This is a genomic window from Paractinoplanes deccanensis (assembly GCF_016862115.1).
Classification (GTDB): Bacteria; Actinomycetota; Actinomycetes; order Mycobacteriales; family Micromonosporaceae; genus Actinoplanes; species Actinoplanes deccanensis.
Window position 1 is genome coordinate 55,437 of the sequence record NZ_BOMI01000021.1, and the last position, 55,838, is coordinate 111,274.

A 55,838-nucleotide genomic window follows, 5' to 3' on the forward strand; every position below is an offset into this window, starting at 1 on the left:
CCCCGGCCGGCTACCGGGCCATCGTCTACCTGAACGGGTGGCAGCTCGGCCAGTACGGCGCCGCCATCGGCCCGCAGACCGACTTCGTCCTGCCGGCCGGCCTGCTGCGCCAGGACGGGCGCAACACCCTGGCCATCGCCGTCATCGCCACCACCCCGAGCACCGTCACCACTCCGAGCCTGACCGTCGTGGGCCGGCATCGCGGCGGCGTGCCGGTGCGCGACGTGCCGGCCGCTGTCTCCCCCCTTCGTGCCGCTGTGACGTGACCGGCTCATCCAGCCGTGACGCCGCGACGAACTGGTCCCAGAAGCGGCCGCCCGGCCGCGGTTTCGAGGGGGAGACACTGGATGGGACCGAGCAAGGAACGGCTCAAGCGCATGGCGATGAGCTCGGGGCTCGCGGTGGCGGTCGTCGCCGCGATCGCGACCGGGATGGCCGCCACCGGCGACGGGGATCGCCGGGCCGAGGTGCCGGCGACGGTGCAGGTGAACCGCACCGGCTCCGCCGCTGTCGCCGGTGACTCGAGCGGCGGCGGCCACGCCGTGACGTATGTACCCGTCGGCGGCACGACCGGTTGTTGCCCGTAAGCCGGCCGGCACGGCCCGGCCGGTCAGCCCGGCGGGGCCGTGCCGCGCGCACGTATCCGTTCGCGGGCCGGGAGCCTCTGTCCACAGTGCGACAGCGAGCGACCGGACAGGAGCGGGCGAGATGTTTGCGATCTGTATCCGAGAGCCCGGCGGGCCCGAGGTGCTCGCCTGGACCGCGGTGCCCGATCCGCGGGTCCGGGCGGGCGAGGTGCTCATCGACATCACGGCCGGTGGGGTCAACCGCGGCGATCTGCTCCAGCGGACCGGACACTACGATCCGCCGCCGGGCAGCCCGCCGTACCCCGGGCTCGAATGCTCCGGCCGGATCGCGGCCGTCGGCGCGGGCGTGCGCGGATGGCGTCCCGGTGACGAGGTCTGCGCGCTGCTGGCCGGTGGCGGATACGCCGAGAAGGTGGCCGTACCGGCCGGACAGGTGTTGCCGGTGCCCAAGGGCGTCGGACTGGCCGAGGCGGCGGCGCTGCCCGAGGTGGCGTGCACGGTGTGGGTGAACCTGGTCCGGCACGCCCGGCTGCGGGCCGGCGAGACGCTGCTCGTCCACGGCGGCGGCAGCGGGATCGGCACCTTCGCCCTCCAGTTCGCCGCCGCGCTGGGCGCGCGGGTGCTCACCACCGCCCGGCCCGTCAAGCACGAGGCCCTGCGCGGTCTGGGCGCCGAGGTGACCATCGACTACACCACCGAGGACTTCGCCGCCGCGGTGCTGCGGGCCACCGGCGGCCGCGGCGCCGACGTGATCCTCGACATCCTCGGCGGCGGCTGCCTGGACCGCAACGTGCGGGCGCTGGCCGTCGGCGGCCGGCTGGTGGTCATCGGGTTGCAGCGTGGCCGCCGCGGCGAGCTGGACCTCAGCGAGCTTCTGGCCCGGCGGGCCACGGTGACGGCGACCGCGCTGCGCGGGCGGCCCGCGGCCGAGAAGGCCGCGATCGTGCGGGGAACCCGGGACGACGTCTGGCCGCTGGTGGAGTCCGGCGCGATCCGGCCCGTGGTGGACCGGGTGTTGCCGATGACCGAGGCGGCCCGCGCCCATCAGGTGCTGGCCGCCGGGGAGCACATCGGCAAGGTGCTGTTGCTCACCGGGCCGGGCCGGGGCTGACGCTGTATCCCTCGCCGAACCCCCGAGATCTGTCTCTGTGCCCGGGCGCGGCGCCCGCGCGCAACGTATCTCAGGGAGGCGCAATTGCGGCACCACCGACGGATCCTGCTGTCCACCGTGTCCTCGGACGCGCACACCTGGAACCTCGTCTACCTGCAGATGCTGCTGGAGGAGCACGGCTGCACGGTCACCAACCTCGGGCCCTGCGTGCCGGACGACGTGCTGGTGCGAGCCGCCCGGGAGGAGCAGCCCGACGCCATCGTCATCAGCTCGGTGAACGGGCACGGCCACATCGACGGCGCCCGCGTGATGCGGGCGCTGCGCCGGGACCCGGGCACGCGGCACCTGCCGGCGGTGATCGGCGGCAAGCTGGGCATCGGGGGCACCGCCGACGAGGACCACGCCGCCGCGTTGCTGGCGGCGGGGTTCGACGTGGTGTTCCCCGATTCCGCCGACGCCGCCGCGCTGCCGGAGATCCTCGACGGCCTCGCCGCCGGTTCGGCACGCGAGGCCGTGCTCGCCGGTGGTGCCCGGTGAAGCGGGCGTCCCGGATCGGCCTGGGCGCCTACGTCGCCGCGGCCCGGGGGACGCTGGTGGTCCAGCCGCGGATGGGCATGGGCGACCCCGCGGCGATGGCCGCCGCGGTGCGGGCGGTCGCCGCTCTGCCGGCCCGCACGGCGGCCACCATCACGTTGGACAGCTACACCCGGGTGGGCGACCACCGGGGCGCGCGGCGGGCGCTCGCCGCCGGTGAGCGGCTCAACGGCTTCCCCCTGGTGGCACACGGCCCCGCGGTGACCGCGCGGGTGGCGGACCCGGCCGGGCCCGGCGTGCCGGTGCAGGTCCGGCACGGCTCCGCGCGGCCCGGCAGGATCTTCGCCACGATGGCCACCGCGGGACTCTGCGACACCGAGGGCGGACCGGTGTCGTACTGCCTGCCGTACGGCCGCATCCCGCTGGCGGAGTCCGTCGCCTGCTGGGCCGAGGCCACCGAGGAACTGGCGGCCGCCTGCGCGGCCCAGGGCCTGCGTGCCCACCTGGAGACCTTCGGCGGCTGCCTGCTCGGCCAGCTGAGCCCGCCGTCGTTGCTGGTGGCGATGAGCGTGCTGGAGGCGCTGTTCTTCGCCCGGCACGGGATCACCAGCGTCTCGCTGAGCTACGCGCAGCAGACCGACGCGGTGCAGGACGTGGAGGCGCTCGCCGCGCTGCGGCACCTCGCCGGTGAGCTGCTGCCCGCCGGCCTGGACTGGCACGTGGTGCTCTACACCTACATGGGCGTGTACCCGCGTACCGCGCCGGGGGCCTGGCGTCTGCTCGGCGACAGTGCGGAGATCGCGGTGAGCGGTGGCGCGGAGCGGCTCATCGTGAAGACGGTGGCCGAGGCGCACCGGATCGCGACGGTGGGGGAGAACCTCGCCGCCCTGGTGCACGCCTCCCGGACCGCGGAGCGCGCGTACCGGCACTGCGCCCTTCCCCGGATCGGCCAGGTGGACTACGCGCAGGTGCTGGACGAGGCGCGGGCGCTGATCGAGGCGGTGCTCGGGCTCGCCGACGACGTCGGGCGGGGCCTGCTGCGGGCGTTCGCCGGGGGCCTGCTGGACGTCCCGTTCTGCCTGCACCGCGACAATCGCGGGCTGACCCGGGGCACGATCGACGCCGGCGGCCGGCTGGTGTGGGCGAAGACCGGACGGCTGCCGTTGCCGGCGTCCGCACGGCCGCGGATCCACCGGATGACCTCCACGGACCTGCTGAGCCTGCTCAGCCATGTGGCGGACCGCCAGGACGGACGCGGCCGCTAGCCGAACGCCCCCGCGGCGCGCAGCGCGGCGACCCCCTCGCCGGAGAGCCCCAGCAGCGTGCGCAGCAGCGGGCCGGTGTCGGCGCCGAGAGCGGGCGCCGCCGTGTCCGCCGGCCGCGCGTCGCCGACCCGCACCGCGGTCGCCGGCAACCGCAGCCGGCCCCAGTGCGGGTGGGGCAGATCGACCAGCATGTCGCGGGCGGCGCAGTACGGATCCTCCAGCGCCTCGGCCACGGTCCGCACCGGCGAACAGGGGACGCCGTGCTCCTTCAGGACCTTCACCCAATGTGCGGTCTCGGCCGTGGCGAACACATCGTCGAGCGCCGCCATCAGGTCGTCACGGTGGCGCAGGCGTGCCTCCATGTCGCGGTACCGCTCGTCCTCGGCCAGGCCGGGCCGGCCCACCGCAACGGTCAGCCGGCGCCAGAAGTGCTCCTTGGCGCAGGCGACGACGAGCCAGCCGTCGGCGGTGGGAAAGGCGCCGAAGGGAATCACGGACGGATGCGACGAGTGCCGCGTCGGCAGGGCCGGCACGTCGCCGTTGAGATGCCAGGCGGCCGGGTAGGTCAGCATGGAGACCGCCGCGTCGTACAGGCTCAGATCGCAGTCGCAGCCCCGGCCGGTGCGCCGGGCGGCGTGCACCGCCGCGGTCAGCGACAACGCGGCGACCAGGCCGCCGATGTAGTCGACCAGCGAGAGCCCCGACTTGGCCGGCGGGCCGTCCGGCTCACCGGTGAGGTGCATCCAGCCGGTCTCGGCCTGCAGGACGTAGTCGTACCCGGGCTCCGCCTCCCGGCTGCCCCGGCCGAAGGCGGACAGGTTGGCGCAGACGATCCTCGGGTTGTGCGCGGCCAGGTCGGCGTAGCACAGCCCGAGCTTGCCCGGGACGTCGGCGCGCAGGTTGCTGAAGACCACGTCGCTGACCGCCACCAGCCGGGCGAAGACCGCGCGGCCGCTGTCGTTGGCCAGGTCCAGCGCGATGCTGCGCTTGCCGCGGTTGAAGGTCTGGAAGAACACGCTGTCGCCCTCGGTGCGCATCGGCGCGATCCGCCGGGAGATCTCCCCGCCGGTGGCCGGGTCCTCGATCTTGATCACCTCGGCGCCGAGGTCCACCAGGTGCAGCGTGCCGAACGGGCCGGCGCCGTACTGTTCGATGGCGAGGATCCGGATGTCCTCGAGCGGTTTCATGCGCCCTCCAGCTGAGCGATCGGGGCCGGCGCGACCTGGGCCAGCGCCAGCCGCATCTCGTTGCGGACGATCGACAGGCCCTCGTCGACGCCCATGCCGGGCTTGGCGAGGACCAGCTCCGCGCCGCAGGCCAGCGCCACCTGGGCGCACACCTGCGCGGAGCCGGCGGTCTCGTTGCTGGAGCCGCCGCAGTAGCCGGCCACCCCGTGCCGCCGGCAGGCGAGCAGCGCCTCGACCGTCCGGTCGAGGCCGCCCAGGTCCGGTGTCTTCACGTGGATCATGTCGACGCAGCCCGCGGCGGCGAACGCCAGTACGTCGGGCAGCGTGTTGCACCACTCGTCGGCGACCAGCTCCACCCGGCCGCGCAGCGACCGCCGCAGGGCGGCCAGCGTCTCGATCTGCCGGTCGCGGTCGCCGGCGTCCACGGGATGCTCGACGCGCAGGCGGTACGGCGCCGCGGCGGCCGCGAGGGTGAGCAGGTACCTGGCGACGCGATCCACTGTGCCGAACGCCTCGCCCACCGTGCCGTACACGTCGAAGTGCAGGACCGGGCGGTACGGCCCGGCCGGCCCGGCCAGCTCGGTTATCCGGCCGCTGAGCCAGCGCACCAGGTCCAGCAGCTTCTCGCCGCGCCGTCCGAGGCAGGCGTCGACGTTGTTCACCAGACCGTGCGGCAGCGCGTCCGCCCGCTTGAGGATCATCCGGTCGGCCGCCGCCCGGGGCGTCTCGCCGCTCTGCGCGAGCACCGGAACCGTACGCGACGGCACCGGCAGACCCCACTCGTCGACGATCACCCCGGCGATCGGCCTGCGCCGCGCCGACGCCACCGCGCGCACCAGGGCCTGGCTCGCGCCGTAGGCCAGCCAGGGCGGCAGGGCGAGGGCGGCGAGCACTTCGCTGAGCCCACGAAAGCTCGCCACCTCCCGCCCCACCAGCGCCGGGCGCAGCACGGTGCCGACGAGCCGGGCGCCGTCCACCGCCGACATCGGCGCAGCCCGCCCCGCCACCCCCGAATACTGCACCCCGGCGCAGTCACCGGTGAGAACGACGCCGTCGTCCAACCGGACGAGGACGGTCAGCGCCTGGCCCGGCTCGCGGATCTCCCGGAAACCGGGAGTCAGGGGACGGCCCCGGTAGCGGAAGCCGTCGCGCCGGGCGCCGGCCCGGACAGCCGCCTGGTCGTCGACGAAGTAGGCGGCCTCGGTGGCGACGGACGTGACGTCCCAGATTCGTGGTGGCACAAGACATCCCCGTCGAGCGATCCGGCAAGCGTCTGGACACCGGACAGAGCCGCGCCGGCGTGGCCCGGATACACGGCGCGGAACCGCGGACGGGCGGGTGTACTCGCCGCCGCCGGCGGGAGGTCTGTACCGGTGAGCCGCAGACGTTTCGGCGCGGCGCGAGCAGCGAGGAGTCCCGACCATGCGATTCGACGGCGGCCTGGGCGTCAAGGCGGTCAGCACCTGGATCCCCACGACGACCGAGAAGGCGGCGGACGTGGCCCGCGCGGGCCGGATCGATCAGGAGACCGTGGAGCGGCTGGGCGTCCACGAGCTTCCGGTCTCCGGCCGGCTGGCGCCGCCCGAGATGGCGGTGCGGGCGGCCCGGAAGGCGCTGGCGCGGGCCGGCTGGGAGCCGGAGCGGGTCGGCATGCTGGTCCACGCGTGGGTGTACCACCAGGGCTACGACAAGTGGGCCGCGCCGCACTACATCGCCAACCAGCTGGGCCTGCGGCCGGAGGCGCTGCCGGTCGGAATCCACGAGCTCTGCAACGGGGGGACGACCGCGCTCTACATGGCGGCCGCCAATCTCGTCGCGGACGAGCGGCTGCCGGGGGCGCTCGTCACCACGGCGGACCGGTACGGCGCACCGGTCTGGGATCGCTGGCTGACCCACACCGACATCGGCTACGGCGACGGGGCCACCGCGGCTCTGTTGCATCGGCGCGACGGCAGCGACGACGCCTTGGTGCTGTTGTCGCTGACCCATTCCTCGGCGAGCCTGCTGGAGGGTCTGGAGCGGGGCGACGCCGCGTTCACCCGGGCGCCCCTGGCCGGCCGGGACAACCTGAACAGCGGGGTGCAGCGCCGGCAGTTCTACGACAGGTACGGCAAGGAGAGCCTCGGTGAGGCAGCCCGCCGCAACGTCCGCGCCACCCTGGAGCAGGCCCTGGACGAGGCCGGCCTGGCCGCCGACGACCCGCGCATCCGCTACGTCCTGGTGCCGCGGGTGAGCCCCCGGCTGACCGAGCTGATGTACGCCGGCGTGGTGGCGAGCGATCTGAAGGCCGAGCTGGTCTGGCTCGGCGCGCACACCGGGCATCTCGGCGCGGGCGACATGCCGGCCAACATGGCCGATCTGGTGGAGCGGCGGATGCTCCGGCCGGGCGAGTTCGCCGTCGTCGCGGGCGCGGGCGGCGGTTTCACCTGGGCGACCGCGATCGTCCAGGCCCCCGGGCGGTGACCCGCTCAGTCGGCCGCGATGGTCGAGGCCAGGGTGCTCAGCGCGATGCGGTCCCGGTGCCCGGTCTTGGTGATCAGGCTGGCGACATGCTTCTCGACGGTACGGGGTGACAGGTGCAGCCGGCCGGCGATCTCCCGGTTGCCGAGCCGGTTCGCGAGCAGGAGCAGGACCTCGTACTCCCGGACGGTGACGCCGGCGCCGCGCAGCTCCGGCGGTATGCGCCCCACGCCGTCACGCCGCTGGGCGACCGGGGCGCCGGCCCGCCGCAGCAGCGCCCGGCACGCGCCGGCGATCGCGGGGACGCCCTCGGCGTGGAAGTGCTCCTCGGCGCGGCGTAGCCACGGCACCGGCGTCCCCCACCCGTCGGCGAGCGCCGCCTCACCGACCAGGCGCAGTCCCAGGTGGCGGCTCATCGGGTAGGGCTCGGCGACCCGCATCGCCTCGGCGACGAGCGACGCCGCGTCGGCGGGCCTGCCGGAGCGGCCGGTCAGGACGGCCCGGGCCAGCAGCGCGAACTGCCGGTTCCACCGCAGCTCGCTGGTCGGCTCCGCGCTGACCGCCTGGCATTCCGCCCGGTCCAGGTCGCCGGAGACGGCCCGCAGCAGCAGGTCGAGGCCCTGCCGGCCGGACAGGTAGAAGATGTTCGGGGTCTCGTCCTCGGCGGCGAGCGCCCGGTCCAGGTCCTTGCGCGCCTGAGCCCTGTTCTCCTCCAGGAGCGCGCAGAACGCCCGGGCCAGGCCGTGGATCCGCGGCGTGTGCTGGCGGGGGTCGCCGTCCCAGCCGCGGAACTCCGCCAGCGCGGCGTTCATCGCCCGCCGCCGTCCCCGGTGCGCGGCCAGGACGATGCGGAGCAGCAGCACGTAGTGCACGGTCTCCAGCAGCTTCAGCCGGCCGGCGGCGGCCAGGACCTGGCCGCTCAGCGTTTCGGCGGTGGCGACGTCACCGCGCAGGACGGCCTGCAGGGCGATGCTCGCCTCGGCCTGGTAGCCGGCGTTCACCGCGCCGACCCGCAGCGCCTCCTGCCGGGCCTGCTCCAGCCGGCGCAGGCTGCCGTCGCGCAGCGCGTCGTCGTTGCCGAGCCGGACCAGGGCGTGGATCTCCCAGATCGGCAGGTGGTACTGGACGGCGATCGAGCGGGACCGCTCCAGGCAGGCGGTCGCCTCGGCCAGGTCCTTGCGCCGGGTGATGGCACCCAGCAACTGCCACGCCTGGCAGGCGACGACCGGCAACGGCGCCGCCTCCGCCACCGGCGCCGCGCGGCGGGCCATCTCCTCGGCGTCGCGCAACTGGTCCGGCCCGGGCAGGTCCAGCATCAGGTGGGCGGCGATCACGTCGAGGGGCGCGAGCTGTTCGGCGGTGGCGCCGGGGCCGAGCAGCGTCCGCGCGATGCCGACCTGGGCCAGTCCCTCCGCCGAGCGTCCCGCGACGTTGAGCGACCAGGCCAGCCTGATGTGCAGCTGGGCCCGGCGGTCGCGGTCCAGGCCGCTGCCGATCTCGTCGAGCGCGCTCACCGAGGCGAGGGCCCGCTCCACCAGGCCGGCCTCGGCCAGGGCGTAGAGCAGGTGCTCCACCGTGTCGGCGCGCGCCGCGGCGTCGCCCTCGGCGAGCAGGCCGAGCGCGCGGTCGAGGAGGGTGACCGCGGAGCCGGCGGCTCCCTGGGCGAGGGCTCGCCGCCCGGCCTCGGCGAACAGGCGCCCGGCGGCGGCCGGTTCGTCGGCGTGCAGCCGCAGCGTGGCCGCGATCTGGCACCATTCGCCGGGCAGCCCCGCGAAGACCGTCGCGACCGCGTCGGCGGTGCGCCGGGCCAGGCGGATCCGCTCGTCCGGGGCGAGCAGCGAGAGCAGCGACTCGGCGATCAGCGGATGCTGGAAGGCGTACCAGTCCGGCGCCTGGTCGTCCGGGACGACCAGCTGGGCGGCGATCTCGCAGTGCAGGTGGCCGAGCAGGTCCCGGTCGGGCAGCCCGGTGACCGCCTGCACGACGGTGAGCGGGAACCGGCGCCCGAGGATGGCGGCGACCGCCAGGAGCTCGCGCAGCCGGGGCTCCGCCCGGTCGATCCGGCGGGCCACGCTGCGCGTGAGCGAGGCGGGCAGCCGGGTCCGCGCGTCGCCCGCGGCCCGCCAGCCCTCCGCGCCGCGCACCAGCAGCCCGCCGGCGACCATGCCGTGGAGCAGCTCCTCGACCAGCAGCGGGTTGCCGGCGCTGTCCTCCCAGAGCCGGTCCGCCACCGGCTCCGGCACCTCGCCGGGGCCGGCGCCGAGGCACGAGGCGGCCAGCCGGCGCACGTCGTCGCGGCCGAGGCGCTCCAGTTCCACCAGCGTCCCGGTGCCCCGCTGGGCGGCCGAGCGGGCCAGGTCGAGCGCGGCGCACGGCTCGGCGCGCACGGTGCAGAGCAGCAGGGCCGGGACCGGCTGGTGGCCGAGATTGTCCATCAGGTACTCGACGACGGCCAGGCTTTCCGCGTCGGCGTCCTGCAGGTCGTCGAGGACCATCAGGCAGCCGCCCGCCCGGCCGGCCAGACCGGCCAGCCGCAGCACCGCCTCGGCGAGCACCACCAGCGAGCCGCTGTCCGGGCCGTCCGCGGCCGTGCCCCAGTCCGGGATCAGCCGGCCCAGGACCGGGCGGTAGGGCCCCAGCTCGGCGGCGTCGATCGGGACGCCCGCGCGGGGCAGCGACAGCAGCGCCTCGGTGAGCGACCGGAACGGCACGGTCGGCCCGATGGCGCTGCCGCGCCCGCGCATCGTCGTCATGCCGGTGGCGGCCGCCCGCTCGGCCGCCGCGGCGGCCAGCCGGGACTTGCCTATCCCGCCCTCGCCCACCAGGAACACCGCGCTGCCGCGCCCGGAGCGGGCCGCCTCCAGGGCCTGCTCCACCGCCTGGATCTCGTCGTCCCTGCCCACCATCGCCGGCGCTCGGGTCCGCATGGTGGCCGAGAGTACCGCCGGACCGTGGCCGGGAGCCCGATCCGCCCGAAAGGCGACAGGGCGGCGGCCCCCGGACGGGGCCATGCGTGGAACCTACCCATCTTCCGCGGGGCGCCGGCGGCTCGCCGTGGGTGTCAAACGCCGCCATACCCGCCCAACCCGCCCCGGGAAGCCACCCCGCGGTGCCGGGCGACCGGGCGAATGCGGGGGTTCGGCACCCATGTCAGCGCCGCCGCCGGTCGGCACGCTGGTCGACGTCGGTCAGCGAGCGCGGCGACGTCGAAGGAGTGGATCGCGTGGCACAGCACGGCGAGACCGTCCTCACCCGAGGATCACCGACCAGCATCACCTCCCAGCTCTGGTACGGCGAGGCGATCCACGCCAGGCGCCGGCCACCGAGCCGGCCGGGCGCCCCGAGGGTCGCGTTCGTGCACGGCCTGGAGGGCACCTGGGATTCCTGGACGGGTACGGCCGATCGGTGGGCGACGGAATGCGACGCCTACTTCCTCGACCTTCCGTGGCGGGCCGGCGGCAGCTACGCCTGGCAGCACTGGGGCAGCTCGAGCACCTGGCTGGCGCGCGCCCTGGACCTGCTGCCCGCGCCGCCGGACGTGCTGGTGGCGCACTCCTTCGGCGCCAGCACGGCCCTGGACCTGCTGGCCCGTGAGGATCGGCCGCTGCGCGCCGCCGTTCTGATCGCCCCGCTGTTCCGCCCCCGCGACGAGGCGGTGAACCCGGCCTTCTTCACCGAGGCCGTCACCCGGTTCCGCGCGGTGATGAGCGACGGGGTGCTGGCGCAGCTCGGCGGGCGCGCGGGCGGGATGACCCCGGACCTGCTCGGCCGGATGCTCGACAAGGTTCTCAGCCGGGCGGAGCCGTCCGGTTTCCTGCAGCTCTACACGCTCCTGTCGCGGTTGCCGGCCCTGCCGCTGGAGGCGATCGGCACGCCGGTGCTGATCGTCAACGGCGAGCACGACCCGTCCGCGCCCCCGCCGGCCGCCCGGGAGCTGGCTCGCCGGCTGCCCGCCGGGCGGCTGGCCCAGCGCCCGGAGTTCGGGCACTTCTGCCAGCTCGACCACGCCGCCGAGGTGACCGCGCTGATCGCCGGTTTCCTCGCCGATGTCCACAGCCATGCCGCACCTGAAGGAGGAAGCGATTCATGAAACCGAGATACGACGTCGTGATCTGTGGCGCGAGCATCGCGGGTTGCACGGCCGCCACGCTCTACGCCCGCCGGGGTGCGCGGGTCGCGCTGGTGGAGCGCCGCGCGGACCCCGCCGCGTACAAGGTCCTGTGCACCCACTTCATCCAGCCGTGCGGGCAGCCGGTGCTGTCCGAGCTGGGCCTGATCGGTGAGCTCGAGGCGGCCGGCGCCGTGCGCAACGCCGCGCACTACTGGACCCGCTGGGGCTGGATCCGGCCGGGCGCTGACGGGCGGAGCCTGCCGTACGGCTACAACGTCCGGCGGGAGACGCTCGATCCGATGCTGCGGCGGCTGGCCGCCGGCACCCCGGGCGTCGACCTGCTGCTCGGGCACACGGTGCAGCGGTTGCTCACCGGCGAGGGCGGCACGACCGGCGTCGTGACCGAGGGCCCGGACGGCCCTCGTGAGCTGCGGGCCCGGCTGGTGGTCGGCGCCGACGGGCGGGACTCCACGGTGGCCAAGCTGGCCGGTCTGCCGGCCAAGGAGGCCGGCAACGGGCGGTTCAGCTACTTCGCGCAGTTCCGCGGTCTGCCCCGGCCGGACGGGGACACGACGTACGCGTGGTTCCGGGAGCCGGACGTCGCGTACGCCATGCCGAACGACGACGACGTCACGGTGATCGCGGTCATCCCCTCGGCGGAGCGGCTGGCCGAGTTCCGCGACGATCTGCCCGGCGCGTACCGCCGGTTCGTCGCGTCCCTGCCGAACGCGCCGAGCCTCTACGGCGCCGAGCAGGTCTCCAAGATCATCGGAACGGTCCACTACCCGCTGGTCTCGCGCGCGCCGGTCGGCGACGGGCTGGCGCTCATCGGTGACGCCGCGCTGACCAGCGACCCGCTCTGGGGAGTCGGCTGCGGCTGGGCGCTCCAGTCGGCACAGTGGCTGGTCGAGGCCACCGCGGAGGCCGTGCAGGGCCTCGGATCGTTGCCGCGGGCCCTGACCCGCTATCGGCGCAAGCACCGGTCGCGGCTGCACGGCCACCAGCACCTGATCTCCGACTACGCCGGCGCGCGGCCGTTCAACCCGATCGAGCGGCTGATGTTCTCGGCGGCGGCCCGCGACGCCGGGATGGCCGAGCACATGCACCTGTTCGGTTCCCGGCTGACCCGGGTGCGCGACTTCCTGTCCCCGGTCGCGATGGCCCGCGCCGCTGCCGTGAACCTGCGGCACAAGCGCCACCCGCGGCCCGAGCTCGTACCCACCCATCGAGTCTGACCCTCCGGAGGAGCCCTCATGTCCCAGGCCACCATCACCGCACAGCACCGCCGGCAGCTTCGTGACCTCGTCGCCGACGTCCTCGAACTGGAGCCCGGCGACCTCACCGAGACCAGCAGCTTCGTCGACGAGCACGGCGCCGACTCGCTCCAGGCCATCGAGATCCTGGCCCGCCTCGAGCGCGACCTCGGGGTGCTCATCCCGCAGGAGGACGCCTCCGAGATGACCACCCTGGCGGGCGTGTACGCGGTGGTCGCCCGGCACGCGGGCTGGGCGACCGCGCATGGCTGAGCCCACCGGCCGCCGGGTCGTGGTGACCGGCCTCGGCGCCGTCAGCAGCCTGGGCATCGGCGCGCCCGCGTTCACCGCGGGGATCCGCGCCGGGCGCAGCGGGGTGTCCAGGATCCGCGGCTTCGACACCACCGGCTTCCCGCACACGGTCGCGGGCGAGGTGCACGACTTCGCCCCGCGGCGGCTGCTGCGCCGGCTCGACCCCGACGAGTGGGGGCGCAGCAGCCTGTTCGCCGCCGGCGCCGCGCGGCTGGCCGTGGCCGACGCCGGCGTGCGCCCGGCGGAGCTGTCCGCCGGCAACGCCGGCTCGGCCATCGGCACCACCAGCGGGGAGTCCGCGGTCATCGAACGGCTCACCGCGCAGTGGGTCGAGGGCGGCTTCAAGGAGCTCGATCCGGCGCTCGTGCGGCAGGTGCCGGCGAACCGGATCGCCGCCGCGGTAAACCGCGAGCTGGGGCTCACCGGGGACGCGCAGACCATCGCCACCGCCTGCTCGGCGAGCAACTACGCGCTGGGGTACGCGTACGACATGGTCCGCACCGGCGAGGCCGACCTGATGATCGGCGGCGGCGCCGACTCGGTGAACCGCTGGGCGCACGCCGGCTTCTACCGGCTCGGCGCGCTGGCCGAGCAGGTCTGCCGGCCGTTCGACGTCGATCGCACCGGCATCCTGACCGCCGAGGGCGGGGTGGCGCTGCTGCTGGAGGAGCACGACCACGCGATCGCGCGCGGCGCCCGTGTCTACGCCGAGGTCCTCGGATACGGCGTCAACTGCGACGCCCTGCACCCGGTGGCGCCGGACCCCGGCCGGATCGCGGAGTGCATCCGGGCCGCGCACCGCAACGCCGGCGTGGGCCCGGACGACATCGACTACATCTGCGCCCACGGCACCGGAACGCCCACCAACGACGCCACGGAGATCCAGGCGGTGCGGGAGGTCTTCGGCGACCGGATCCCGCCGATCAGCTCGATCAAATCGATGATCGGCCACACGATGGGCGCGGCCAGCGGGTTCGGCGCGCTCGCCTGCTGCATGGCGCTGTATGAGGGGTTCCTGCCGCCGACGGCCACCCTCGCCGAGGTCGACCCGCGGCTGGGCGACGGCGTGGACTGCGTACCCGGCCGGGCGCGTGCGGCGCGGCCGCGGATCGCGCAGAACCACGGGTTCGCCTTCGGCGGGAACAACGCGATCGTGATCCTGCGGAGGATGTCATGACCGGCCTCGCCACCCGTACCGTCGTCGAGCCCCTGATGATCACCGGATGCGGGGTGGTGTCGGCGGCCGGGATCGGGCTGGACGCGCTGGCCGACGCGATCGGCGCCGGCCGGGCCGACCAGCCGGCCGCCTCGGCGTTTCCCGAGGACGCGCCGCCGATCCCGCTGGCGGCCGTGCCGGACCTGAAGGTCGCCGAGCACCTGGGGGCGAAGGGCACCCGGCACCTCGACCGCACCACGCTGCTCGCGCTGGTGGCCTGCAACCGGGCGCTGGCCGGCCTGGTGCCGGCCCTGCCCGAGCCGGACCGCGCGCGCACCGGTGTCGCGATCGGCACCAGCACCGGCAGCATCCGCAGTTCCAGCGAGTTCTCCCGGGAGACGCTGGTGCAGGCGCTGCCCTACCTGGTCCGCGCGAACCTCTTCCCGAACTCGGTGATGAACTGCTGCGCCGCCCGGATCGCCATCGTCAACGGGATCCGGGGCGTGAACGCCACGCTCGCCGGCGGCCAGCTGTCCAGCCTCGCCGCGCTGCGCTACGCCCGCAACGTCATCGATCGGGGCCACGCCGACCGGGTGCTGGCCGGCGGGGTCGAGGAGCTCAGCGCCCAGTCCGCCTGGGCCTGGCACCTGGCCCGGGGACTGTCGCCGGGCACGGCCGTCGGCGAGGGCTGCGCGGTCTTCGTCGCGGAGTCGCGCCGGGCCGCGGACCGGGCCGGCCGCCCGGTGCTCGCCGAGGTCCTCGCCTGCGAGGTGCGCTCCACGGGCGGGGACGATCCACGGCACCAGCTGTCCACCGCGCTGGCCGGCTGCGTGGAACGCGCGCTGCGGCGCAGCGGGGTGGGACCGGACGACGTCCGCGAGGTCGCACCCGGCGCCACCGGGCAGCGGGGCCTGCGCGCTCTGGAACGCCGCGGCGTCCGGGCCGTGGTCGGCGGCCGGCCCGGTGAGGTGCGGGTGGCCCCGGTGCTGGGCGAGACGTTCAGCGCCGGCGGCGCCCTGCAGCTCGCGGCGCTGATCGCCGGCTGGCGGCGGCGGCCGCCCGCCGGCGGCGTCGCGCTGGTCACCTCGGTCGGCCACGACGGCACCGCCGGCTGCCTGGTCGTGCGGCCGCCGGCCGGCGGCGCCGAGCGGCGGGAGGTGCGACGGTGACCACGGTCAGCGACCCCACCGACCTCGTCGCCGGCTGCGCGGCCGGCGACGAGCTGGCCTGGCAGCGGCTGGTGCGGCAGTTCACGCCGCTGGTCTGGACGGTCGCGCGCTCGCACCGGCTCTCCGACGCCGACTGCCAGGACGTGTACCAGCTGACGTTCCTCAAGCTGATCCGCCGGATCGGCCAGCTCCGCTCGCCGGACCGGCTGGGCAGCTGGATCACCACCACCGCGCGGCGGGAGTCGCTCAAGCACATCGAGCGCAACCGGAGGTACTGGCCGGTCGGCGACAGCGTGATGCTGGACCGGCCGGCCCCCGCCGAGGACCGCACGGACGACCTGGCCCTGCGCCGGGTGGGCAACGCGCGCGTGCTGGACGCGTTCCGGCGGCTGCCCGAACGGGACCGGCGGCTGCTCGGCCTGCTGATGGCCGACTCGGCGCCGACCTACGACGAGGTGGGCCGGGCGCTGCGAATCCCCCGAGGGTCGATCGGGCCGCTGCGCCAGCGCGCGCTGGCCCGCCTGCGCGACCTGCTCGGGCCGGCCGTCGTGGAGTGAGCCCGGCCCGGGCCCCCGGCCGGCCGGGGGCCCGGGCCCCTTCCTCGTGGTCACAGCTCTCGTCGTCACAGCGCGATCCCGCCGTCGATCTGGATCACCTGGCCGGTGATGTAGTCGGCCCGGTCGGACACCAGGAACGACGTCAGCTCGGCGACCGCCGCGGCGGAGCCGAACCGGCGCAGCGGGATCAGCCCCATCGCCTGCTCGCGGGCCTTGCCGGACAGGCCGGTGGTCATGTCCGTGTCGATGAATCCCGGCGCGACCACGTTGACCCGGACGCCCCGGCCGGCGACCTCCTTGGCCAGCGCCCGGCTCATCCCGTTGACCCCGGCCTTGGCCGCGGAGTAGTTCGCCTGGCCGGCGTGGCCGTAGACCCCGGCGACCGAGGACATGTTGACGATGACGCCCGCGCGGCGCTTCAGCATGCCCAGCAGGGCACTGCGGCAGACGTTGAAGGTGCCGGTCAGGTTCGTCTCGATCACCGCCGACCAGTCCTCCGGCGGCATCAGCACCATCGGGTTGTCCCGGACGATGCCGGCCGAGTTCACCAGCGCGTGGATCGGGCCGAGCTCCGCCTCGGCCCGCTGGACGAAACCGGCGGCCGCCCTGCCGTCGGCGACGTCGCACGCCTCGTGGAAGCACCGGGCACCGGCCGCCTCGGCCAGCCGCGCGGTCTCGGCGGCGGCGGCCGACCCGGAGCGGAAACAGAACGCCACGTCGAACCCGTCTTCGGCGAGCCGGACCGCGACCGCGCGGCCGATGCCGCGGGATCCGCCGGTGACGAGGGCGCAGGGGCGTGTCGACATGGGTTCTCCCTGGGTCGAGTGGTCGTTGCCCAACGGATCCGCCGGGTGCCCCGGCCGGATACAGGCAGCGGCGGCTGTATCCGGCGCGCGCCGGCCCCGCTCTGTGTCGGCAGACAGCAAGCTCACCCAGCACAGAGGGGATCGGCACGCATGACTGTGCGAACCGCGCCCGCGGAACTCACCCACCAGGCCGCCGCGCACCTGTGGCGCCGGTGGCTGACGATGTGGAACGGGCAGCCGTCCGTCGCGCACGACATCGTCGGCACGCCGTACACCGTTCATCTGCCGACGGCCGGCGCCACCATCGATCCGAGCCGGATCCGGGACGCCGCGGCGATGGCCGAGTGGGTCGAGGGGTTCCGCGCCAAGTTCGAGGACCTGCGCTACCGCACCGACTTCGGCCCGCTGGTCGACGGCGGCAAACTCGTCTGCCGCTGGTACGCCACCGCCGTCTACACCGGGCGCACCGGGTGGCCCGGCGACGTCGCCGGCCGGCCGGTGACGATGGTCGGCGTTGACATCCTGCGCGTGGACGGCGGCCGGATCGCCGAGTGCTGGACCCAGGGCGCCGCGACATGAGACTCGGCGACCGGATCGGCATCGCGGCGGCCACCACCTGGCTGCCCGGCACCCGGCAGAGTGCCGACGAGGCCCGGCTGCTCGGCCGGATCGACGCGGAGGACCTTCCCGCCACCGGCGCGCACTCGGTGCCGGTCGCCGAGGAGGAGAGCGCGCCCGACATGGCCGTGCTCGCGGGGGCCGAGGCGCTGCGCCGGGCCGGGACCCCGGCCGGCCGGCTGGCCCTGCTGGCGCACGCCTGGATCTACCACCAGGGCCACGACTTCTGGTCCCCGGCCCACTACGTCGCCGCGCGGCTCGGCGCGGACCGGGCGCTGCCGCTCGGCGTCGCCCAGATGTGCAACGGGGGAGCGGCCGGCCTGACCACCGCGGTGACCCGGGTGCTGGCCGATCCGCAGCCCGCCGAGGCGCTGGTGACGACCGCGGACCGGTTCACGCTGCCCGGGTTCGACCGATGGCGCGGGGACTACGCGGTGGCCTACGGCGACGGCGCGACCGCCGCCCTGGTCCGCCGGTACGAGCCCGGCCGCGACGATCTGGCGCTGCTGTCGCTCGCGGTCGCCAGCGCACCGGAGCTGGAGCGGATGCACCGCGGCGACGACCCGTTCAGCCCGGCCCCGCGCTGGCTGAGCAGCCAGGTGAACGTACGCCGCACCAAGAAGGCCTTCCTGAGCGCCGGCGGCATGCGGCAGTTCCGCGACACCGCCCGCGACAAGGTCCGCGAGGTGCTCGGCCGCGCGCTGGCCGAGGCCGGCGTGGCGCCGGACGATCCGCTGCTGCGCACCGTCCTGCTGCCCCGGCTGGGCCCGGGCACGCTCGAGCTCATGTACCTGCCGGTGGTGGAGGACACCGTCAAGGCGACGCCGGCCGTGCTCGGCGCCGACACCGGTCACCTGGGCGCGGGCGACTTCCTGGCCAACCTGGCCGACCTGAGCGCACCGGCACGCCTCGGCGCGGGCGAGCTCGCCGTCGTCCTCGGCGGTGGCGGCGGATTCAGCTGGACCTGCGCCGTGGTCCGGCGCTCACCGGCAAGGAGCGAGGAATGAGTGTCACGTCGAGCGTCACACCGGCCGCGCCGGAGCGCACCCGCCGGCTGTTGCGGCGATGGCTGCGCATGTGGAACGGCGATCTGGCGACCGCCGGCGAGATCATCGCGCCCGAGCTGCGGGTGCACCTGCCGGCCGTCGGTATGCCGCCGGAGGAGAGGATCTGCGATCCGCGGACGATGGCGGAGTGGATCGGGCTGTTCCGCGGCTCGTACTCGTCGGGGACGTTCCGGTGCGAGCTCGGCCCCTTCGCCGTGGGCGACTTCGTCATCGCCCGGTTCCGGTTCACCGGCATCTGGCGGGGCGGCCGGCCGGTGGTGGCGACCACCCCGCCCGGTACCGCCGTGGACTTCGCCGGCGTGGACATCCTGCGGCTGGAGGAGGGCCGGGTCGCGGAGTACTGGCTGACCGACGACCAGCTCGACCTGTACGACCAGCTCGGCGCGATCCGTGAGCCGATCGCGGCGACCGACCACTTCGGAGGACGAGCGCGATGACGCTGTCGATACCCGCCGCCACCTACGAGCAGGCCCGCGGGCCGCATCTGCGCGCCATGCTGGCCGGCCTGGCGGAGGAGAGCGAGAAGCTGACCTGGCCGCTGGAGCGGCTGCACCACCTGCGCGACGAGCGGCTGCGCACGCTGATCCGGCACGCCCAGCGGCACTCGCCGTGGCACAGCCACCGGCTTCGGCACATCGACCTTGAGGCCCTCTCGGGCGCCGACCTGACCGCCATCCCGCCGATGACGAAGACCGACGTGATGGCGCACTGGGACGACATCGTCACCGACCGCCGGCTGACGCTGCGCGGTGCGCGGGAGCACCTCGCGCGGGTGTCCGCCGAGGGCCCCGCCTACCTGCTCGACGACTACCACGTCGTCACCACCGGCGGGTCGTCCGGGCTGGTCGGGCTCTTCCCCTGGGACCGGGACGGCTGGCTGGCCGCCGCCCTGTCGTCGTGGCGGGTGTTCGCCTGGCTGGCGAGGACGATGAACCTCGCCCAGCCCGGGCGTACCGCCTTCGTGGCGGCGGCGCACGCCTCGCACGTGAGCGAGGCGATGCGCCGGACGTTCGAGCCGCCCGGCATCAGCTGCGAGATCCCGGTGACCTTGCCGCTGGCCGAGATCGTCGCCCGGCTCAACGCCTTCCGGCCCGACCGGATCATCGCCTACCCGTCGATGCTGCGGCGGCTGGCCTTCGAGCGGCGGGCCGGGCGGCTGACCGTCGCGCCGCAGGTGATGCTGGGCGGCGCCGAGCCGTTGCCGCCGCGGATGCGCGCGGACATCGAGGAGGCCTTCGACGCGCCGGTCGTCAACTTCTACGCCACCTCCGAGACCTGGACCATGGCCTGCTCCCCGCCGGGCCGGACCGAGCTGCACCTGGCCGAGGACGTCGCGGTCTACGAACCGGTGGACCACGACGGCAACCCGGTGCCGCCCGGCCGGCGCGCCGCCAAGATCCTCGTCACGAACGTGATCAATAAGGTCTTCCCGCTGATCCGCTACGAGATCGCCGACGAGGTGACGCTGCTCGACGGCCCGAACACCGAGGTGTGGAGCGGCCGGCGGATCGCACCCGTCCAGGGCCGGCACGACGACCTGTTCGACTACGGCGACGGCGTCGTGGTGCACCCGTACATCTTCTGGACACCGCTGTGGGACGCGCGGATCGCGCACTATCAGGTCAGGCAGACGCCGCGCGGCGCCGACGTCCTCGTCGAGCTCCGCGAGCGGCTGTCCCTGGACACCGTCCGCGACGAGCTGGCCGCCGCGCTCCGCAGGGCCGGCCTGGCCGATCCCGCCGTCGACGTCACCGCCGTGGACCGGATCGCCCGCGCGCCGATGTCCGGCAAGATCAGGTCGTTCGTCCCGCTGCCCCGTCCGGCCGCCGGGCCCGCGCGACCGTGACATGGCCGAGCCGGAATCGACCCTGACGACGGGCGCGCGGGCCGCTCGGCCGCCCGCGCCGCCCGGCGATCCCCGCCTGACCCTGGTCTTCCTCGTCCTCTGCACCGGATTCGTCATGGCCAACCTGGACATGATGATCGTCAACGTCGCCTTCCCGGCGATCCAGCGCGACCTCTCCGGCGCCACCGTGGCGGGCCTGTCCTGGACGCTCACCGGTTATTCGATCGTGTTCGCCGCGCTGCTGGTGCCGGCCGGCCGGCTCGCCGACCGATACGGCCGCAGGCCCGGCTTCCTGCTCAGCCTCGCCGTCTTCACCGCCGCCTCGGCCCTGTGCGCCGTGGCACAGGCGGCGCCGATGCTGGTCGCCGCGCGGGTGCTCCAGGCGATCGGCGCCGCCGGGCTCGTGCCCACGTCGCTCGGCATCCTGCTCGCCACCTGGCCGCCGCACCGGCGCGACGCGGCCGTGCGGGCCTGGATCTCGGTCGGCGGCGTGGCCGCGGCGCTCGCGCCGATCATCGGGGGCGCGCTGGTCGCGGCGGGCTGGCGCTGGATTTTCCTGATCAACCTGCCGATCGGGGCCGCGGGCCTGCTGATCGGCCGTCGGGTGCTGCCCCACGCGCGCACCGGAGAACCGGGCCCGCTGCCCGACTTCGCCGGCGCGGTGCTGCTCGTCCTCGGCGTCGGCGCGGTCACCCTCGGCCTGGTGCAGGCGCCGGAGTGGGGATGGAGCTCCGGCCGGGCCGGCGGGTGCCTGGTGGGCGCCGTGGTGCTGCTCGCCGCGTTCGTCCTGCGGTCGGCGCGCCACCCGGTCCCGGTGGTGCCGCTGTCCCTGCTGCGCGTGCCCGCCTTCGCGATGGCGAACCTCGCCACCCTCGCCTTCGGCGTCTGCTTCTCGGCGATGCTGTTCTCGGTGGTGCTGTTCAGCGAGGACGTCTGGGGCTACTCCCCGCTGCGGGCCGGGCTCGCGCTGGCGCCCGGCACGCTGCTCATGCCTCTCGTGGCCGTGCTCTCCGGCCGGCTGATCGGGCGGCTGGGGCAGGCGGCCGTGATCGCCCTCGGCTGCGGCCTGCTCGCCGGCGGTGTGCTGTGGTGGGCGCTGACCGCTCAGACCCGGCCGCACTACTTCGGCACGCTGCTGCCCGGCGCCGTGCTGACCGCCGTCGGCAGCATCCTCGCCGTCGGCACCCTGGTGGCGGCCGCCACCAGAGACCTGCCGCCCCCGTCGTTGAGCACCGGCTCCGCCGTCAACTCCATGGTCCGGCAGGTCGGCTTCGTGATCGGCGTGTCCGTGTTCGTCGCCGCGCTCGGCGCTCCGGACACCGCGGCCCAGGCCCGGGAGGCCTTTCAGCGCGGCTGGCTGATCGCCGCCGCCTGCGGGGCCGGCGCGATGGTGCTCGGCCTGCTGGTGCCGGCGGCGGCCACGAGGAAGCCATCGCGCCGCCGCGACCGCGCCGATCGGACCGCGCCGTGACGCCGCCGCGCCCGGACCGGATCGTGGTGGGGATCAGCGGGGCCACCGGCGTCGTCTACGGCATCCGGATGTTGCAGGCGCTGCGGTCCGCCGGTGTGGAGACGCACCTGGTGATGTCGCGCGCGGCCCGGCTGACCCTGGCGCACGAGAGCGCGATGTCCGTCCGCGACGTCCTGGCCCTGGCCGACGCCCACTACGCTCCCGGCGACGTGGGCGCGGCCATCGCCAGCGGCTCGTTCCGCACCCGAGGCATGGTGGTCGCGCCGTGCTCGGTCAAGACCCTGGCGCAGATCGGCGTCGGCTCCTGCGACACGTTGCTGGCCCGGGCCGCTGACGTGACGCTCAAGGAGCGGCGGCGGCTGGTCCTGATGGTCCGCGAGACCCCGCTGACCCTGACCCACCTGCGCAACATGGTCGCGGTGACCGAGAACGGCGGCATCGTGGCGCCGCCGGTGCCGGCCTTCTACACCCGCCCCTCCGGGATCGAGGAGCTGGTGGACCAGACGGTCGGCCGGGCGCTGGACCTCTTCGGCATCGACACCGGCGACTTCCCGCGATGGGGCGGGCCGCACCCCGCGCACGGTGCCCCGAAGACCACCCGAAGGCGTCTGGAAGGGAGCCTGACCCGGCCATGAGGAAGCATCTGAAGAGCCTGCGCGACTATCTGGAGGCGCTCGACGCCCTGGGCGACCTGCGCACCGTCGGGCAGGAGGCCGACACCCACCTCGAGATCGGCGCGGTGATCCGGCGCGCCGTCGAGACGTGCGGCCCGGCGCCGCTGTTCACCGCGATCCGCGGGCACGCGCCCGGGTTCCGGGTCCTCGGCGCGCCCGCCGCGTTCAGCTCGCTTCCCGGGGCTCGCTGGTCCAGGGCCGCGCTGTCGCTGGGCCTCGACCCGGCGACCCACCCGCTCGAGCTCGTCGAGGAGCTGGCCGCGGCCCGCCGGCTCGACCCGATCGCGCCGGTCACCGTGGACTCGGGCGAGTGCCAGCAGAACGTGCTGCTCGGCGACGACGCCTCGCTGGCGGCCTTCCCGATACCGCTGATCCACGACGGCGACGGCGGCCGCTACGTCAACACCTGGGGCACCATCGTGGTCCGCACCCCCGACGGCACGTGGACCAACTGGTCGATCGCGCGCGTCATGATGGTCGACGACCACACCATGACCGGGATGATCCGTCCGCTGCAGGACCTCGGGAAGATCTTCGCGATGTGGCGCGAGCGCGGCGAGCCGATGCCGTTCGCGCTGGCACAGGGGTGCGCGCCCGCCATACCGTTCGTCTGCGGCATGGGTTTGCCCTCGGGCCTCGACGAGGCGGGCTACCTCGGCGCCCACTTCGGCGAGCCGCTCGAGGTGGTGCGCTGCCGGACGGTCGGCCTCACCGTGCCGGCGACCGCCGAGATCGTGATCGAGGGCCACGTGGCGGTGGACGAGACGGCGCCCGAGGGGCCGATGGGCGAGTACTTCGGCTACCTCGGCGGCGGCAGCCGGCCGTGGCCGGTCTTCCGCATCGGCGCGATCACGCACCGCGACGACCCGATCCTGCCGGTGGTGTCGGCCGGGAAGCCGGTGGAGGAGGACCACACCGTGGTCGGCCTGACCTACTCCGCCGAGGCGCTGGTGAGCCTGCGCGCCGCCGGCCTGCCGGTGACGGGCGCGTGGATCGTCCCCGAGAGCGCGGTGAACGTGCTGGCGGTGACGGTGTCCCGGGACTGGGCGCGGCAGGGCGTGTTCACCAGCACCCGCATGCTGTGCCGGGCGGTGGCCCAGGCCGTGCTGCGGCCGAAGGTGGGTTACTGGATCACGCGGATCATGGTCTTCGACGACGACATCGATCCCACCGACACACGGGACGTCATCTGGGCGTACGCCACCCGCTGCCACCCGGTGCGGGGGCAGCTCCTCGTGGAGGACCAGCGCGTCACCCCGCTGCACATCTTCTACTCGCCCGAGGAGCAGGGCGTGGGCGGCCCCAAGATGGTGTACGACTGCCTGTTGCCGCCGGACGGGCCGCAGCGGCCGCGGAGCACCGCCTTCGCCGAGAACTTCGCTCCCGCCGTTCAGCGACGTGCCCTGCACCTGTGGGAGGGTGCGCTGAAGGGGACCTGAAGGAAACCGTAAGCGCCCTGCGACAGAGTTCTCCCATCGACAGCGACACCGCGACTCACCTGGGAGAACATCCGATGCGCAAGCTCATCAACTCGACCTACATCACCCTCGACGGCGTCATCGAGAACCCGGCGTGGACGGCGCCCTACTTCGCCGAGGAGGCGACCGAGGTGGCCGGCGAGATCACGAACGGCGCTGATGCGCTGCTCATGGGGCGGGCCACCTACGACGGCTTCTCGCAGGCGTGGCCGGCCATGGACGAGAGCGACCCGAGCACCGGCGCCGCCTTCTTCAACAACGTCAAGAAGTACGTGGCCTCGACGACGCTCAAGGACCCGTCCTGGAAGAACACCGAGGTTCTCCAGGGCGATCTGGTCGAGGCCGTCGCGAAGCTCAAGGCCCAGCCGGGCAAGGACATCGTCCAGTACGGGTACGGCTCGGTCACCGCGCAGCTCGTCAAGGCGGGGCTGGTCGACGAGGTCAAGTTCTGGATCCACCCGGTCATCGAGGGCGTGCCGAACCTCAGCACCGCGCTGAGCGACGTGAAGGCGACCTTCGAGCTGATCGGCAACCGGGTCTTCAGCAACGGCGTCATCGTCGCCACCTACCGGCCCAAGGCGACCGCCTGATCGAGGGTGAGCTTCGCGCCCTCGGCCACCAGGTCGCCGAAGCGCTCCCGGCCCAGGGCGGCGATCGCCCGTCGCGCCACCCGGTCGAGCTCGTCCTGCTCGGCCGGGGCGGCGGGGGCGGCGTTCTGGTCGCGGGCGGTGCCCGCGGCGCCGAGCATGCGGGCCGCCGCGGCGGGCTCGGCCAGGGCGGCCAGGCCCTCGACGGCGCCGATGCCGTCGCGGGTGGAGCCGATCGCCGCCTCGAACGCCTCGGTGTGCAGGGCCCGGGCGGCCGCCGGATCACCCTGCAGCTCGCGGGCGTAGCCCAGCTCCACCAGGATCATCGGCAGGTACGGCGGCGGCTGCGGCTCGGCGCGGCCCCGGTCGGCGATGCCGGTCAGGTGGGTGACGGCCTGCTCGAGGTGGCCGGAGCGGCGGGCCGCCATGCCGAGGCTCATCTCGGCGAAGACCAGCGCGGCCGGGGCGCCCTGCTCGACGGCCAGCCGGTAGGCGCGTTCCGCCAGCTCGCGCGCCGTCTCGTACGCCCGGCCCTGCACTGCCAGCCAGGCCAGCCAGGACAGCTTGCCGCCGACCTCGGGCCACAGCGACAGCTCCGTCGCCCAGCGCAGGCCCTCGCGGTGCACGGCGGCGGCCCGCTCGTTCTGGCCGCGGAACTCGGCGAGCCCGCCGAGCCAGTCGCTGGCCCGCAACCGGCCCCACCGGTCGCCGAGCTCGGCGAAGAGCGCGTCGCCGCGGGTGGCGGCCCACTCCAGCGCGGACGGGTCGCCGGCCGCGTGCGCGAGCATCGCCCGCGACGTCAGCACCGCCGCCTCGGTCCACGGGTCGTCGAACGCCGTCGGCAGCAGGTCGGCCGCGAGCGCCAGGTCGCCCCGATCCAGCACCGCGTGCGCCAGGAACCACGCGGAGCGCCCGGCCGGGTCGAGGGCGAGCACCTCCCGTACGCCCGGGGGCACCGGCTCGCCCTGCAGCAGGGCGAGCCCGAGCCGCCACGGCGCCGCGCGGCGCTCCTCATCGGCCGTGCCGGGCATCGCCAGGGCGGTGCGCGCCTCGCTGAGCCGGCCCCGCAACACCCAGTACCAGGTCAGGGCGAGCGCCAGCCGCAGACCGCCGCCGTGGGCGAGGGCCGCCCGCATGTTGGCCCGCTCGGCGTCGAGGACCGCCAGCCACTCCCGCTGCTCGGGGCCGCGCAGCAGGGGATCGGCGCGTTCGGCGAGCTCCAGGAAGTAGGCGGCATGCCGCTCCCGGACCGCGGCGGCGCCGGGCAGCCGGGCGGCGCCGAACTCGGCGACCGATTCGAGCAGCCGGAAGCGCGGCCCGGGCTCGGCCACCACGAGCGAGCGCTCCACGAGCCGGTCCACCGCGTCCAGGTCGGCGCCGCACACGTGCTCGGCGGCCTCGGCCGTGCAGCCGTCGCGGAACACCGACAACCCCGCCAGCACGGCCCGGTCGGCGGGGTCCAGCAGATCCCAGCTCCACGCGATCACCGCGGTCAGCGTGCGCTGCCGCTCCGGCACGTCGCGCTGCCGCGTGGTGAGCAGCCGGAAACGGTCGTCGAGGCCGTCCACCACGCCCTGCACGCCGAGCGCGCGCACCCGCGTCGCGGCCAGCTCCAGGGCCAGCGGCAGGCCGTCGAGCCGGCGGCAGAGCTGCGCCACCGCGGGCGCCGTCCGCTCGTCGAGCCGGAATCCGCGGTGCTGGGCGGCGGCGCGCGCCGCGAAGAGCCGGGCCGCGGCCGACCGGCGTACCGCGTCGACGTCGTCCGGATCCGCGGGCAGCGGCAGCGGGGCCACCTCCCACACCCGTTCGCCCGCCAGTTGCAGCGGCTCGCGGCTGGTGGCCAGCAGGCGCACCCCGGGCGCCTCGCGCAGCAGCCGCCCGGCCACGCCGGCGGCCGCCTCGATCACGTGCTCGCAGTTGTCGAGCACGAGCAGCATCTCGCGCCGGCGCAGCGCCGCCACCAGGCGATCGGCCGCCGATCCGCTGGTGCCCGGCGCCTCGTGCAGGCCCAGCACCCCGAGCACCTGCTCCGCCACGCGCGTGTCGGCCAGGGGCAGCGGGGTCAGATCCACCAGGTGTACGCCGTCCGGCGGCGCCTGGTCGCCGGCGGCGGCCGTGGCGAGCCGGGTCTTGCCCACCCCGCCCGGCCCGACGAGCGTGACCAGCCGGGCGGCCGGGATCAGGGTGCGCAGCTCCGCCAGCGCCTCGGCCCGGCCGATCAGCTCGTCCAGCTGGGCCGGCAGGCTGTTGCGGACGATCGCGGCCGGCGGCGCGGCGCTGAGACCCGGGTCCTGCTCGAGGATCCGGCGGTAGAGGGCGGCCAGCTCGGGACCCGGGTCGAGGCCGAGCTCGTCGGCGAGCCGTTCGCGCAGCCCGGCATAGCTCTCCAGGGCCTCGGCCTGGCGGCCCGCCGCGTAGAGGGCGCGAATGTGCAGGGCGCGCAGGCCCTCGCGCAGCGGATGACGCTCGACCAGCTCGGCCAGCTCCGCGGCGACCAGGTCGTGCTCGCCGCGGGCCAGCCGGGCCTCGGCGAGCCGCTCGTGCACCACGAGGCGCTGCTCGGTGAGGCGGGTCGCCTCGGCACGGGCGAACTCCTGGTCGGCCACGTCGGCGTACGCCTGGCCGCGCCACAGCGCGAGCGCCGCCCCGAGCCGGTCGGCGTCCGTGGCGTCGGCGAGCGCGGCGAACCGGTCGGCGTCCACGTCGGCGGCCCGCAGCCGGTAGCCCGGCGGCCGCGACTCGATCAGGTCGCGCGCGCCCGGCTCGGCGTCGTTGAGCGCCTTGCGCAGCTGGGACACCCGCACCTGGAGCGCGGCGGCCGGGTTCGCGGGCGCGTCGTCGCCCCACAGGTCTTCGATGAGCCGGTCGGCGGAGACCACCGTGCCGCGGTGGGCGAGCAGGTCGGCGAGGAGCATGCGCACCTTGGCGCCGGGCACCACCACCGGCTCGCCGTCGTCGGTGGTGACGGCGAGGGGGCCGAGGATCCCGAAGCGCACAGCGGGACATGGTACGGCGGTAAGCCGACCGTAAGCGCGCCCGCGCACGCTGAGGCCATGGAGATGTACTTCGAGGAGCACGGCGCCGGCAAGGGACGACCACTGGTCCTGGTGCCCGCGGCGCTGTCCGGCATTCGTACCTCGTACGGCCTGTTGCTGCCCCTGCTGGCGAAGAACCGGCGCGTCGTGGCGATCGAGCTGCCGGGGCACGGCCGCACGCCCGACTGCGACGGCCCGTACACCGTCGAGGGCTTCGCGGTGGAGGTGGTGCGGCTGCTGGACCGTCTCGGCCTGCCGCGCGCGGACGTGCTCGGCTGGGGGCTGGGCGCCGCGGTGGCGTTGCGGCTCGGCACCCACCACCCGGAGCGGGCCGGGCGGCTGGTGCTCGCCTCGCCGGCCTTCGACCGCGGCGGGCTGCACCCCGGGCTGCTCGACGGCGCCCATCACCTGAGACCCGAGCACCTGTACGGCTCGGAGCTGCACGAGGAATACCTGCGGACCGCCACCGACCCGAAGGGCTGGGACCGCCTCGTCACCAAGATGGCAGTGCTCGACGCGCACCCTCCGGAGTGGACGGCCGACCAGGTGCGCGCCTTGCGGGCCGCGGTGCTGGTCGTGGTGGGCGACGCGGACATCGTCCGGCCGGAGCACGCCGTACGGATGCTGCGGCTCCTCGGTGGCGGCGTCCCCGGCGACCTCCGCGGGCTGCCGCGCTGCCGCCTCGCGATCCTGCCCGGCACCACCCACGCCTCGCTGCCGCAACGGGCCGAGCTGCTGGCCCCGATGGTGGACGAGTTCCTCGACGGGTGAGCCTCAGCCCGCCCGGACCGCCCGGGCCATCAGCGAGACGCCCGGCAGCGACCACACGGGCAGGAACCGCTCGGCGGCGACGACGGCGCGCAGCGCGGCGTTGACGACCGGGTGCATCTTGCACAGGTCGCTGGTGGTGGACCGCTTCCGGGTGTACGCCGCGGCCGGCCGGAGCAGCACGTTCCAGCTCCACAGCCGCTCGACCCGCAGGCCGCCGCTCTCCACGACCGCGCGCAGCGTGTCACGTGTGTAGCGCCGCACGTGCCCGACCGCCACGTCGTGCGCCGACCACAGCCGCATGTCGCACGGGACGGTGATGAGCGCACTGCCACCCGGCCGCAGCACCCGGCGCATCTCGGCGACCACCCGCTCGTCGTCGTCGATATGCTCCAGCACGTCGAACGCGACGACCAGATCCGCCGAGTCCGACCGGAACGGCAGGCACCGCCCGTCCCCGCGCACCGTGGTCAGCTCCCGCTGCCGCGCGGCCATCGCGCCGTCCGGGCAGTATTCGACGGCCACCGGCGACCAGCGGTGCTGCCGCAAGACCCGGGTGTTCCCACCACCGGCGGCGCCGATGTCCAGCGCTGTCCCCGGAGCGCCGGGCAGCCGGCGCAGGTGCCGGCCGAGCAGGGCACGCCGCTCCCGATACCACCAGTGCTGGTCCTCGAGCGCCACCAGCTTCTGGATCTCTGTGCTGTCCATGACCGCATCATCGGCGGCCCCGGCCCTCCGGCGTGCCGGAACGCCGAAAGACGTCCAGCGCCGCACGCGGCTCGCCCTCGAGGCCCATTGACGAGCCTCATTAGCTTGGCGTTACGGGGGTGTCTTCATGTCTGACCAGATGCGCGTGCGGCACACCGAGTTGGTCACCCACGCGGGCCACGTCGAGGCGGTTGCCGATCGAGTCGCGAGCGCGGCCGGAGCCGGTCGTGCGGTGCGCGCAGGAAACGGGGCGTATGGGCAGCTCTGTGTCATGGTGCCGGCGATGCTCAACGTGCTGCACGACATCCTGGTCGACGGCCTGGACGAGTGTGCCGAGTCGCTGCGGGACACCGGCGCCAAGCTGCGCACCACTGCCGGCGAGTACGAGGCCTCCGACGCCTTCAGCGCCGACTCGTCGAAGGGTGCCGGATGACTTCCCACCCGCTGGTCTCCGGCCCCATTGAGCAGCCGAAGTCGGCGTGGGCCGGGGTCTGGCTCGCCGAGGACATCGAGCTCATCGCGCGTGGCGTGCAGAACAAGAGCTGGGTGGACGGCTCCCTGGGTGCGGTCGGCGCCGGGCTTGACGGGCTGGCTCTGGCGTCCGATCCGGTGGGCGCCCTCCTGCAATACGGCATCGCATGGCTGATCGAACACGTGAAGCCGCTGTCCGAGGCCCTGGACTGGCTGGCCGGCGATCCGGCCGCGATCGCCGGCCACGCGCAGACCTGGCGCAATGTGGCGCAGAGTGTGCGCGCTGAGTCGGACGAGCTGGCTCGGGCGGTGCGGTTCGACCTGACCGAGTGGCAGGGCGCCGCCTCCGACGCGTACCGGATCTGGGCCGACCGCCGCGATCAGTCACTGGACGCGGTGGCAAGGGCGTCCGACACGATGGCTCTGATCACCGAGGGCGCCGGACTGCTGATCGCCACCGTGCGGATGATGGTGCGGGACGCGGTCGCCACCGTCGTCTCCAGGCTGATCGTCTACGCGGGCGAGCTGCTCGCCTCGCTTGGCACGGCCACCCCGCTGGTGGTCGAGCAGGTGGCCACGCTGTGCGCGTCGTGGGCCGCGAAAATCGCTCGCTGGCTCAAGGATCTGCTTTCCAGCCTGCGCAATCTCGGCACCATGGTCCGCAGGCTCGGCGAGATCATCCAAGACCTGATCGCTCGGCTGCGCGGGTCGCGGGGGCTGGAACGGGGCCTCTTCCGCGAGGGCGACGGCATCGTCCGCAACGGCAAGAAGATCCTCATGAGCCGCGACAACGTGCTGGCGCTCGCGAAGAAGTACGCCATCGACATGGAGGACGTGACCTTCAGCATCGACAAGTTCCGCCGAGGCGGCGGCCCCGGCAAGGAGTTCTACGGTGCGACGATGCCGGACGGCGAGATCAAGCTGGCCCGGGACGCCTTCATGGACGAGGAACAGCTGGCCCGCACGCTGGCACATGAGCGTTTCCACCTCGACGAGTTGCGCAACGGCCTGCCGTTCCCGTGGACCGAGCAGGCCCGCAAGGCCTACGAGGCGCGCGCGTACGCCTATGAGGAACGCTGGTGGCAGGAACACAAGCACCTGCTCGAGGGGGAATGACACCGAGATGCCCGAGATGACAGACGCGGAGCGGCGCTGGGAATCGTGGTACCAGGCCTTCGTCAAGGTGTTCGAGGCTTTCCCCGAGCCGGCTGACGTGCCCTGCCCCGAGGGCGACGGCGGCCACGTCCGGCTCACCTTCTACGGCTATCCCGGCGGCCGTAAGGGCTCCGTCACGGCGTGGTGCGACCGCTGCCACCACGGCATCTGGCTGGGCCGGGTCGGCATCCCGGCGGGCGCCCAGGTGTACCCGTTCGACAGCGGCCCCGAGAACCAGCCCGGGATCGAGCTGATCCCGGAGGCCTGGCACACGCCGGAGGGCGGCGACGGGGACGACGACCTCGTGCCCTGACCGGCGCCCCGTCGCGATCCGGAAGGCGGAGCCGGGCCGCGGCGAGTGGTTCGCCGCGGCCCGGGTGGTGGTCACTTCAGGCCGAAGGCCCTGGTGATCGTCTGTTCGACGCTGTTGCCGTAGCGGTCCTCGGCGCCGGTGCGCAGGGTCACGTGCTGCGCGTTGCGCGGGGCGCGCAGGGTGGTCGTCCAGCCGTCGCCCGTCCGGCGCAGGCGCTGGGTGACCCAGGTGACGCCGTCGTCGTAGGAGACGTCCAGCGTGGCGGACCGGATGGTCTTCGTGCTGGGGGCGCCGGGCAGGTGCGACGGGACGACGGTGATCGCCGCCGTGCGGGAGGCCCGGTGGGTGATGTCCGTGTCCACCTCGTAGTCGAGCTGGATCAGCGGCAGGCGGGCCGTCTTCGCGTCCGAGGTGAAGGTCCAGGCCGTACGCGTCTTCGTCGAGTACGGGTACGCCGCCGCGTCGCGCTGGGTGGTGGTGACCAGGCTGTACGGGAGGCGCTGGGGGCTGAGCCCGGAGTTGGTGTCGATCCAGTTGTACGTATTCCGCTCGATCACCTTGGTGCCCTGCGCGAGCGTCGCGGTCATCTCGCCGCCCTGCGGGAAAGCCACGCCGGCGTGGTTCGCGCCGGAGTCGCCCCAGCCGGGGATCTCGGCCACGATGCGGTCGCCGTCACGCTGGGGGAGCGTGACCGCGTCGTTGATCCGCGGGCGCTGGATGGCGCCGAGCCACGTCTCGCGGGTGCGGCTGCCGGCCCGGTAGGTCGTGCTGCCGCCGAGCTGGAACGAATACCTGTCGTCCATGTCGGTCGACCAGCGGACGCCGTCCTGGGCGGTGACCCAGTCGGTGCGGAAGCGCTCGGAGCGCATCAGCAGCGTCGAGCCGGCCTTCGTCGGCATGTCCGGGGTGGAGTCGAACCGCTTCTCCGAGATCTCCCGGCCGGAGGTGCTCTGGAAGTCGACGTCGACGCGGGCCAGCTCCCGCTCGGACGGGCGGTAGGTCACCGACTTCGGCACGCCGCCCGTCCAGTAGCGGACCAGGTCGTACAGGTAGTCGGTGGTGGGGTCCGAGACGACGCGCAGGCTCACCCGGCCCTTGCCGAGCTGCTCGATGAGGCGGTCGCCGCCGTCCTTGGTCAGCGACACCACGGCGAGCTTCGTGCGGGACGTGGCGTCGTAGTAGCGGCCGGGCTCGTCGTTGACGATCGCGAGCATCGCCGCGCCGGCCTTCTCGGCGGCCGCGACCTGGTCGTCGAGGTCGGCACGGCGTACCACAGCGATCTTGTCCTTGACGGTGACGGCCGCGAGCTCGGCCGCCGTGCCCGTGCCCGCGAAGACGGCCTCGATCTGCCGGGTGCCCTCGGCCGGCGGGGTCGAACCGGGCAGCACCAGCAGGTCGTCGTAGGAGTCGCCGAGCGACAGGACCGGCTCGATCTTGCGCCAGCGGGCGGTCACCGACATCTTGCCGTCGCGCGCCTTCAGGCCGGGGGTGACCCAGACGCTGTCGTACGAGCGGCCCAGGATGTACGAGTCGGTGGCCGACGCCGTGCCGCCCAGCTCGCGGTGGTAGTCGAGGCGCACCTCCGCGTCCGCCGACGCCTTCGGGGTGATCGCCTTGACCTCGCGGGTGGCGGCGGCCTTCAGCGGCACCGTCATGTTCTCGTCGACGGTCACGGTGGGCTCGCTGACCAGGGCCATGCCGCGGGAGCTCGGGCCGTGGCTGCCCTCGACCTGTCCCCACATCCACACCGAGTAGCGGCCCTCCGGCACGAGCACGTCGATCGGCCGGCCGTCGAGGGTGGCGAAGGTGTAGTAGGAGCCGGCCGGGTCGCCCTCGCGGATCAGGTTGATCTCACCGGGCATCGGCTCGCCGTTGCGGCCGGTGGGCTCGATGACCAGGTGCCGCAGCGGGTCCTCGGTGCTGACCCCGACGACGGTGTCGGCGACCCGGGTGCCGCCGGCGACGGCGACGACGTTGCCGGTGAAGCGGCCCTTCGCCGCGCCGCTCAGGTCGGCGGTGACGGTCACCGTGGCGGTGCCTGCGGCGGGCACGGTCACCCGCGCCGCGGAGAGCTTCAGCAGGGCGGGACCGTCCACCTTCAGGTCCAGGCCGACCGGGGCCGAGCCGGTGTTGGTGTACGTGATCTGCTTCTCGACGGGGCCGGACGGCTCCTCGTCGAGCGGGTGGATGCCGAGGTAAGCGGTGGCCGTGGCGAAGACGGTCGCCTGGGTGGCGGCGGCGATGTCGACGCGCCCGCTGCCCCCGTCGTACGGGCCGATCCCGGGTGTCTGTTCGGCCGTGCTCACCAGCGCGTCCTTGAGCTGCGGGCCGGTCCAGCCGGTGTGCTCGGCGGCGAGCAGGGCGGCCGCGCCGGCCACGTGCGGCGTGGCCATCGAGGTGCCGCTCATCGTCTGGTAGAGGCCCGCACCCTCGCCCGCGAACTGCGAGCGGGCGGCCAGGATGCCGACGCCCGGCGCGGTGATCTCGGGCTTGAGCGCCTGGTCGACCAGGCGCGGGCCGCGGCTGGAGAACTCGGCGATGTGGTCGTCGGCGTCGACCGCGCCCACGGTCAGGGCGGCGTCGGCGGCGCCGGGGGACCCGACGGTCGTGTCGCCGGGGCCGGCGTTGCCCGCCGCGATGACGAACAGGGCGCCGGTCTCGGCGCTGAGCTCGTTGACGGCCGCGCTCATCGGGTCGGTGCCGTCGGTGGGCGAGCCGCCGAGGCTCATGCTGACGATCTTGGCCTTGCGATCGCGGGCGGCCCACTCCATGCCGGCCACGATCCAGGAGTCGTATCCGGAGCCGCCGTTGTCGAGCACCTTGCCGATCTGGAGGTCGGCGCCGGGGGCGACGCCCCGCTCCTTGCCGTCCGATCCGGCGCCGGTGCCGGCGATCGTGGAGGCCACGTGGGTGCCGTGCCCGTGCCCGTCGGTGACGTCCTCGCCGGGCACGAAGCTGGCGCTCGACTCGACCTGGCCGGACAGGTCCGGGTGCTCGGCGTCGATGCCGGTGTCGAGCACGGCGACGTCGACGCCCTCGCCGGTGTTGCCGCCCGCCCACACGGACGGGGCGCCGACCTGGGCCACGCTGTCGGCGAGCGCGGCGTGCACCTTGCCGTCCAGCCACACCTTGGTGATGCCGTGCGCGAAGGGGGCGGGTTGCTGCTTGGCGGCGCCGGCCGAGGGTGAGGTGCCGGTCAGCGAGTCCCAGAAGTCGCGGTCCCGTTCGGCGCTCACCACGCGGGCCTGGATGCTCGGCAGGGCGCGCACCTCGGTGCCGCCCTCGGGCAGCGAGCCGGCGCGGCGGCCGGCCGCGGCGCTCTGGTAGCCGAGGATGAGCGGCAGCCGGCCGGCCGCGGCGTCGGCGTAGCCCTCGCGCAGCAGGTAGGTGACGTTGAACAGCCGCTTGTCGAGCAGGCCGCTGCCCACGTACGGCATGGCGCTGTCCGGATAGACGTACGTGTCGGGGCCGATGGTGGTGATGTGGGCCCCGACCTGCTCGCCGTCCGGCCCCTGCACGGTGGTGACGCCGGGCCGGACGGTCACCCGGTCACCGGTGATCAGGGTGATCGTCGTGCCGGCGGCGGACGTCGCGGGGCTGGTGGGGGTGGCGGCCGGTTGGGCGGTGGCGGGCGCCGGCGGGGTCACTGCCAGCGCGGTCACGGCCGCGACGATGAGCGGCACGGACCTGCCGATGGAGGAATGCGTCAACGGAGCACCTCGACTCGATCAGAGGCTTGAAGTGCTGATGACGCTACGACAACCTTGATCGATATCTCGGTTGTGGATCTTGTCCGTTAACCGCATCAAAATCGAATACGTAGCTCCCGGAAACATGTGCCGAAGAGCAAGCCAGGAGAAGTTCCCCGGCCGCGACGGTCCGTAGCGTCGTGCCCAGCCGTCATGCCCGGAAGGGGTTTCGCCATGTCCAGCCGCGGTTTTCTCGACTTCCGGTCGCTCGGCGAGACCCATCACCGCGCCGCCCTGAACGTCTTCATGGTGATCGTGCTGGCGCACTGGGCCGAGCACATCGTGCAGGCCGTGCAGATCTGGGGGATGGGCTACGCGCGCCCGCAGGCGCGTGGCGTCCTCGGGATGCCGTTCCCGTGGCTGGTCTCCTCGGAGTGGCTGCACTACGGCTACGCGCTGGTCATGGTGGCCGGGCTGTGGTTGCTGCGCGGCGGCTTCACCGGCACGGCGCGCCGCTTCTGGATGCTCGCCTTCGGCATCCAGGTGTGGCACCACTTCGAACACCTGCTGCTGCTGATCCAGGCGCAGACCGGCCGCCCGTTCTTCGGCCAGGCGGTGCCCACCAGCATCCTGCAGCTCGTCCTGCCCAGGGTCGAGCTGCACCTGTTCTACAACACCGTGGTCTTCGTGCCGATGGTCATCGCGGTCTATCTGCACCTGCGGCCCAGCGAGGCCGAGGCGCGCCGCATGCGATGCAGCTGCCGGCCGTCCCTGGCGGCGCCGCTGCCGGCCCCGGCACCGGCCCGCTGAGCCGGCATGCCGCGCGCGGCCTTCGGCCTGGCGATGGCGCACCAGCACGCCGGCCCGAGCCCGGCGGACGCGCTGCTGCTGGCCGTGGGCGCGATCCTGGCCGTCGTGCTGCTCACCCTGATCTTCCGGCGCCCCCGCGTCCGCGCCCGCGCCGACGGCCGATGGCGCCTGCCCCCGGCGGACCGTCACCCACCCGAGGGCGACCAGGGAGAGTGAGCCCCGCGCGAGGGCCCGGGCTCAGCCGAGCCGCGGCCGGGGTGCGCGCAGCACGGCGGCGGGGCCGGTGCGCCATCCGGCGCTGGGCCACATCAGGCACTCGTCGGACAGTTCCAGCAGGACCAGTGTGGGGCCGTCCGGCAGGGCGCAGCTGACGCCCGCCCCGGGCGCGGCGGGGCCGAGGAATACAGCGCCGTGCGCCTCCAGCACCGCCCGGACCGCGCCGATCTCGTCGACCAGGACTACCACGTCGGCGCCCGGGTCGGGTGCGGCGACGGGCGCGCTGTGGTCGAGCGTCCAGTCGAGCACGAGCGTCACGTCACCCGCCTCGTAGCTGACCGACTTCGCGTCCTCGGCGGTGGCCCGCAGCCGCAGCGACTCGGCGAGGAATCGCCGGCACGCCTGCACGTCCCCGCGTGCGGCGTGCAGGCGCATGGTGCGTTGATGTGCCATGCCAGGATTGTCGGCATCGGCGACCGTTGATCGCTACTTCCCGCTTGCTCGGCTATCCGGCGGGGCGGTCGCGTTTCGGGAGCTTGCTGACCACCGACTCGTAGGAGGCGTCCAGCGCCTCCCGCAGCTCGTCGTCGGGGATGGCGCCGTCGAGGCGCATGGTGTTCCAGCCGTAGCGCCCGATGTACGCCGTCACCGTGACGTCGTCCGGGTAGCGCTTCAGCCACTCGTCGGCGGCGTCGCGGTCCTTGCCGCACTTGAGGCCGACCGAGTTTCCCGCGGAGCCGAGGAAGGCGAAGATCTTCGTGCCCACCTTGGCCACGACGTCGCCCTCCCACGGCTCGTCCTGCCAGGCCCCCGGCTTGGCCAGGCTGTAGGCGAGCATCTCTTCCCGGTTCATGGCTCAGTCGTACGCCCTGCCGGTGGCCCGCGCAAGCACCGTGCCCACCGCCGGGGGTGGAAAGAGCAACGAGCGAGAAGGCGTGGCCCGTGAACCGGCCGAGCATGGCGGGTACGCGGCCGAATGCCCTGGAGGTAACGATGCTGACCGGTGCCCCGATCGTCTCGCTCGTGATGTACGCGTCCGACGTGGCCGCGTCCGCGGAGTTCTACCACCAACGTCTGGGCCTGCCCTCGTTGCCCGCCGCGCCCGGCGAGGCGCGGGCCGGCGCGGGCGGACTGGACCTGTGGCTGCGCCCGGCGGACCGGCACGGCGTGCGGCTCTTCGGGCGCCGCGACGACTCCTCGGACGTGGTCTTCCTGGTGGAGGATCTGGAGGCGACCCGGTCGGCGCTGGAGGGGCGGGGCGTCCGGTTCGAGCGGCGGCGCAGCTACGAGGTCGGCCTGGTGACCGACTTCTACGACCCGAGCGGGCACCGGCTCATGCTCTACCAGCCGTCGCCGACCGCGCTGACCTGGCCGAGCGCGCCGAAGCTGCGGGCGATCTGGCGGGCGTACGGGCGCGGCGGCGCGGACGTGATCGGCCCCTCCGCCGGCCCGGCCGAGGGCCCGCCCGAGCGAACCGGGCTGTCCGGCAGCCCGCTGTCGTACCTGTTCATGTTCGAGAACGACCAGACCGCCGCGCTCGGCTTCTACCGCGACCGGCTCGGTCTCGAGCTGCTGGAGCGGGTGCACTGCTGCAACCAGGACTGCGACTCCGAGATCGAGGGGATCGGCAAGTACGACGGCGGCGACGTGCTGCTCGCCACCCACCACATGCACGAGAAGTCGATGGTCGTCGACGACCTCGGCCGGCCGTACTCGCCGCGCGAGTTCACCCCGGCGCACGGCCAGGGCATCGCGCCGGTGTTCCTGGTCGGCGACGTCGCCGCGACGGCCGAGCGGCTCGCCGGCCGCGGCGTGCCCTTCCCGGACGAGCCGGAGACCGTTCCCGAGGGCACCCTGGCTCGCTTCGAGGACCCGTTCGGTCACCCGTTCCTTCTGCTCGAGCGGGCGCCGGCGGCGCAACGGAGCAAACCGCGAGAAGGCGTGAACGCCGCGCGTTGAAACAATTTCTCAAGACGAATTCGTGAGATCCCGCGAGGGGAGACCGATCATGCCCGTCAACGTCTACCGCAACGAATCCCTGGTCCAGATGGAGACCTACGAGGCCGACCCGGCGCACGTCGACGAGCTCGTCGAGCAGGTGCGCGCCAAGTGGTCGTTGCTGCGCGAGCACGGCTACGCCGGCGACTACCCGATCGAGGTGCTCCGCGGCAACCGCAACGGCGGCGACGTGAAGGTCGTCGAGGTGTTCCGGTGGAAGTCGGTGCAGGACCGGATCAACGCGCAGACCGATCCCGACTACATCGCGCAGGCCGGCCGGATCTCGTCGCTGACCAGCACCGAGGGTCCGAAGGAGACGTACACCCAGGCGGTGCGCGGCTTCAACCACAACTTCCCGTCGATCGGCGGCGTGGAACTGCTCAAGGGTGTCTGCTCCTGCCTGCTGACCATCGACGGCGTGGTCAAGGACTACCAGATGAGCGTGAAGAACGGCATCGTGCTCATGCACCGCAGTCCGCGCATGGACCTCGACGGCGACGGCCGCAACGAGATGTACCTGAAGATCCTGATGCACGGCGGCGAGATCATCCAGGCCGCGCTCGGCCCGATCCGGGTGGAGCAGAACTTCAACCGCCCCAACGACGGCATCGTGAAGGCCAACAGCTCCGGCGGGTCGGACTTCCCGGGCACCGCGATCTGGCGGGTCTCCTGGAAGATCCACACCCCGATGGGTCCCGTCCTGACCGACCCGGACCAGCCGCTGATCTTCGGCCCGGCGACCGTCAACCACTACCCGCCGGTGGGCACGCACTTCCACTCGCCGACCGGGCCGGTGGCCCTGGTGCACGAGGAGACCGGGGCGCGGGTCGGCACGCTCACCCCGGGCGAGCTGACCGCGTTCGACATCGTCGTGACGAAGGACGACGAGATCTTCGCCGACGTGCTCAACACCCCGCCCGCCGACATCTTCGAGGTGATGGAGGAGTGGCGGGCCCGGATGAACGGCTCCGAGGTGGCGCCGGTGGTGGCGGGAGCAACCGACGGAGTGATGTGACGGTCGCGCCCGGCGAGGGGCCGCCGCCGACGTCCTGGCTGGCGGCCTCCGAGCCGGACCCGTTCCCGCCGCTCGACCGGCTGCCGGCCGGCGCGGACGTGACGGTGATCGGCGGCGGCCTGATGGGCGTGTCGGTCGCCTATTGGCTGGCCCGCGGCGGCGGCTCGGTGCTGCTGCTGGAGGCCCTGCGGCCGGGGTGGGGCGCGAGCGGCCGCAACGCCGGGATCTTCCTGGCCGGCCTGCATCCGATGGAGGACGACACGGTGCTGCGCAAGGTGCTCAGCGACGAGGGCGTCGACGCCGGCTACCGGCGCACGGGCCACCTGGCGCTCGCCGCCTCCACCGAGGTGTGGGAGCAGGTCCGCGCCGAGGCGGCGCGGCGGCCGGCCGGCGCCACGCCGCTGCACGCGCTCGACCGGGACGCCTGCGCCGCGTTGCTGGGCAGGCCCCTCGCGCCGCGTTTCACCGGCGGCCGGTGGGCGCCGGACGGGCATGTCGTGCAGCCGGCGCGGCTCGTGCACGGGCTGGCCGCCGCGGCCCGGCGGCACGGCGCCCGGATCGCCACCCGCACCCGGGCGCTTCGCGTGGTGGCCGGCCGGCGCGCGGGGCTGCGGGTGCGCACGGATCGCGGCACCGTCCACACCGGTCAGGTGGTCTACGCCTGCAACGCCGAGGTCACCCGGTTCTGCCCGGCGCTTGCGGGGTTCGTGCGGCCGGTGCGCGGACAGGTGCTCAACACGACCGTCCTGCCGCCGCTGTTCGAGCCCGGCATGGCCGTCGACTTCGGCAGCGTCTACTGGCGGCAGACCGGCGACGGGTCGATCGTCCTGGGTGGATGCCGCTCGGTCTCCGCCGAGGACGCGGCCGTCCAGCGTGCCCTCGAAGCCTTCCTGCCCGGAGCCTTCCCCGGATTCCCGCGGTTCGGGGTGCGGCGCCGCTGGGCGGGCGTGATGGACCAGACCGCCGACGGCCGGCCGCTGGTCGGCGCCGTGCCGTGGGCGCACCGGCAGTGGGTGATCGCCGGGTTCGGCGGGCACGGCCTGCCGCCCGGGCTCGCCGCCGGCCGGGCCCTCGCCGAGGCGGTGGAGAGCGGCCGCCGCACCGCGCCGGAGCCCGCCTTCGATCCCGCCCGCGCGCTTCCCGACCACGGAGGAAAACCATGAGCGACGGCCTCTCCGACGCGCCCCTGATGTTCGTCTTCCTGGACGTCTCCTCGCTGCCCCGGCACCGCCGCCTCTACGAGCGGGTGCTCGGCTTCCGGGTGGTGGAGAACCAGTTCCATCCGCCGCACGAGCACCACGGCCTGGTCAAGTACGACACCGGCGGCACCATCCTGGCGGTCAACCTCTTCGCCGAGCGCAAGTTCCGGCGGCCGGACTCCGACGGCGTGACCCTCGTCTGCCGGGTCGCCGACTCCGGCCCGCTGGATCAGCTGGACGACTACGGGCAGCGCACCGGCGACGCCTTCACCGACGTGGACGGCCATCACTACCTGCTCGGCGAGGGCCCGCGATCCGAGATCACCGAGGTCCGCCTCGCCGTGCCGGACCTGCCGGCCGCTGTCGCGTTCTACCGGGACGGCCTGGGCCTGCGGCCGGCGGAGGCCGGCGGCGACGCGGTGCGGTTCCACACCGGCTCCATCGGCCTGACGGTGTATCCCGCCGAGCGCGGCCCGGACGGCCGGCCGATCCGCCACAACGCCTGCCTGCTGGTCTTCTACACGGCCGACGTGATCGCCGCCGAGCGGGAGCTGCGCGCGCGTGGCGTGGCCTTCTCGTCGGCCGCCGGATTCAGCGACATCGGCGGCACCGCGCGCTTCCGTGACCCGTCGGGACACACGTACTGCCTCTATCAGCCGTCGGCGGAGAGTCTCACGTGGGGCAGCGCCGACAAGGTCATGGAGCTCATGACCAGCCGTACCCGCCACTGACCGCAAGGGAGCCCGCCATGCCGACCGACGCCGCCACGCTCGCCGAGCGCCGCATCGTCTACCTCTTCCTCTACGTCCGTGACCTCGCCGCGTCGCGTGACTTCTTCGAGCGCGCCCTGCGCCTGCGCGTGCTCGAGGAGGACGACGCCTCCGTCAAGTACGACACCGGCGAGGTGATCCTCGCGATCAACCGGGCGGACGACTACGGCATCGTGCTCCCCGACGAGCACGACCACTCGACCGACATCGTCTTCCTGGTCGAGGACCTGGACGCCGCGCGCGCCGCGCTGGAGGAGCGGGGCGTGACCTTCACCGAGACCCACCGGTACGAGATCGGCGCGATCACCGACTTCTACGACCTCGACGGGCACTGGTTCACCCTGTACGAGACCTCGGACGAGTCGCTCACCTGGCCGAGCGGCGACCGGATCCAGGCGGTCCGCTCGCTCTATCGATCCAACGGCTCACCGGGCCTGGCCGGTCCGCACGGCGGCCCGGAGTTCAGCCTGCACGGCAAGCCGCTGATCTACCTGTTCCTGTTCGTGCGCGACGCCGACGAGGCGGCCGGCGTCTACGCCGACGGCCTGGCGATCCGCGACATCGAGGGCGGCCCGTGCAGCCGCGCCTCCACCGCCGACGAGGAGGGCGTGATCAAGTACGACACCGGCGGCTGCATGATCGCCACGCACTCGCTGGAGACGGTGCGCCCCGAGGAGGAGATCATCGATCATCCGTGCCCGCCGCGCACGGTGAACCCGCGCGAGATGGGCGGCAAGGCGGTGGTGTTCCACGCGCCCGACATCGAGGTGGCGGTCAAGGAGCTCGCCGAGCGCGGGATCCACTCGCCGGAGGGCGTCGTGCGCTCCTCGATCGGCGCCACGGTCAAGTACGCCGACCCGTCCGGGCACGTCTTCTTCCTGTACGAGCCGTCCGAGGGCGCCCTGCGCTCGCCGAGCGGCGAGAAGCTGCGGACCATCCTGTCCCGGACGTACTGAGCCGTGCCCGGCGTCGGCGGCGCGGCCGCGTACCGGGATCTGCGGCGCCTGGCCCACGGCGCGGTGCTGCGGCCCGGCGACGACGGGTACGACGCCGCGCGCCGGGTGTGGAACGGCGCGATCGACCGCCGGCCGATGGTGATCCTGCGGTGCGCCGGCGCCGCCGACGTGGCCGCCGGGGTCCGCTACGCCGTGCGCGCCGGCATCGAGCTGTCGATCCGCAGCACCGGGCACAACGTCACGGGCCGCGCGGTCAGCGACGGCGGGCTCACCCTGGACCTGTCCGGGATGGACGGCCTGCGGATCGACCCGGAGCGGCGGGCCGCGGTGGCGGGGCCGGGCGTCCTGTGGGGCGACTTCGACCGGCGGGCGCAGGAGCACGGCCTGGCCACCACGGGCGGCCGCATCTCCACCACCGGGGTGGCCGGGCTCACCCTGGGCGGCGGGTTCGGCTGGCTGATGCGCCGGTGCGGGCTGGCCGCCGACAACCTGCTGTCGGTGGAGCTGGTCACCGCGGACGGCACCGTGACGCGCGTGGACGGTGACACCGACGCCGACCTCTTCTGGGCGCTGCGCGGCGGCGGAGGCAACTTCGGCGTGGCCACCGCCCTGGAGTTCCGGCTGCACCCGGTGGGCCCGGTCGTGACCGGGGGAGCGGTCTTCTACCCGGCGGCCTCGGCCGGCCGGGTGCTGCGCTGGTACCGCGGCTTCCTCCGGGACGCCCCGGACGTGCTCTCCGCGCAGTGCAACCTGCTGCGGCTGCCGGCCGCGCCCTTCGTCCCCGCCGAGCTGCACGGCCGGCCGGCGGTCGCCGTCGCCGTGTGCCATCTCGGCGGCGAGGCCGAGGCCGGCAAGGACCTCGCCGCGCTCGACGACCTCGGCCCCCCGCTGCTGCGCCGGATCGCCCGGATGCGCTACACGTCCCTGCAGCGCCTCTACGACATGGCCGGCCGGTTCGGCTCGCGCGTCCACGGCCGGGCGGGCTACCTGGCCGCCCTGCCGGACGCCGCGATCGACGTGCTGGCGAGCGCCGAGGCGGCGCCGTCGCCGGACTGCATCGTCATGCTCTCGCCGCTCGGCGGGGCGGTGGCCCGCGTCGGCGAGACCGAGACCGCGGCCGGCCACCGGTCCGCCGCGCTCAGCGTGTCGGTGGACGCGGTCTGGCGCGACCCGGCCGAGACGGCCGCCCACCACGCCTGGGTGCGCCGGTTGTGGGACGGGCTGCGCCCGTTCACCGACGGCGTCTACGTCAACGAGCTCGGCGACGAGGGCCCGGACCGGGTGCGGGCGGCGTACCACCCGGCGAGCTGGTCCCGGCTGCGCGACCTCAAGGCCCGGTACGACCCGGGCAACGTCTTCCGCCTCAACCAGAACATCCCGCCGGCCGGGCCGGTGACAACCGCAAGCGGTGAGAAGACACCCGCGCCCGCGCCGGGAAGGCTGGGTTGACGCCGCCCACCACCTCGAGGAGGGGCCATGACAGCCGGACCGGCGCCGACGTTGTACGCGGCGCTCCTCGCGACCGCACAGCGCCGGCCGGACCGGCCCGCCCTCGTCTGCCCCCGGCACCGGCTCACCCACGCCGACCTCGTCGCGGCGGCCGGGCGGCTGGCCGGCGTCTACCGCAAGCTCGGGGTGCGCCGCGGCGACCGGGTGGTCTGCTCGGTCGGCAACCGCTGCGAATACCCGGTGGCGATGACGGCGGCGTGGAGCCTGGGCGCGGTGCACGTCGCGGCGGACCACCGGGCCACCGTCCCGGAGCTCGACGCGGTGATCGGCAAGACCGGCGCGAGCACGCTGATCTACGAGCCGGGCGACGAGCGGATGAGCCCGTACGCGACGCCCGCGGCCCTGCGCCGGCGCCACCCGGACCTGCGGGTGGTCGTGGTGACCGGCCATCTCGCCCCGGCGGAGCTCGCGCGGTGGACCGTCGACGACCGCGGCGAGCCGGACCCGGGCGACGGCCCGGCGCCCGACGATCCCGCCGTCGTCTTCATCAGCTCGGGCACGACCGGCGCGCCGAAGGCGACCGTCGGCTTCCACGGCAACCTGGCGGGCCGCTGGCGAGGGCTCGCCGGCTGGCTGGAGTTCCAGCCCGGCGACGTGCACCTGGCGCAGGTGCCGCTGTCGCACGGGTTCGGCATGATGATGGCCACCGCCGGGCTGCTGGCCGGCGGCTCGCTCGTGCTGCTCGACCGGTTCTCGCCGGAGGCCGCGCTGCGGGCGATCGGCGCGCACGGCGTCACCGTGCTCACCGGCGCGCCGGCGCACTTCGCCCTGTTGCTGGACCGCCTCGACCCGGACACGCACCGGGTGGACACGCTGCGGTTCGCGGTGGGCACGGCCGGCGCCTTCCGCCCGGATCTGGTGAACGCGATCTGGGAACGGCTCGCCGTCGACCTGATGGCGATGTACGGCTCCAGCGAGGGCATCGGGGTGGCCACCAAGGACGCCGAGGACGTGCTGCGCGGCTCGGTCGGGCGGCCCGATCCGGGAACGGTGCGCATCGTCGGCCCGGACCGGGAGCCGCTGCCGGCCGGGGCGGTCGGGGAGGTCGCCTTCTCCCGGGCCGCGTTCCCGGTGCGCTACTACGGCGAGGAGCCGCCGCGCGAGCAGTGGTACTACTCCGGCGACCTGGGCCGGCTCGACGAGCAGGGCCGCCTCTACATCCAGGGACGGCTCGCGCACCGGATCGACCGCGGCGGGCTCAAGGTGGATCCGGTCGAGGTGGAGCAGGCGCTGCTGCGCTGCCCGGACGTGCTGGACGCCGCGGTGTTCGGCCGGCCCGACCCGGTCGTCGGCGAGACGGTGTGCGCCTGCGTGCGGCCCGCCGCCGGCCGCCGTCCCGGCCTGGAGGGCCTGCGCGCCCAGCTGAGCGGCAGCCTGGCGCCGTTCAAGCTGCCCGAGGAGCTGTGCCTGCTCGACGAGATCCCGCGGACCGCGATCGGCAAGGTCGACCTGCCCCGGCTGCGCGAGATGGCGGGCACGGCGCCGTCGCAGCGCCTGGCCCGGCGGTGACCGGTGGACGCCGGCACGATGCTCGCCGGGCACCTCGGGCGGCTCGGCATCCCCGTCCCGGACGTGCGGGTCGAGGCCGAGCCGGAGACGGTGGTGCAGGCGCGCACCGGCCTGATGACGGTCCACGGGCGCGAACGGGGCACACCCCGCCGGCTCGGGCTCGACGTCGCCACCGCCGCCACCGGCATCCTCGCGGCGCAGGGCGCGCTGGCCGTCCTGATCGGCCGGCTCCGCGGCCTGCCCACGCGCGGGGTGACGGTCCACGCGGCGGCGGGCGGCCTCCAGTTCGTCCGGCATCACCTGGCCATCGCGACCGGGGGCGGCGCGTTCCCGTACCGGCCGGCCGGCGTGCCCGGCCCGCCGTTCCGGACCGCCGACGGGCACTGGATCGAGATCGAGGTCCTCGCGGGCGACGACTGGGCGGCCTTCTGGCGCCGGCTCGGGCTGGACGGCCCCGGCGTGGTCGGCGCCGCCTGGCTGCCGTTCGTCTACCGCTACCTGGCCGGCGAGTGCCGGGTGCCGCCGGAGCTGCCGGCCGCCGTGGCCCGGCACAGCCTGGCGCAGGTGCGTGCGGCCGCCGTGACCTGTGGCGCCGCCGTCGTCCCGATCCGCACCACGGCCGCGCCGGGCGGGCTCGCGCCGTGGACGCTGGAGCCGCACGGCACCCGGGAAGCCGTGCGCCGTGCGCCGCGCGCCGCGGAGGCGGGGCCGTTGGCCGGTCTGCGGGTCGTCGAGGTCACCTCGCGGCTGCAGGGCCCGCTCGCGGGTCTCCTGCTGAGCCGGCTCGGCGCCGAGGTGACCAAAGTGGAGCCGCCGGGCGGCGACTTCGGCCGGCACAGCCCGCCGCTGGCCGGCGAGACCGGCGCCGCCTACCTCGCGTACAACGACGGCAAGCGGGTCGTCGAGATCGACTACAAGCTTCCGGCCGGCCGTGCGGAGCTGCGCGAGCTGGCGGCGGGCGCGGACGTCTTCCTGCACAACTGGCGGCCGGGCCGGGCCGAGGCGCTGGGCCTCGACGCGGCCGCCGTCGCGCGGGTGAACCCCTCGGTGGTGTACGCGCACGCGTCGGGCTGGGACGGCGCCGACGACCCACCGTGCCCGATCGCCGGTGACTTCGTGGTCCAGGCGTACGCCGGCACCGGCGCCCTGCTGCACCCGCGCGGCGCCGACCCCCTGCCGAGCCGGGTCACCCTGATCGACGTCACCGGCGGGCTACTCGCCGGCGAGGCCGTGCTGGCCGGGCTCCACCACCGGGAACGCACCGGCCGGGGCTGCCGGGCCGGCAGCTCGCTGGTCCGGGCCGCGGCCGTGCTGGCCGCCTCGGCCCGCTCCCGCTGGGGGCCCTGGGACGCGCCGCTGGAGACGAGGGCCGGTCATCTCGCCGTGGCCGGCGCCGACGCCGCCCGGCTGCGCGCGGCCTTCGGCCTGCCGAGCCGCTGCGCCGACGCCGACGTCCGGGACCGCCTGCGCCGCGCCACCGCCGAGGAAGGGGTGCGGCGCCTGGCGGCGGCGGGCGTGCCGGCCGTCGTGGTGCCGGCGGACCTCGCGGGCCTGCCGGCCGACCCCCGGCTCGCCGGGCTGCTGCGGCGGGTGGGCGGCGCCTGGGTTCCCGGCGATCCGTGGAGGTTCCATGCTTGAGCCGGGTGCGAGCGTGCTGGTGGTGACGGCCCATCCGGACGACGCCGAGTTCCACTTCGGAGCGACGATCGCGGCGCTGGCCGACGGCGGCGCCGGCGTGCGCTACCTGGTCTGCACCGACGGCGCGCAGGGCGAGCCCGGCGACGGGCCGCCGGCCGGCGGGGTGGCGGCGACCCGGATGGCCGAGCAGCGCGCCGCCGCCGCCGTGCTGGGCGTCCGCGAGGTGTGCTTCCTGGGCCTGCCGGACGGCAGCCTGGAGCCGACCCTCGGCCTGCGCCGGGCGATCACCGAGCGGATCCGCCGGTACCGGCCGGCCCTGCTGCTCACCCACTATCCGCGCCGGGTGCTCGACATCCCGATCGAAGCCTCGCACCCCGACCACCTCGCGGTCGGCGAGGCGGCGATGGCGGCCGTCTACCCGGACGCGGGCAACGCGCGCGCCTTCCCCGAGCTCGCGCGCGCCGGCCTCGGTCCGCACCAGGTGCGCGAGGTCTGGGTGCCGGGCTACGAGCGGCCGAACCACTACGTCGACGCGACGAAATACGTCGACCGCAAGTGCGAGGCCCTGCGGCGGCACCGGAGCCAGACCGGCGGCGAGCCGCCCGCGTGGGTGCTCGAGTGGATGCGCCAGGCCGGGCGCGGCCCCGGCTACCGCTACGCCGAGCACTACCGCCGCATCGAGATCCGCTGAGCGCCCGGGTCAGCGGCGGGCCCGCGGCCCGGTGGCCGCCATCAGCAGCGGCAGCGCCATCAGGATCGGCGGGTCGGTCGGCCCGCGCCGGCGCAGCGCCAGCTCGACGGTGACCGGCCCGGCCCCACCGCTCACCCGGACCGGTCCGGGCGACGCCGCGACGTAGCAGCGGTCCAGGTCGATGGCGGCGACGGCCTCGCGGACGGTCACCGACCGGTCGAAGCACATCGCGAGGGCCTGGAACTCGCCGTCGCCGGGGACGCCGATCCCCGCCGCGCCCGGGGTGCGGACCACCGCGCAGCCCGCCGGGTGGCGCTGCGGGATCGTGCTGTCGAAGAGCCCGGCAGCGGCCGGTGTGCCGTCGCCCGGCCCGCCGCTGACCGAGACCGTGACCGCGGCGTGCGCCGGCTCTTCGGTCCGGTCCTCCAGCCGCTGGAGGATCTCGTGGAAGGGCACGTCCGCATGGGCCCGCACGATCCGGCGGAACCGGCCGGGCGACACGCCGACCACCCGGGTGAACTGCGACGTGAAGGTGCCCAGGCTGGCGTAGCCGACGTGCATGCAGACATCGGTGACGCTGTCGGCGGTGTAGGCCAGTAGCCGCTTGGCCTCGGCGATCCGCCACGCCGCGAGGAACCGGGCCGGCGTGGAGTCGGTCATGCGGTGGAAGACGCGGTGGAAGTGGAACGGGCTGAGCCAGGCCGACTGAGCCAGCGTGCGCAGGGACAGCTCGTCGCCCAGGTGCTCGCGCATCGTGCCGATCGACCGGATCACCGCCTGGCTCCACATGTCCGCGGTGTGCTCGGTGGCGGGCAGGTTCATGACGCTCCTCTCCGCTGGCGGCGGTCAGCTCCGCAGCGCCTGGAACAACGTGGGTATCGATTCCTTCTGGAAGTCCACGTGCACGTCGAAGTCGTTGATCATGCCTTCCAGGACGAGCAGGGAGAGCAACGGGAAGACGAACTCCGGCGCCGCCGAGATCCGGTGCCGGCGTTGCAGCTCGAACAGCCGGGCGGCGAACGGCCCGAGGCGGAACTCGCCGGCCCGCCGGCCGTGGTTCTGCCGCACCAGCCCGCTCAGGTCTCGCCGGAAGCCGGCGAGGTCCGCGCCGGCCGGCACCGACGCGGCGCTGCGCAGCACGATCTCCGCGCACTCCTCGGCCCGGCCCAGGGCCATGTTGACGAAGAACTGGGCGAACAGCTTGCGGACCGTGGGGCTCAGCTCCACCACGAAACCGGCGTCCAGCAGCACCACCTCGCCGGAGGGCCGCAGGTAGAGGTTGCCCGGATGCATGTCGCAGTGCACCAGGCCGTCGATGAAGAGCATCTGGTAGACCGCGTGCAGCACCCGCCGCACGATCGTGCCGCGCTGCTCGCCGGTGAACGAGGCCGGCCCGAACCGCTGGAGACCGTCGAGGAACTCCATCACGAGCACGCCCTCGCCGGCCGCCGCCGGCACCGTCGCCGGTATGCGGACCATCGTGCCCAGGTTGTCGCGCAGCCGCTCCAGCATGACCGCCTCGCGCGCCAGGTCGAGCTGCCCCAGCACGGCCGCCCCCACCTGGTCGACCATCAGCCGGGCCGGCAGGCCGCGCAAGCCCGGCATCCGCTCGCCGACCCCGGCGGCCAGGGCCAGCAGGCGGAAGTCGGCGACCATCCGGCGATCCAGACCCGGCCGGCGCACCTTGACCGCGACCGCCCGGCCGTCGCGCAGCCGCGCGCGGTAGACGCCGGCGATGCTGCCGCTCGCCACGGCGGCGTAGTCGAACTCGGCGAACGGCCAGGCCCGCCCGCCGGCGTACGCGGTGGACAGGGCCCGGCGGACGTCCGCGGCCGGCATCGGGTCCATGCGGTCGGTGAGCCCGGCCAGGGTCGCGCAGGCGGCGCGCGGCAGCAGGTCGGCGCGCGTGCTCAGCAACTGGCCGCCCTTGACGAAGGTCGGCCCGAGCCGGACCAGCGCCGGCACGACGGCACGCTCCGCGGAGCCGGCCACCGGGCGGCGCAGCACCCGCCCGGTCGCCCACCGGGAGGCCGTGCCGGCCAGCAGCCCGCAGGCGGCCACGGCCCAGGCACTCAGGCGGGTGATCAGGACGGGCCACGGGACGGTGGGCGCCATGCGAGCCTCCGGCGGACTGCGGCGTGCCATGCTGTCTCGGCCCGATTCAACGGTCGCGGCGACGGCCGGGGCAATGTCGCGGGGCGCACACCCCAAGCTGGAAGACACCCTGACCGGCGGAGTCAAGGATCCATCAAGGTGGAGGGTGCACACTCGACCGCACGACGGCGAATGTGGAGAGTGATCGTGTCCACGGTGACGGAGGCGGTGAGCACCGGCATACGCGTGGCCCACGTCGAGGCGGTCACTCGCGCGATCGCGGCGATGCGGGGCCGGCTCGCACACCCGCATCCGCTCGGCGCGCTCGCTGGCGCGGCGACGTTCAGTCCGTTCCACTTCCACGAGGTGTTCCGCCGGATCACCCTGCTGACGCCGGCCCGCTTCCTGGCGGTGCTGCGCCTGGCCGAGGCACGGCGTCTGCTGCTGCACTCGACCCTGCCGGTCCGCGAGGTCAGCGGCCGGGTCGGCTACGCCAGCCCGGGGGCGTTCTCCGCGCGGTTCGCCCGGCTGACCGGCACCTCGCCGACCGGTTTCCGCGCGCAGGCCCGCGCGCTGGCCGATGCCCGGGTCGCCGGAACGCTCTGGTGGGCGGGGACCCGGCGGCCGTCGGTGGCCGCGCCGATGCTGACCTTGTCCCGGGCGCCGGAGCCCGGCTCGCTCGTCTGCACCTGCCTGATGCCGGCCGGCACCCTGCGCGCCCACCCGGGCCGGTGGGCGCCGTCCACGGGATCGCCGCGGGTGCCGCTGACCGCGCCGCCGGCCGGCGGCGCGTACGCCGCGTACTGCATGGTGATCCCGGCGGGCGCACGGATCACCGACGCGCTGGTCGACGAGACACCGGGCAGCCTGCGGATCGGCAGCGCCGAGCTGTCGGTCACCGAGCGGGCGCCCGCGGCGGTGCGGATGGGGTTGCGCTGGCCGGCGCCGACCGATCCGCCGATCGCCGCACTACTTCCACTGGCCGCTCCACCCGGGTGATCGCGGGGCACGGATCTCCGGGCGGGGTGACGAAACCAGACAACAGGTTGGAAGGGGCAACCACTCGTATCAATGGATAGTGGAGGGGCACACTCTCCATGTGGACCGGCGGGGCCGGTGCCCGAGGACCTGCCGGTGACGACCTCGACGGGAGTTGTCGATGTCCGACGCCAGGGCAATCCTACGCATTTCCGTGCTGGGCTCGATCCAGGTGCACCGGGGCCCGGTGCCGATCGATCCCGGGCCCGGCAAACAGCGGGCGGTGCTGGCGGTGCTGGCGCTGCACGTCGGCCACGCCGTCTCGATCGACGCGCTGCTCGGCGCGGTCTGGGACGGTACGCAGCCGGCCAGCGCCAGGCAGCTGGTGCACACCTACGTGGCCCGGCTGCGCCGCCTGCTGGAACCCGACCTTCCTCCCCGGGGCCGCACCAACATCATCAGTTCCGGTCCCGGCGGCTACCGGTTGCTGACCGGCCGCGAGCTCGTCGACGTCACGCGGTTCGAGCTGCTCTACCGCCGGGCGCAGCAGTTCTCGTCGGCCGACGAGCCGCAACGGACGTTCGAGCTGCTCGGCGAGGCGATGCGGTTGTGGCGCGACCCCGAGCTGACCGAGCTCAGCGCGCTGCTGCACGCCTCGGACACGCTCGACCTGCTGCGCCGCACGTGGTCCGAGGCGGCGCTGGACTACGTGCGGGCCGGCCTCGACGTGCGGCAGGCGCCCGCGGTGCTGCCGGTCGCCCGGCGCCTCGCGGCCACCGAGCCGATGAACGAGACGGCTCAGGCGCTCTACATGGTCGCGCTGGAGCAGACCGGGCGGCGCGCCGCCGCGGTCCGGCACTTCGACGACATCCGGGTGATGCTCAAGGCGGAGCTGGGGGTGGGCCCGGGATCGCAGCTGTCCGACGCCTACCGCGCCGTGCTGGCCGGCGACGAGCCGGCGGCCGGGCCGGCCGGTGCGGTCAGCGCGCCGGCCGAGCAGATCCGGCCACCGTGGCGGGGCCGGGGTCCCGGGCTGGGCCAGCTGATCTATCGCGAGCGCGATCTCGACGCCGTGATGTGCCTGCTCGCGGGGCAGCGGCTGCTGACGGTCACCGGACCGCCCGGATGCGGCAAGTCCGCCCTGGCACTGCACGCGGCGGCCTGCCTGCGCGACAACCTGCCGGGCGGCGTGGTGGTCCTCGACTGCGCGGACCTCGGGCCGACGGCCCGCCTGGACCGGCGGCTGAGCATGCTGCTCGGCGCCGAGCCGGCGACCGGCGCGCCGTCGCGGCTGATCGGCGAGCAGCAGATGCTGATCGTCTTCGACGACGCGGAACTGGTGATGGACGGCTGCGCCGAGGTGGTCGACGACGTGGTGCGCGCGTGCCCGAACGTGTCCGTGGTGGTCACCTCCCGTGAGCCGCTGGGCGTGCCGTACGAGACGGTCTGGCGGCTGCGGCCGCTGCGGCTGTCACGCGACGACGAGGCGTGCTGGGAAGCCGAGCCGCCGGCCGTGCAGTTGTTCGCGCGCCGGGCCGCGCAGGTCCGCCCCGGGCTGCGGCTCGGCGCCGACGAGGTGCGCACCGTCGAGACGCTGTGCGAGCAGCTGGACCACCTGCCGCTCGCCGTGGAGCTGGCCGCGGAATGCCTGGCGACGGACACGCTGGACGAGCTGTCCCGGCGGCTCGACGATCCGCTGCGGGAGCTGCGGCCGCCGCGCCGGGGGCAGCCGCTGCACCACCGGTCGTTGCAGGCCGCGCTGTTGCGCAGCCTGGGCTGCCTCGACCAGCAGGAACGGTGGTGCCTGCGCCGGCTGGGTGAGCTGCCGCTGCGGTTCCGCGCCGAGCAGGCCGAGGCGCTCTGGCGCTCGTCGCCGCACGGACCGGTCGACGGCCGGCTGATGCTGCGGCGCCTGGCCGACAAGTCGCTGCTGTTCGTCCATCACGACCTGGCCGGTCCGGTGTACGGCAAGCTGCGCCTCGTGCACCGGGTGGCCGTCGGGCTGGGCACCGCCGAGCACCGGTTCGGCGAGCACGCCGTCGCGGTGCGCTGATCACCCGGCCGCCTCGGGGGCCGGGCTCGCCGGGCAGCCGTCCAGCTCGGCGATCCGGACACCGATCCGGCCGTGCAGGCCGTGCGCGGTGCTCACCCGGGCCAGCAGCACGGCCAGCGCCTCCATCTCGCGGCTGCTCTCGATGCCGCCCGCGTCCAGCGGATCGAAGCCGAGCCGCACGGCCAGGTCGAACACCGGTGGTTTGGCGTCCGCCGGCCCGGCCACCGGCAGCGTCACCGGCCCGTCGCCCATCCGGGTCAGGGCCAGGTGCTCGGCGGCGACCGTGTTGAACGCCTTCACCGTGCGCCAGCCGGCCGCGGCGGCCGCGATGATCTCGCCGCCCGAGCCGAAGCCGCCCGAGCCGAAGCCGCCCGAGCCGAAGCCGCCCGAGCCGAAGCCGCCGGAGCCGCAGCCTCGGGGCGGCGCCGAACGGTCCGGGCACAGGGCCGGATTGGTGGCGTCGATCAGCACGCGCCCACCGCCGCGGTGACCGGCCGGCCCGGCCACCAGCGCGGCGGCCACCGGGTAGGGCAGCGCCAGCAGCACCGTGCCCGCGTGCCGGAGCACCTCCTCCAGGGTGGCCGCGGCACATCCCGGCGGCAGGCCGGCTGGTGGCGCCTGCTCGCGCCGGGCGGTGCAGAGCACGGCCGGCACCCCCGCGGCGGCCAGGGCCCGCGCCAGCGCCGTGCCCATCCGGCCCGCGCCGATGATGCCGAGGGTCATCGCCCGGCGCCGGCCGGATCGTACGGCGCCAGGGCCTCGCGCAGCTCCTCCGGCACCGCCGCCGGCTGCAGCCCGTGCTCCGCGCGCCGCATGCACGCCACGCTCTGCCGGCCCCGGGCCAGCAGCTGCTCACCGCCGTCGTCGCGGCGCACGTAGTCGAACACCATCGTCAGCCGGTTGCCGGCCATCCGGTCGAGCTCCATCCGGATCTCGACCAGGTCACCGGCGAAGCTCTCCGCGTAGAACTCCACCGAGCAGTCCACGGTGACCAGGACGAAGTCGCCGGCCAGCATGGCGAGCACGCCCGGCGCCCGGTCGAGCAGGAACCGCTCGCGGCAGTGCCCCTGCCACCGCACGTAGTGGGCGAAGTAGACGTTGCCCACCACGTTCGTCTCGTCGAAGGTCACCCGATGGCGGTGCACGTATCGCTCGGGCATCGCCGTCACCCCGTCCCGACCGCGATCGCCACCGGGCCCGCCGTGCTCTCCAGCAGCAGGCTGTGCAGGGTGACCTCGCCGGACCGCAGGGTGGTGCGGCCGTCCTCCGTGCCGGCGACGGCCAGCGGCGCGGACGGCGGCGCTCCGAGCTTGCCCAGGACCTCGCGGCACGTCCAGACCCGCAGCGCGCCCTCGCGCCCGGCCCGCTCCGCCACCCGCCGGTCCGCCGCGGTCAGCGGGGGAGGCTCCGCACCGGCCCGCTGCCAGTCGACCGCCACCCGGCCGGGGCCGGCGGCGACCAGCAGGTGGTCGCCGAGGTGGCTGGCCGAGACCGATCCCGGCCCGGCGCTCACCAGGCGCCCGTCCGCGGCGTGCGTGACCGGCGCGCCCGCCAGCCAGCCGGCCACCGCCGCGGTGTGCGCCGGGCCGGCCCGATCGGCCCGGGCGGTGACCAGCTCCACCGGCGGGGCCGGGCTGAGCCCGGCCAGCGTGCGGGTGAGGCAGGCGCCGGCGAGCTCCAGCGGCCATCGCGTGATCCCGGTATCGCGGACGGCCCGCAGCCGCAGGCCGGTCCACTCCTCCACCGGCGCACCGGCCTCGTCGGTCACCTCCAGGTCGAAGACGTATCCGGGCGGGTCCTCGGACCGCTGGCGGGCCGAGACGGTGAGCCGGCCGGTGGGCGGGCGGTGCATCCGGATCTCGTCCACGCCCACGGGCAGCACCATCCGGCCGGGCACACACACCTGGAGCAGGTGCAGGAACGCGTCGCGGGCCGCGGGATCGCCCAGGAGCAGGCGCTGGTCCAGGAACGCGGAGAACCACGGCTCCCGCGGGCCGGCGTCCACGACGCCCACGCAGCGGTAGGCGCCCACCGCCCGGTAGCCGAGCACGCGCCGGAACCGCGGGCCGTGGAAGAACAGCGGCCCGTACAGGTGCCCGGCCGGCATCTCGGCCACCCGGAGCGGGGCGGTGGCCCGGCCCGGCGGTGCCGCCGCTCCGCCGAGCCGGGCCCGGAAATGCTCGGTGGCGAAGCCGGTCTCGTCGCTGCGCAGCACCACGTCCACAGTGCCGTCGTGCCGCGCCAGGGCGGCCAGCCGCAGCGTCCGGCGGTCGCGGTCGGGCACGGTGACCGGGTGGTCGAGCCGGACGCCGGTGACGAGCGCCGCCGGCCCGGCCAGCGCCGCGGCGCACTGGGCCATCGCCTCCAGGCCCAGGACGGCCGGCAGCACGGCCGCCCCGTCGATGCGGTGATCGTTCAGGTACGGGTCGGTGCCGGTCGACACCCCGGCGGCCGCGACCAGCTCGGTGCGGGGCGTGTGCACCAGCGGCGTCTCCAGGAACCGCCCGGCCACCGGCTCGCGCTCGCCGAGCCAGCGCAACACCGGTCCGGTGGGCAGCCGGCCGGTGACCAGCACGGTGGGCGGCAGGCCGGCGGTGGACAGCAGGCGCAGCAGGGTGGCGGGGCCGGCCTCCACCGGTATCGGGTCGAGGCCGCGCCGGATCAGCCCGTCGAGGACGCCCAGTCGCACGCCCATGCCGGCGCCAGACCAGGCCGACCACTCGACGTTGAGCCAGCGGGTGCCGGGCCGCTCCTCGGCCAGCCGCGCGCAGCGCCGGGCCAGCCATTCGTTGGCCACCGCGTAGTGCGCCTCGCCGGCCAGCCCGGTGCGGGCGATCACCGAGCCGAAGGTGACCGCGAAGGCCAACTCGCCGGGGTCGAGCGCGGCGAGCACGTTGTCGAACCCGCCCGCCTTGGCCGCGGCGGCGGCGTCCATCGCCGCGACGTCGAGGTCCGGGATGAGCGCCGGCGCGTTGCTCCCGGCGGCGTGCAGCAGCCCGCGGACCGGGCCGTGCCGGCGCCGCACCTCGCCCAGCACCCGGGCCAGCGCGCCGGCGTCGGTCACGTCGGCCACCCGGTAGTCCGCGCCGGGCAGCCGGGACAGCGTCGCCCGCACCTGCGGGTCGGTGCCCGGCGCCCGGCCCAGCAGCACCATCCGCGCGCCGGTGAAGCCGGCCAGCGCGACCGCGCACTCGGCGCCGATGCCCTTGGCGCCCCCGGTCACCACGCACACCTCGCCCGCACGCAGCGGGATCCGGTCCGGGGCGGCCGGGGCGAGCGGCACCGGCGCCATCATCGGCACCTGGCGCCGGCCGTCGCCGGTGAGGACCAGCTCGGCGTAGGGGGCGAGCTCGCGCCGCGCCTCGGCGGCGGCCCGGGCCACGCCGGCCGGGTCGGCGGGCACCTCGGCCACCAGCACCGGGACGCCCGGGGCCTCGGCGGCGAGGCTGCGGCCGACGGCGGCGCCGACACCGCCGTGATGCACCACGACGAGCGGCACGCGGTCGCGGTGCGCGGCTTGCAGCGCCGCGACCACGTCCGCCGCCGGTGCGGGGGCCGGCCACGGCGGCAGCGCGAGGACGTACGCCGGGGCGCCCTCGGACGGGCCGAAGGCGGAGCGGACCGCATCGGCCAGGGGGTGGCCGGCGAGGTCGCCGACGACGGTGAACGAACGCGGCGCCGGATCGCCGCGGCGCGCCTCCTCCGGGACGAGGACGGGGGCGAACGCCCGCACCCAGGGGGCCACCCCGGCCGGGGGCGCCTCGCCCTCGTCCGCCGCGGGGAGGTCCGCGACGGTCTCCGCCAGCTCGCGGACCGTCGCGGTGCTGAGCGCGAGCGGCGCGGCCGGCATCGCCCGGCCCAGCCGCGCGGCCACCGCGGCGGCGAGCTGGGCGACCCGCAGCGAGGTCAGATGCAGCCCGGCCAGCAGCCGGGCGTCCGGCGCGATGGTGCCGGCGTCGAGCTCCAGGGCCTCCGCGACGGCGGCGACGGTGACGGCCAGCGGGTCGTCGTCCC

Annotated in this window: 51 protein-coding genes (2 of these 51 cut by a window edge); 37 read left to right on the top strand and 14 right to left on the bottom strand. The window is 74.8% G+C overall.

The window, feature by feature from the left end; all coding sequences use genetic code 11:
- From Ade02nite_RS06615 to Ade02nite_RS06635, 5 genes are all read left to right on the top strand, one after another.
- Positions 1-266: the end of a beta-galactosidase gene (locus tag Ade02nite_RS06615; protein ID WP_203760623.1), read on the top strand. The gene continues 2,581 nt to the left of window position 1, outside the view; the window shows 266 of its 2,847 coding nt (coding positions 2,582-2,847); its start codon lies beyond the left edge, outside the window; it ends in the stop codon at positions 264-266.
- An 81-nt stretch (positions 267-347) separates the two neighbouring features.
- On the top strand, positions 348-587 hold the full coding sequence (locus Ade02nite_RS06620; RefSeq protein WP_203760624.1) for a hypothetical protein: 240 nt from the start codon (positions 348-350) through the stop codon (positions 585-587).
- A gap of 121 nt (positions 588-708) precedes the next feature.
- Positions 709-1,698 carry an NAD(P)H-quinone oxidoreductase gene (locus Ade02nite_RS06625; RefSeq protein ID WP_203760625.1) on the top strand — a complete coding sequence of 330 codons (990 nt, stop codon included), beginning with the start codon at positions 709-711 and terminating at the stop codon, positions 1,696-1,698.
- Between the two features lie 84 nt (positions 1,699-1,782).
- Entirely contained in the window at positions 1,783-2,235 is a 453-nt protein-coding gene (locus tag Ade02nite_RS06630) for a cobalamin B12-binding domain-containing protein (protein WP_203760626.1), read from the top strand.
- Positions 2,236-2,306: 71 nt separating this feature from the next.
- Positions 2,307-3,497, top strand: a complete 1,191-nt coding sequence (locus tag Ade02nite_RS06635; RefSeq protein ID WP_203760782.1) for a methylaspartate mutase — start codon at positions 2,307-2,309, stop codon at positions 3,495-3,497.
- Here Ade02nite_RS06635 and Ade02nite_RS06640 read toward each other — a convergent pair.
- Together Ade02nite_RS06640 and Ade02nite_RS06645 are read right to left on the bottom strand one after the other, a co-directional pair.
- Positions 3,494-4,684: a CaiB/BaiF CoA transferase family protein gene (locus tag Ade02nite_RS06640; RefSeq protein ID WP_203760627.1), complete on the bottom strand. Its 1,191-nt coding sequence runs from the start codon at positions 4,682-4,684 to the stop codon at positions 3,494-3,496. The two genes, Ade02nite_RS06635 and Ade02nite_RS06640, sit on opposite strands and share 4 nt — an antisense overlap.
- Positions 4,681-5,925 carry a methylaspartate ammonia-lyase gene (locus Ade02nite_RS06645; RefSeq protein ID WP_203760628.1) on the bottom strand — a complete coding sequence of 415 codons (1,245 nt, stop codon included), beginning with the start codon at positions 5,923-5,925 and terminating at the stop codon, positions 4,681-4,683. The genes Ade02nite_RS06640 and Ade02nite_RS06645 overlap by 4 nt, the downstream gene beginning before the upstream one ends.
- A gap of 181 nt (positions 5,926-6,106) precedes the next feature.
- Between Ade02nite_RS06645 and Ade02nite_RS06650 the strand changes: the two genes are divergently transcribed.
- A complete protein-coding gene (locus Ade02nite_RS06650; RefSeq protein WP_203760629.1) occupies positions 6,107-7,147 on the top strand; it encodes a 3-oxoacyl-[acyl-carrier-protein] synthase III C-terminal domain-containing protein in 1,041 nt (346 codons plus the stop codon).
- 5 nt (positions 7,148-7,152) lie between these two features.
- Here Ade02nite_RS06650 and Ade02nite_RS06655 read toward each other — a convergent pair whose 3' ends face one another.
- Positions 7,153-10,071, bottom strand: a complete 2,919-nt coding sequence (locus tag Ade02nite_RS06655; RefSeq protein ID WP_203760630.1) for an ATP-binding protein — start codon at positions 10,069-10,071, stop codon at positions 7,153-7,155.
- Between the two features lie 296 nt (positions 10,072-10,367).
- On the opposite strand from Ade02nite_RS06655, the gene Ade02nite_RS06660 reads away from it, so the two are divergent.
- From Ade02nite_RS06660 to Ade02nite_RS06685, 6 genes are read left to right on the top strand one after another with little or no spacing between them, the layout of a single operon-like run.
- Entirely contained in the window at positions 10,368-11,234 is an 867-nt protein-coding gene (locus tag Ade02nite_RS06660) for an alpha/beta fold hydrolase (protein ID WP_203760631.1), read from the top strand.
- Positions 11,231-12,490, top strand: a complete 1,260-nt coding sequence (locus tag Ade02nite_RS06665) for an NAD(P)/FAD-dependent oxidoreductase (protein ID WP_203760632.1) — start codon at positions 11,231-11,233, stop codon at positions 12,488-12,490. The genes Ade02nite_RS06660 and Ade02nite_RS06665 overlap by 4 nt, the downstream gene beginning before the upstream one ends.
- 18 nt (positions 12,491-12,508) lie before the next feature.
- A complete protein-coding gene (locus Ade02nite_RS06670) occupies positions 12,509-12,781 on the top strand; it encodes an acyl carrier protein (RefSeq protein WP_203760633.1) in 273 nt (90 codons plus the stop codon).
- Positions 12,774-13,997, top strand: a complete 1,224-nt coding sequence (locus tag Ade02nite_RS06675; RefSeq protein ID WP_203760634.1) for a beta-ketoacyl-[acyl-carrier-protein] synthase family protein — start codon at positions 12,774-12,776, stop codon at positions 13,995-13,997. The genes Ade02nite_RS06670 and Ade02nite_RS06675 overlap by 8 nt, the downstream gene beginning before the upstream one ends.
- On the top strand, positions 13,994-15,145 hold the full coding sequence (locus Ade02nite_RS06680; RefSeq protein WP_203760635.1) for a beta-ketoacyl synthase N-terminal-like domain-containing protein: 1,152 nt from the start codon (positions 13,994-13,996) through the stop codon (positions 15,143-15,145). Before Ade02nite_RS06675 ends, Ade02nite_RS06680 begins: the two co-directional genes overlap by 4 nt.
- A complete protein-coding gene (locus Ade02nite_RS06685) occupies positions 15,142-15,702 on the top strand; it encodes an RNA polymerase sigma factor (protein WP_203760636.1) in 561 nt (186 codons plus the stop codon). The genes Ade02nite_RS06680 and Ade02nite_RS06685 overlap by 4 nt, the downstream gene beginning before the upstream one ends.
- Before the next feature lie 65 nt (positions 15,703-15,767).
- On the opposite strand, the gene fabG is transcribed toward Ade02nite_RS06685, so the two are convergent.
- Entirely contained in the window at positions 15,768-16,508 is a 741-nt protein-coding gene (gene fabG / locus Ade02nite_RS06690) for a 3-oxoacyl-ACP reductase FabG (protein ID WP_203760637.1), read from the bottom strand.
- Positions 16,509-16,658: 150 nt separating this feature from the next.
- Here fabG and Ade02nite_RS06695 point away from each other — a divergent pair, with 150 nt between their 5' ends.
- The 8 genes from Ade02nite_RS06695 to Ade02nite_RS06730 all read left to right on the top strand — a co-directional run bounded on the left by Ade02nite_RS06695 (position 16,659) and on the right by Ade02nite_RS06730 (position 24,252).
- Positions 16,659-17,087 carry an ester cyclase gene (locus Ade02nite_RS06695; RefSeq protein WP_203760638.1) on the top strand — a complete coding sequence of 143 codons (429 nt, stop codon included), beginning with the start codon at positions 16,659-16,661 and terminating at the stop codon, positions 17,085-17,087.
- The gene (locus Ade02nite_RS06700) at positions 17,084-18,133 is read left to right on the top strand and encodes a ketoacyl-ACP synthase III family protein (protein WP_203760639.1); all 1,050 of its coding nucleotides are present in this window, start codon (positions 17,084-17,086) and stop codon (positions 18,131-18,133) included. Before Ade02nite_RS06695 ends, Ade02nite_RS06700 begins: the two co-directional genes overlap by 4 nt.
- Positions 18,130-18,630, top strand: a complete 501-nt coding sequence (locus Ade02nite_RS06705; RefSeq protein ID WP_203760640.1) for an ester cyclase — start codon at positions 18,130-18,132, stop codon at positions 18,628-18,630. The genes Ade02nite_RS06700 and Ade02nite_RS06705 overlap by 4 nt, the downstream gene beginning before the upstream one ends.
- The gene (locus Ade02nite_RS06710) at positions 18,627-20,039 is read left to right on the top strand and encodes a phenylacetate--CoA ligase family protein (protein WP_203760641.1); all 1,413 of its coding nucleotides are present in this window, start codon (positions 18,627-18,629) and stop codon (positions 20,037-20,039) included. The genes Ade02nite_RS06705 and Ade02nite_RS06710 overlap by 4 nt, the downstream gene beginning before the upstream one ends.
- Before the next feature lies 1 nt (position 20,040).
- The gene (locus tag Ade02nite_RS06715; protein WP_203760642.1) at positions 20,041-21,510 is read left to right on the top strand and encodes an MFS transporter; all 1,470 of its coding nucleotides are present in this window, start codon (positions 20,041-20,043) and stop codon (positions 21,508-21,510) included.
- Positions 21,507-22,145, top strand: a complete 639-nt coding sequence (locus Ade02nite_RS06720) for a UbiX family flavin prenyltransferase (RefSeq protein ID WP_203760643.1) — start codon at positions 21,507-21,509, stop codon at positions 22,143-22,145. The genes Ade02nite_RS06715 and Ade02nite_RS06720 overlap by 4 nt, the downstream gene beginning before the upstream one ends.
- Positions 22,142-23,623 carry a UbiD family decarboxylase gene (locus Ade02nite_RS06725; RefSeq protein WP_203760644.1) on the top strand — a complete coding sequence of 494 codons (1,482 nt, stop codon included), beginning with the start codon at positions 22,142-22,144 and terminating at the stop codon, positions 23,621-23,623. Before Ade02nite_RS06720 ends, Ade02nite_RS06725 begins: the two co-directional genes overlap by 4 nt.
- Positions 23,624-23,697: 74 nt before the next feature.
- On the top strand, positions 23,698-24,252 hold the full coding sequence (locus Ade02nite_RS06730; protein ID WP_203760645.1) for a dihydrofolate reductase family protein: 555 nt from the start codon (positions 23,698-23,700) through the stop codon (positions 24,250-24,252).
- On the opposite strand, the gene Ade02nite_RS06735 is transcribed toward Ade02nite_RS06730, so the two are convergent.
- Positions 24,228-27,245 (bottom strand): AfsR/SARP family transcriptional regulator, encoded by a 3,018-nt coding sequence (locus Ade02nite_RS06735; RefSeq protein WP_203760646.1) that lies wholly within the window; start codon positions 27,243-27,245, stop codon positions 24,228-24,230. The two genes, Ade02nite_RS06730 and Ade02nite_RS06735, sit on opposite strands and share 25 nt — an antisense overlap.
- Before the next feature lie 57 nt (positions 27,246-27,302).
- Here Ade02nite_RS06735 and Ade02nite_RS06740 point away from each other — a divergent pair, with 57 nt between their 5' ends.
- On the top strand, positions 27,303-28,055 hold the full coding sequence (locus Ade02nite_RS06740; protein ID WP_203760647.1) for an alpha/beta fold hydrolase: 753 nt from the start codon (positions 27,303-27,305) through the stop codon (positions 28,053-28,055).
- Between the two features lie 3 nt (positions 28,056-28,058).
- On the opposite strand, the gene Ade02nite_RS06745 is transcribed toward Ade02nite_RS06740, so the two are convergent.
- A complete protein-coding gene (locus Ade02nite_RS06745; protein WP_203760648.1) occupies positions 28,059-28,760 on the bottom strand; it encodes a class I SAM-dependent methyltransferase in 702 nt (233 codons plus the stop codon).
- 127 nt (positions 28,761-28,887) lie between these two features.
- Between Ade02nite_RS06745 and Ade02nite_RS06750 the strand changes: the two genes are divergently transcribed.
- From Ade02nite_RS06750 to Ade02nite_RS06760, 3 genes are read left to right on the top strand one after another with little or no spacing between them, the layout of a single operon-like run.
- Positions 28,888-29,193, top strand: a complete 306-nt coding sequence (locus Ade02nite_RS06750; protein ID WP_203760649.1) for a type VII secretion target — start codon at positions 28,888-28,890, stop codon at positions 29,191-29,193.
- A complete protein-coding gene (locus tag Ade02nite_RS06755) occupies positions 29,190-30,347 on the top strand; it encodes a WXG100 family type VII secretion target (protein WP_203760650.1) in 1,158 nt (385 codons plus the stop codon). Before Ade02nite_RS06750 ends, Ade02nite_RS06755 begins: the two co-directional genes overlap by 4 nt.
- A gap of 16 nt (positions 30,348-30,363) precedes the next feature.
- Positions 30,364-30,699 (top strand): hypothetical protein, encoded by a 336-nt coding sequence (locus Ade02nite_RS06760; RefSeq protein WP_203760651.1) that lies wholly within the window; start codon positions 30,364-30,366, stop codon positions 30,697-30,699.
- A gap of 71 nt (positions 30,700-30,770) precedes the next feature.
- Here the strand turns inward: Ade02nite_RS06760 and Ade02nite_RS06765 are convergent, their stop codons facing one another.
- Entirely contained in the window at positions 30,771-34,409 is a 3,639-nt protein-coding gene (locus Ade02nite_RS06765; protein WP_203760652.1) for a S8 family serine peptidase, read from the bottom strand.
- A 213-nt stretch (positions 34,410-34,622) separates the two neighbouring features.
- Between Ade02nite_RS06765 and Ade02nite_RS06770 the strand changes: the two genes are divergently transcribed.
- Positions 34,623-35,198 carry a hypothetical protein gene (locus Ade02nite_RS06770; protein ID WP_203760653.1) on the top strand — a complete coding sequence of 192 codons (576 nt, stop codon included), beginning with the start codon at positions 34,623-34,625 and terminating at the stop codon, positions 35,196-35,198.
- A gap of 6 nt (positions 35,199-35,204) precedes the next feature.
- Positions 35,205-35,414, top strand: coding sequence for a hypothetical protein (locus Ade02nite_RS06775; RefSeq protein WP_203760654.1), 210 nt, complete (start codon positions 35,205-35,207; stop codon positions 35,412-35,414).
- A gap of 21 nt (positions 35,415-35,435) precedes the next feature.
- Here Ade02nite_RS06775 and Ade02nite_RS06780 read toward each other — a convergent pair whose 3' ends face one another.
- Positions 35,436-35,867, bottom strand: a complete 432-nt coding sequence (locus Ade02nite_RS06780; protein WP_203760655.1) for a hypothetical protein — start codon at positions 35,865-35,867, stop codon at positions 35,436-35,438.
- 52 nt (positions 35,868-35,919) lie between these two features.
- The gene (locus Ade02nite_RS06785) at positions 35,920-36,267 is read right to left on the bottom strand and encodes an MmcQ/YjbR family DNA-binding protein (RefSeq protein WP_203760656.1); all 348 of its coding nucleotides are present in this window, start codon (positions 36,265-36,267) and stop codon (positions 35,920-35,922) included.
- Positions 36,268-36,407: 140 nt separating this feature from the next.
- Between Ade02nite_RS06785 and Ade02nite_RS06790 the strand changes: the two genes are divergently transcribed.
- From Ade02nite_RS06790 to Ade02nite_RS06830, 9 genes are read left to right on the top strand one after another with little or no spacing between them, the layout of a single operon-like run.
- Positions 36,408-37,373, top strand: coding sequence for a VOC family protein (locus Ade02nite_RS06790; protein ID WP_203760657.1), 966 nt, complete (start codon positions 36,408-36,410; stop codon positions 37,371-37,373).
- A gap of 49 nt (positions 37,374-37,422) precedes the next feature.
- Positions 37,423-38,427: a hypothetical protein gene (locus Ade02nite_RS06795; RefSeq protein ID WP_203760658.1), complete on the top strand. Its 1,005-nt coding sequence runs from the start codon at positions 37,423-37,425 to the stop codon at positions 38,425-38,427.
- Positions 38,424-39,590 (top strand): NAD(P)/FAD-dependent oxidoreductase, encoded by a 1,167-nt coding sequence (locus tag Ade02nite_RS06800; protein WP_203760659.1) that lies wholly within the window; start codon positions 38,424-38,426, stop codon positions 39,588-39,590. Before Ade02nite_RS06795 ends, Ade02nite_RS06800 begins: the two co-directional genes overlap by 4 nt.
- Positions 39,587-40,357 carry a VOC family protein gene (locus Ade02nite_RS06805; RefSeq protein ID WP_203760660.1) on the top strand — a complete coding sequence of 257 codons (771 nt, stop codon included), beginning with the start codon at positions 39,587-39,589 and terminating at the stop codon, positions 40,355-40,357. Before Ade02nite_RS06800 ends, Ade02nite_RS06805 begins: the two co-directional genes overlap by 4 nt.
- 17 nt (positions 40,358-40,374) lie before the next feature.
- Complete coding sequence (locus Ade02nite_RS06810; RefSeq protein ID WP_203760661.1) at positions 40,375-41,352, top strand: VOC family protein; 978 nt, start codon at positions 40,375-40,377, stop codon at positions 41,350-41,352.
- A gap of 3 nt (positions 41,353-41,355) precedes the next feature.
- A complete protein-coding gene (locus Ade02nite_RS06815; protein WP_203760662.1) occupies positions 41,356-42,801 on the top strand; it encodes an FAD-binding oxidoreductase in 1,446 nt (481 codons plus the stop codon).
- A 27-nt stretch (positions 42,802-42,828) separates the two neighbouring features.
- Positions 42,829-44,370 carry a class I adenylate-forming enzyme family protein gene (locus Ade02nite_RS06820; RefSeq protein WP_203760663.1) on the top strand — a complete coding sequence of 514 codons (1,542 nt, stop codon included), beginning with the start codon at positions 42,829-42,831 and terminating at the stop codon, positions 44,368-44,370.
- Between the two features lie 3 nt (positions 44,371-44,373).
- Complete coding sequence (locus tag Ade02nite_RS06825) at positions 44,374-46,008, top strand: CoA transferase (protein WP_203760664.1); 1,635 nt, start codon at positions 44,374-44,376, stop codon at positions 46,006-46,008.
- Positions 46,001-46,699, top strand: a complete 699-nt coding sequence (locus Ade02nite_RS06830; protein ID WP_203760665.1) for a PIG-L deacetylase family protein — start codon at positions 46,001-46,003, stop codon at positions 46,697-46,699. The genes Ade02nite_RS06825 and Ade02nite_RS06830 overlap by 8 nt, the downstream gene beginning before the upstream one ends.
- A 9-nt stretch (positions 46,700-46,708) precedes the next feature.
- On the opposite strand, the gene Ade02nite_RS06835 is transcribed toward Ade02nite_RS06830, so the two are convergent.
- Together Ade02nite_RS06835 and Ade02nite_RS06840 are read right to left on the bottom strand one after the other, a co-directional pair.
- Positions 46,709-47,521, bottom strand: coding sequence for a helix-turn-helix transcriptional regulator (locus tag Ade02nite_RS06835; protein WP_203760666.1), 813 nt, complete (start codon positions 47,519-47,521; stop codon positions 46,709-46,711).
- 24 nt (positions 47,522-47,545) lie between these two features.
- Entirely contained in the window at positions 47,546-48,814 is a 1,269-nt protein-coding gene (locus Ade02nite_RS06840) for an ABC1 kinase family protein (RefSeq protein ID WP_203760667.1), read from the bottom strand.
- 186 nt (positions 48,815-49,000) lie between these two features.
- Between Ade02nite_RS06840 and Ade02nite_RS06845 the strand changes: the two genes are divergently transcribed.
- Together Ade02nite_RS06845 and Ade02nite_RS06850 are read left to right on the top strand one after the other, a co-directional pair.
- The gene (locus Ade02nite_RS06845) at positions 49,001-49,792 is read left to right on the top strand and encodes a helix-turn-helix domain-containing protein (RefSeq protein ID WP_203760668.1); all 792 of its coding nucleotides are present in this window, start codon (positions 49,001-49,003) and stop codon (positions 49,790-49,792) included.
- 193 nt (positions 49,793-49,985) lie between these two features.
- Complete coding sequence (locus tag Ade02nite_RS06850; RefSeq protein WP_203760669.1) at positions 49,986-51,824, top strand: AfsR/SARP family transcriptional regulator; 1,839 nt, start codon at positions 49,986-49,988, stop codon at positions 51,822-51,824.
- Here Ade02nite_RS06850 and Ade02nite_RS06855 read toward each other — a convergent pair whose 3' ends face one another.
- The 3 genes in view from Ade02nite_RS06855 to Ade02nite_RS06865 are tightly spaced (at most 5 nt apart) and all read right to left on the bottom strand, a layout consistent with a single transcriptional unit that may run on beyond the window.
- Positions 51,825-52,547 carry an NADPH-dependent F420 reductase gene (locus Ade02nite_RS06855; RefSeq protein ID WP_203760670.1) on the bottom strand — a complete coding sequence of 241 codons (723 nt, stop codon included), beginning with the start codon at positions 52,545-52,547 and terminating at the stop codon, positions 51,825-51,827.
- The gene (locus Ade02nite_RS06860) at positions 52,544-52,984 is read right to left on the bottom strand and encodes an acyl-CoA thioesterase (RefSeq protein WP_203760671.1); all 441 of its coding nucleotides are present in this window, start codon (positions 52,982-52,984) and stop codon (positions 52,544-52,546) included. The genes Ade02nite_RS06855 and Ade02nite_RS06860 overlap by 4 nt, the downstream gene beginning before the upstream one ends.
- 5 nt (positions 52,985-52,989) lie before the next feature.
- Positions 52,990-55,838, bottom strand: partial view of a type I polyketide synthase gene (locus Ade02nite_RS06865; RefSeq protein ID WP_203760672.1) — the 3' portion only. It continues 2,743 nt past the right edge of the window; the window shows 2,849 of its 5,592 coding nt (coding positions 2,744-5,592); the start codon falls outside the window, past its right edge; the stop codon is at positions 52,990-52,992.

What these genes read in the sequence shown, in the direction of transcription:
- Ade02nite_RS06620 (WP_203760624.1), top strand. Translation starts at nt 348, where the DNA reads ATGGGACCGAGCAAGGAACGGCTCAAGCGCATGGCGATGAGCTCGGGG.
- Ade02nite_RS06625 (WP_203760625.1), top strand. Translation starts at nt 709, where the DNA reads ATGTTTGCGATCTGTATCCGAGAGCCCGGCGGGCCCGAGGTGCTCGCC.
- Ade02nite_RS06635 (WP_203760782.1), top strand. Translation starts at nt 2,307, where the DNA reads ATGGGCATGGGCGACCCCGCGGCGATGGCCGCCGCGGTGCGGGCGGTC.
- Ade02nite_RS06640 (WP_203760627.1), bottom strand. Translation starts at nt 4,684, where the DNA reads ATGAAACCGCTCGAGGACATCCGGATCCTCGCCATCGAACAGTACGGC.
- Ade02nite_RS06650 (WP_203760629.1), top strand. Translation starts at nt 6,107, where the DNA reads ATGCGATTCGACGGCGGCCTGGGCGTCAAGGCGGTCAGCACCTGGATC.
- Ade02nite_RS06655 (WP_203760630.1), bottom strand. Translation starts at nt 10,071, where the DNA reads ATGCGGACCCGAGCGCCGGCGATGGTGGGCAGGGACGACGAGATCCAG.
- Ade02nite_RS06665 (WP_203760632.1), top strand. Translation starts at nt 11,231, where the DNA reads ATGAAACCGAGATACGACGTCGTGATCTGTGGCGCGAGCATCGCGGGT.
- Ade02nite_RS06670 (WP_203760633.1), top strand. Translation starts at nt 12,509, where the DNA reads ATGTCCCAGGCCACCATCACCGCACAGCACCGCCGGCAGCTTCGTGAC.
- Ade02nite_RS06675 (WP_203760634.1), top strand. Translation starts at nt 12,774, where the DNA reads ATGGCTGAGCCCACCGGCCGCCGGGTCGTGGTGACCGGCCTCGGCGCC.
- Ade02nite_RS06680 (WP_203760635.1), top strand. Translation starts at nt 13,994, where the DNA reads ATGACCGGCCTCGCCACCCGTACCGTCGTCGAGCCCCTGATGATCACC.
- fabG (WP_203760637.1), bottom strand. Translation starts at nt 16,508, where the DNA reads ATGTCGACACGCCCCTGCGCCCTCGTCACCGGCGGATCCCGCGGCATC.
- Ade02nite_RS06695 (WP_203760638.1), top strand. Translation starts at nt 16,659, where the DNA reads ATGACTGTGCGAACCGCGCCCGCGGAACTCACCCACCAGGCCGCCGCG.
- Ade02nite_RS06700 (WP_203760639.1), top strand. Translation starts at nt 17,084, where the DNA reads ATGAGACTCGGCGACCGGATCGGCATCGCGGCGGCCACCACCTGGCTG.
- Ade02nite_RS06705 (WP_203760640.1), top strand. Translation starts at nt 18,130, where the DNA reads ATGAGTGTCACGTCGAGCGTCACACCGGCCGCGCCGGAGCGCACCCGC.
- Ade02nite_RS06710 (WP_203760641.1), top strand. Translation starts at nt 18,627, where the DNA reads ATGACGCTGTCGATACCCGCCGCCACCTACGAGCAGGCCCGCGGGCCG.
- Ade02nite_RS06715 (WP_203760642.1), top strand. Translation starts at nt 20,041, where the DNA reads ATGGCCGAGCCGGAATCGACCCTGACGACGGGCGCGCGGGCCGCTCGG.
- Ade02nite_RS06725 (WP_203760644.1), top strand. Translation starts at nt 22,142, where the DNA reads ATGAGGAAGCATCTGAAGAGCCTGCGCGACTATCTGGAGGCGCTCGAC.
- Ade02nite_RS06730 (WP_203760645.1), top strand. Translation starts at nt 23,698, where the DNA reads ATGCGCAAGCTCATCAACTCGACCTACATCACCCTCGACGGCGTCATC.
- Ade02nite_RS06740 (WP_203760647.1), top strand. Translation starts at nt 27,303, where the DNA reads ATGGAGATGTACTTCGAGGAGCACGGCGCCGGCAAGGGACGACCACTG.
- Ade02nite_RS06745 (WP_203760648.1), bottom strand. Translation starts at nt 28,760, where the DNA reads ATGGACAGCACAGAGATCCAGAAGCTGGTGGCGCTCGAGGACCAGCAC.
- Ade02nite_RS06750 (WP_203760649.1), top strand. Translation starts at nt 28,888, where the DNA reads ATGTCTGACCAGATGCGCGTGCGGCACACCGAGTTGGTCACCCACGCG.
- Ade02nite_RS06755 (WP_203760650.1), top strand. Translation starts at nt 29,190, where the DNA reads ATGACTTCCCACCCGCTGGTCTCCGGCCCCATTGAGCAGCCGAAGTCG.
- Ade02nite_RS06760 (WP_203760651.1), top strand. Translation starts at nt 30,364, where the DNA reads ATGACAGACGCGGAGCGGCGCTGGGAATCGTGGTACCAGGCCTTCGTC.
- Ade02nite_RS06770 (WP_203760653.1), top strand. Translation starts at nt 34,623, where the DNA reads ATGTCCAGCCGCGGTTTTCTCGACTTCCGGTCGCTCGGCGAGACCCAT.
- Ade02nite_RS06775 (WP_203760654.1), top strand. Translation starts at nt 35,205, where the DNA reads ATGCCGCGCGCGGCCTTCGGCCTGGCGATGGCGCACCAGCACGCCGGC.
- Ade02nite_RS06780 (WP_203760655.1), bottom strand. Translation starts at nt 35,867, where the DNA reads ATGGCACATCAACGCACCATGCGCCTGCACGCCGCACGCGGGGACGTG.
- Ade02nite_RS06785 (WP_203760656.1), bottom strand. Translation starts at nt 36,267, where the DNA reads ATGAACCGGGAAGAGATGCTCGCCTACAGCCTGGCCAAGCCGGGGGCC.
- Ade02nite_RS06790 (WP_203760657.1), top strand. Translation starts at nt 36,408, where the DNA reads ATGCTGACCGGTGCCCCGATCGTCTCGCTCGTGATGTACGCGTCCGAC.
- Ade02nite_RS06795 (WP_203760658.1), top strand. Translation starts at nt 37,423, where the DNA reads ATGCCCGTCAACGTCTACCGCAACGAATCCCTGGTCCAGATGGAGACC.
- Ade02nite_RS06805 (WP_203760660.1), top strand. Translation starts at nt 39,587, where the DNA reads ATGAGCGACGGCCTCTCCGACGCGCCCCTGATGTTCGTCTTCCTGGAC.
- Ade02nite_RS06810 (WP_203760661.1), top strand. Translation starts at nt 40,375, where the DNA reads ATGCCGACCGACGCCGCCACGCTCGCCGAGCGCCGCATCGTCTACCTC.
- Ade02nite_RS06820 (WP_203760663.1), top strand. Translation starts at nt 42,829, where the DNA reads ATGACAGCCGGACCGGCGCCGACGTTGTACGCGGCGCTCCTCGCGACC.
- Ade02nite_RS06830 (WP_203760665.1), top strand. Translation starts at nt 46,001, where the DNA reads ATGCTTGAGCCGGGTGCGAGCGTGCTGGTGGTGACGGCCCATCCGGAC.
- Ade02nite_RS06835 (WP_203760666.1), bottom strand. Translation starts at nt 47,521, where the DNA reads ATGAACCTGCCCGCCACCGAGCACACCGCGGACATGTGGAGCCAGGCG.
- Ade02nite_RS06840 (WP_203760667.1), bottom strand. Translation starts at nt 48,814, where the DNA reads ATGGCGCCCACCGTCCCGTGGCCCGTCCTGATCACCCGCCTGAGTGCC.
- Ade02nite_RS06855 (WP_203760670.1), bottom strand. Translation starts at nt 52,547, where the DNA reads ATGACCCTCGGCATCATCGGCGCGGGCCGGATGGGCACGGCGCTGGCG.
- Ade02nite_RS06860 (WP_203760671.1), bottom strand. Translation starts at nt 52,984, where the DNA reads ATGCCCGAGCGATACGTGCACCGCCATCGGGTGACCTTCGACGAGACG.